This is a genomic window from Paraflavisolibacter caeni, assembly GCF_025628885.1.
In the GTDB taxonomy this organism is placed as follows: domain Bacteria; phylum Bacteroidota; class Bacteroidia; order Chitinophagales; family Chitinophagaceae; genus Flavisolibacter; species Flavisolibacter caeni.
The window spans coordinates 101984-159654 of sequence record NZ_JAOTIF010000006.1 but is presented as its reverse complement, the minus strand read 5'-3'; the positions used below and the strand labels follow the sequence as shown (position 1 = coordinate 159654).

General features: G+C 41.0%; 41 protein-coding genes (2 of these 41 running past the window's edge). 18 read left to right on the top strand and 23 right to left on the bottom strand.

Annotated features, from left to right (window positions below):
* The 20 genes from OCK74_RS10805 to OCK74_RS10710 all read right to left on the bottom strand — a co-directional run.
* Positions 1–408, bottom strand: partial view of a hybrid sensor histidine kinase/response regulator transcription factor gene (locus tag OCK74_RS10805; protein WP_279297048.1) — the 5' end (the start) only. It extends 3696 nt beyond the left edge of the window; only the first 408 of its 4104 coding nucleotides appear in the window; it begins with the start codon at positions 406–408; its stop codon lies beyond the left edge, outside the window.
* Positions 409–580: 172 nt separating this feature from the next.
* Positions 581–2260 (bottom strand): adenylate/guanylate cyclase domain-containing protein, encoded by a 1680-nt coding sequence (locus tag OCK74_RS10800; protein ID WP_279297047.1) that lies wholly within the window; start codon positions 2258–2260, stop codon positions 581–583.
* 44 nt (positions 2261–2304) lie between these two features.
* Entirely contained in the window at positions 2305–2685 is a 381-nt protein-coding gene (locus tag OCK74_RS10795) for a response regulator transcription factor (protein ID WP_279297046.1), read from the bottom strand.
* Between the two features lie 53 nt (positions 2686–2738).
* Positions 2739–8252 carry a GAF domain-containing protein gene (locus OCK74_RS10790; protein ID WP_279297045.1) on the bottom strand — a complete coding sequence of 1838 codons (5514 nt, stop codon included), beginning with the start codon at positions 8250–8252 and terminating at the stop codon, positions 2739–2741.
* 145 nt (positions 8253–8397) lie between these two features.
* Positions 8398–11286 (bottom strand): glycosyl hydrolase, encoded by a 2889-nt coding sequence (locus OCK74_RS10785; protein ID WP_279297044.1) that lies wholly within the window; start codon positions 11284–11286, stop codon positions 8398–8400.
* Positions 11283–12134, bottom strand: a complete 852-nt coding sequence (locus OCK74_RS10780; RefSeq protein ID WP_279297043.1) for a sugar phosphate isomerase/epimerase family protein — start codon at positions 12132–12134, stop codon at positions 11283–11285. Before OCK74_RS10780 ends, OCK74_RS10785 begins: the two co-directional genes overlap by 4 nt.
* Complete coding sequence (locus tag OCK74_RS10775) at positions 12131–12964, bottom strand: phytanoyl-CoA dioxygenase family protein (protein ID WP_279297042.1); 834 nt, start codon at positions 12962–12964, stop codon at positions 12131–12133. The genes OCK74_RS10780 and OCK74_RS10775 overlap by 4 nt, the downstream gene beginning before the upstream one ends.
* A 114-nt stretch (positions 12965–13078) precedes the next feature.
* Positions 13079–15127, bottom strand: a complete 2049-nt coding sequence (locus OCK74_RS10770) for a beta-L-arabinofuranosidase domain-containing protein (RefSeq protein WP_279297041.1) — start codon at positions 15125–15127, stop codon at positions 13079–13081.
* 3 nt (positions 15128–15130) lie between these two features.
* Entirely contained in the window at positions 15131–16060 is a 930-nt protein-coding gene (locus OCK74_RS10765) for a glycoside hydrolase family 43 protein (RefSeq protein ID WP_279297040.1), read from the bottom strand.
* A gap of 172 nt (positions 16061–16232) precedes the next feature.
* A complete protein-coding gene (locus OCK74_RS10760) occupies positions 16233–17339 on the bottom strand; it encodes a glycoside hydrolase family 76 protein (protein ID WP_279297039.1) in 1107 nt (368 codons plus the stop codon).
* Positions 17336–19636: a GH92 family glycosyl hydrolase gene (locus OCK74_RS10755; protein ID WP_279297038.1), complete on the bottom strand. Its 2301-nt coding sequence runs from the start codon at positions 19634–19636 to the stop codon at positions 17336–17338. The genes OCK74_RS10760 and OCK74_RS10755 overlap by 4 nt, the downstream gene beginning before the upstream one ends.
* A 31-nt stretch (positions 19637–19667) precedes the next feature.
* Entirely contained in the window at positions 19668–20339 is a 672-nt protein-coding gene (locus tag OCK74_RS10750) for a gluconate 2-dehydrogenase subunit 3 family protein (RefSeq protein ID WP_279297037.1), read from the bottom strand.
* A gap of 24 nt (positions 20340–20363) precedes the next feature.
* The gene (locus OCK74_RS10745) at positions 20364–22106 is read right to left on the bottom strand and encodes a GMC family oxidoreductase (protein ID WP_279297036.1); all 1743 of its coding nucleotides are present in this window, start codon (positions 22104–22106) and stop codon (positions 20364–20366) included.
* A gap of 101 nt (positions 22107–22207) precedes the next feature.
* A complete protein-coding gene (locus OCK74_RS10740) occupies positions 22208–24499 on the bottom strand; it encodes a GH92 family glycosyl hydrolase (RefSeq protein WP_279297035.1) in 2292 nt (763 codons plus the stop codon).
* Between the two features lie 54 nt (positions 24500–24553).
* The gene (locus OCK74_RS10735; protein WP_279297034.1) at positions 24554–25069 is read right to left on the bottom strand and encodes an RICIN domain-containing protein; all 516 of its coding nucleotides are present in this window, start codon (positions 25067–25069) and stop codon (positions 24554–24556) included.
* A gap of 170 nt (positions 25070–25239) precedes the next feature.
* Positions 25240–27693 carry a glutaminase family protein gene (locus OCK74_RS10730; RefSeq protein WP_279297033.1) on the bottom strand — a complete coding sequence of 818 codons (2454 nt, stop codon included), beginning with the start codon at positions 27691–27693 and terminating at the stop codon, positions 25240–25242.
* Between the two features lie 9 nt (positions 27694–27702).
* Positions 27703–28770 carry a glycoside hydrolase family 43 protein gene (locus tag OCK74_RS10725; RefSeq protein ID WP_279297032.1) on the bottom strand — a complete coding sequence of 356 codons (1068 nt, stop codon included), beginning with the start codon at positions 28768–28770 and terminating at the stop codon, positions 27703–27705.
* Positions 28771–28854: 84 nt separating this feature from the next.
* Positions 28855–29562: a DUF3823 domain-containing protein gene (locus OCK74_RS10720; protein WP_279297031.1), complete on the bottom strand. Its 708-nt coding sequence runs from the start codon at positions 29560–29562 to the stop codon at positions 28855–28857.
* A gap of 22 nt (positions 29563–29584) precedes the next feature.
* Positions 29585–31474: a RagB/SusD family nutrient uptake outer membrane protein gene (locus OCK74_RS10715; RefSeq protein ID WP_279297030.1), complete on the bottom strand. Its 1890-nt coding sequence runs from the start codon at positions 31472–31474 to the stop codon at positions 29585–29587.
* Between the two features lie 18 nt (positions 31475–31492).
* Entirely contained in the window at positions 31493–34672 is a 3180-nt protein-coding gene (locus tag OCK74_RS10710) for a SusC/RagA family TonB-linked outer membrane protein (protein ID WP_279297029.1), read from the bottom strand.
* 335 nt (positions 34673–35007) lie between these two features.
* Between OCK74_RS10710 and OCK74_RS10705 the strand changes: the two genes are divergently transcribed.
* Complete coding sequence (locus OCK74_RS10705; RefSeq protein WP_279297028.1) at positions 35008–35778, top strand: response regulator transcription factor; 771 nt, start codon at positions 35008–35010, stop codon at positions 35776–35778.
* Between the two features lie 108 nt (positions 35779–35886).
* Here the strand turns inward: OCK74_RS10705 and OCK74_RS10700 are convergent, their stop codons facing one another.
* Positions 35887–37743 (bottom strand): glycoside hydrolase family 2 protein, encoded by a 1857-nt coding sequence (locus OCK74_RS10700; protein ID WP_279297027.1) that lies wholly within the window; start codon positions 37741–37743, stop codon positions 35887–35889.
* 292 nt (positions 37744–38035) lie between these two features.
* Here OCK74_RS10700 and OCK74_RS10695 point away from each other — a divergent pair, with 292 nt between their 5' ends.
* The 16 genes from OCK74_RS10695 to OCK74_RS10620 all read left to right on the top strand — a co-directional run bounded on the left by OCK74_RS10695 (position 38036) and on the right by OCK74_RS10620 (position 53790).
* Complete coding sequence (locus tag OCK74_RS10695; protein ID WP_279297026.1) at positions 38036–41128, top strand: ligand-binding sensor domain-containing protein; 3093 nt, start codon at positions 38036–38038, stop codon at positions 41126–41128.
* Between the two features lie 581 nt (positions 41129–41709).
* Positions 41710–42321: a hypothetical protein gene (locus OCK74_RS10690; RefSeq protein WP_279297025.1), complete on the top strand. Its 612-nt coding sequence runs from the start codon at positions 41710–41712 to the stop codon at positions 42319–42321.
* 196 nt (positions 42322–42517) lie between these two features.
* Positions 42518–43024 (top strand): hypothetical protein, encoded by a 507-nt coding sequence (locus OCK74_RS10685; protein ID WP_279297024.1) that lies wholly within the window; start codon positions 42518–42520, stop codon positions 43022–43024.
* Between the two features lie 205 nt (positions 43025–43229).
* On the top strand, positions 43230–43706 hold the full coding sequence (locus tag OCK74_RS10680; RefSeq protein WP_279297023.1) for a hypothetical protein: 477 nt from the start codon (positions 43230–43232) through the stop codon (positions 43704–43706).
* A 267-nt stretch (positions 43707–43973) separates the two neighbouring features.
* A complete protein-coding gene (locus OCK74_RS10675) occupies positions 43974–44465 on the top strand; it encodes a hypothetical protein (protein WP_279297022.1) in 492 nt (163 codons plus the stop codon).
* 60 nt (positions 44466–44525) lie between these two features.
* Positions 44526–45662, top strand: coding sequence for an epoxide hydrolase family protein (locus tag OCK74_RS10670; protein ID WP_279297021.1), 1137 nt, complete (start codon positions 44526–44528; stop codon positions 45660–45662).
* Between the two features lie 18 nt (positions 45663–45680).
* Positions 45681–46088: a c-type cytochrome gene (locus OCK74_RS10665; RefSeq protein ID WP_279297020.1), complete on the top strand. Its 408-nt coding sequence runs from the start codon at positions 45681–45683 to the stop codon at positions 46086–46088.
* Positions 46089–46326: 238 nt separating this feature from the next.
* Complete coding sequence (locus tag OCK74_RS10660; RefSeq protein WP_279297019.1) at positions 46327–47202, top strand: DUF7003 family protein; 876 nt, start codon at positions 46327–46329, stop codon at positions 47200–47202.
* A 183-nt stretch (positions 47203–47385) separates the two neighbouring features.
* Complete coding sequence (locus OCK74_RS10655; protein WP_279297018.1) at positions 47386–48711, top strand: serine hydrolase domain-containing protein; 1326 nt, start codon at positions 47386–47388, stop codon at positions 48709–48711.
* A 262-nt stretch (positions 48712–48973) separates the two neighbouring features.
* The gene (locus OCK74_RS10650; protein ID WP_279297017.1) at positions 48974–49468 is read left to right on the top strand and encodes a hypothetical protein; all 495 of its coding nucleotides are present in this window, start codon (positions 48974–48976) and stop codon (positions 49466–49468) included.
* A 136-nt stretch (positions 49469–49604) separates the two neighbouring features.
* A complete protein-coding gene (locus OCK74_RS10645; RefSeq protein ID WP_279297016.1) occupies positions 49605–50210 on the top strand; it encodes a CDP-alcohol phosphatidyltransferase family protein in 606 nt (201 codons plus the stop codon).
* Positions 50211–50448: 238 nt separating this feature from the next.
* On the top strand, positions 50449–51036 hold the full coding sequence (locus OCK74_RS10640; RefSeq protein WP_279297015.1) for a hypothetical protein: 588 nt from the start codon (positions 50449–50451) through the stop codon (positions 51034–51036).
* Between the two features lie 95 nt (positions 51037–51131).
* A complete protein-coding gene (locus OCK74_RS10635; protein ID WP_279297014.1) occupies positions 51132–51368 on the top strand; it encodes a hypothetical protein in 237 nt (78 codons plus the stop codon).
* A 31-nt stretch (positions 51369–51399) separates the two neighbouring features.
* The gene (locus tag OCK74_RS10630; RefSeq protein WP_341483189.1) at positions 51400–51675 is read left to right on the top strand and encodes a type II toxin-antitoxin system PemK/MazF family toxin; all 276 of its coding nucleotides are present in this window, start codon (positions 51400–51402) and stop codon (positions 51673–51675) included.
* Between the two features lie 698 nt (positions 51676–52373).
* A complete protein-coding gene (locus OCK74_RS10625) occupies positions 52374–53267 on the top strand; it encodes a tetratricopeptide repeat protein (protein ID WP_279297013.1) in 894 nt (297 codons plus the stop codon).
* A 292-nt stretch (positions 53268–53559) separates the two neighbouring features.
* The gene (locus tag OCK74_RS10620) at positions 53560–53790 is read left to right on the top strand and encodes a hypothetical protein (RefSeq protein WP_279297012.1); all 231 of its coding nucleotides are present in this window, start codon (positions 53560–53562) and stop codon (positions 53788–53790) included.
* A 173-nt stretch (positions 53791–53963) separates the two neighbouring features.
* Here the strand turns inward: OCK74_RS10620 and OCK74_RS10615 are convergent, their stop codons facing one another.
* Positions 53964–56348, bottom strand: coding sequence for a TonB-dependent receptor (locus tag OCK74_RS10615; protein WP_279297011.1), 2385 nt, complete (start codon positions 56346–56348; stop codon positions 53964–53966).
* 51 nt (positions 56349–56399) lie between these two features.
* Complete coding sequence (locus tag OCK74_RS10610; protein ID WP_279297010.1) at positions 56400–56810, bottom strand: hypothetical protein; 411 nt, start codon at positions 56808–56810, stop codon at positions 56400–56402.
* Positions 56811–56959: 149 nt separating this feature from the next.
* Here OCK74_RS10610 and OCK74_RS10605 point away from each other — a divergent pair, with 149 nt between their 5' ends.
* Positions 56960–57671, top strand: partial view of an MbnP family protein gene (locus OCK74_RS10605; RefSeq protein ID WP_279297009.1) — the 5' portion only. It continues 65 nt past the right edge of the window; the window shows 712 of its 777 coding nt (coding positions 1–712); its start codon is at positions 56960–56962; its stop codon lies off the right edge, out of view.

Below are 57671 nucleotides of genomic sequence, written 5' to 3'. Positions count from 1 at the left end.
GTTGGTTTGTTTCCCATTAATAAATAAGTACCGAGGAGATGAAAATTTTGACTGGCCCGGGTTATAAATGCTTATCCCTTTTTGTCCTCCACACCAAAGATTATGGTCTATGTCTTCTTCAATTGTGCTGATATTGTTCGCATTAATTGAAGTACTGTCACCAATTATATTGCGGAAAGTTTTAAACTGGTAGCCGTCGTAGCGGTTCAAACCATCGTAGGTGCCAAACCACATAAAGCCATTGTGGTCCTGAAAAATGGTATTCACAGCATTATTAGACAAGCCGTTTTCTATACCGAGGTATTTCACAGCAGGGGCTTGCGCCACTACTGACGCAGATAAAATGAATGAAAGAATCAACCAATACGATTGCAGCAAATTCCTTTTCACAAAAAGAGGCAGCATCATTCTATTTGTTCAGTTATTAAACTCAAGTGGAAATCTTTGCAAATGAATAGATTGCACTGTAATAAATATTCATTTTATTATCAATACCAATGACAATCCACTTATTTGCGGATTGCAATATATAAAAAGATTATAGCAGGCTGGTAAAAGCAACAGAGCTTTAGACCGAAGTTTATTTTATAATCATTTCCTCTACCCCTGTCCAATTCTCAGGGACTTCGGCTGAAATATATTTGGCGGCTTTACTCAGGAATAGTTTTGCTGTATGGTCATCAGGATGAATTTCGATCACATTGTGGAAAGCACTGGCTGCCTTCACAAAAGATTTGTTTAGATAAAAGGATAATCCTTCATTAAAAGTGCCCAGAGTTGCCATCTTCTTTTTCAAATCATTTTCCTTATTCCCGCTAAAACATTCGAAAATACCCGTAGGTGCTTTTTTGCCTTTCAATTGAACCAGCCCCAAGTACCTAAAAAGAAAGTCCTCCTGATTATCCAATGCTTGCAAGGTTGCCTCACTTAACAAAATATCAGCCTTATAAAATTTCGTAAGACTTTCGATACGTGCAGCTGTATTCACGGTATCAGAAATCATTGCAGGTGCCAGGCGATGCCCGTCACCTATTATCCCCATAATCAATGGTCCGGTATGCATGCCAATACCAACTTGAATAGCAGGCAATTTTTTTAATACCTGTTCACTGTTGAATATCTCAACTGCTCTTTGTATAGCTACTGCTGCGGCAACGGAATCCATGGCCTTTCCGGGGAAAATGGCCATTATGGCATCTCCCAAATATTGAATGATAAAGCCGTGAAACTCGTGAACGATAGGGCCCAGCAGCTCGTTAATGTAAGAAATGAAACTAAAGTTCTCTTCAGGTGTCATTTTTTCCGCTAATGTTGTATAATCACGGATATCGGTAAAAAGAACGGTCACAATTTTTTCTGTTTGATCACCCAGCTTTACATCTGTAAGTACTTCCTTACCCAGCGCGTGTATAAATTCATATGGTACGAATTTATTGGTCACTTCATGAATTCGTTTCATTGCTTCCTCGCGCTCACGTACTTCACAGATGTTTTTTTCATAAAGCAGGGCGCTGTCAATAGCTGAAGAAGATTGAAGGGCAAGCGTGGTCAACAATTTCAAATGGCCGGCTGTGTACAATACAGGTTGATCATTTGCTAAAATGATCACTCCCATCACCCGTTGCTTTACTTTAAGAGGTGCATAGATCAATTCTTTTATTGGATAATTACTACTTCCTTCCCCTATGATCTCCGAAAAATCGCTGATGATCTCGGGTTGTGCACCCTTCAAAATATTAAACAGTAATCCACTTTTATTCTGAAATTCTGAAGATCCGAAAAACAAGTCGCCAAAGGAAGCTAAGAGCTCCAGCGATTCTTTTCGTTCATTTTGAAGAAGCACCATTCCCGCGCTTGCCTCAATCAGATGCCTAGCTTCATCAAGTGCTATTTGTGCAATAATTCCTGGCTCAATAGCTTCTGCCAATCTCTCTGAAAAATTGAAGATCAGGTTTAGCTCCTGGTATACATTCAAAACTTCATTTCCCAGTTTTTTCTTTTCGGATTCTTTGGCCAGGATAACAGAAAAGAGTTTGCTCACAATAAACGCTTTTTCATCTCCTTTCACATAACCAAGCAGTTCCTCACCTGCCACCAATTCGTATTGATGAGCAGGTGCATCAAAAGTTTTTCCCACCAACAAATGTCCTTCTAAATCCTCAATAAATACAGCGGCGTTCAATTCTTCCAGCAATGTGACAACTGCAGCTAAGGCATCTTTATTTTTTCCGAGGAAATTCCTGAGTGTAAGTTTAGACATCTCGATTAATCGAATAATGTTGAATTATTGATGTTTGTTACTGATTACTCCAATCCTAATACCTCCTTTGCTTTTTTTAACAAGGCCTCCGGATCAAAAGGTTTAGTCATGTATAAGTCGGCCCCCACTTCCAGGCCTTTTTGCTTATCCAGTTCCTGCCCTTTAGCAGTCAGCAGGATGATATAAGTTCCATCAACGGCTAATTCCTTTTTCACTTTTCGGCAAACTTCCATACCATTCATTTTGGGCATCATCACATCCAAAAAGACCAGTTTTGGTTTTTCAGTACAGATGATTTCCAAAGCCGTTTCCCCGTTGTCTGCAGTCAGGAAATCAACGTCTTCATCCTCTAGTTCTTCCAGTGTTTGTTCAATCAACATCCGGATGTGTGGTTCATCATCAACGATCAATAATTTTTGTGACATGTTCTTGTTTTTGATTATTTACATCGAAGCAACGTGTTGTCCTTTTCAAGTGTTTATTGATACAACACAAACACTACATTCTCTAACCCTTTTTCAAATCGAAGAGTCTGAACGATTTCCTGTCTTCCATTTAACAAGGAATTTAAAATAATAATATCAGGCTGATTGGTAATTGCTTTTTCGACAAGTTCCTTTCCATCCGATTCTACTACCTGGTAGCCTTTTGTCTGCAACACTTCTGAAAGGCTACGGACTGTCGAATTATCCTCGTCCACCACCATTACCTTCTTTTTTGATTTACCCTGTTCCAATAAATTACCGACTTCTGCAAAAAGCTGGGTGGTGTCAATTGGTTTTGTGAGATAACGGTCTACTCCGACCCTATAGCCCCTTGCTTTATCCTGCACAATGGATAACATAATTATAGGTATGTCCAGGGTCTGAGGATCATTTTTAAGAATGGCAGCTAGATCAAAGCCATTCATTTCGGGCATCATTACATCCAGAATGATGAGGTCTGGCCGGTGCTTACGAATACTTTCCAATGCTTCTTTTCCATTTGTAGCTTCTTCAATACGGTACCCCAGTTCTCCTAATTCCTGTTGCAGTAATGAGCGGATAGATGTATCATCATCAACCACGAGAATTGTCGCTGTTCTTTCTTTATTGTTCAGTTTTGATTTTTTCATCTCATCTTTCAGCTGCTTCATCAATTTGTCTAACTGGATCGGTTTTAGTACCGGCTCTTTTTCAGAGATCGATGGAATAGAAAAAATGAAAGTACTTCCCTTGCCCAATTCACTCTCCAGCCATATTTGTCCACCATGATGTTCAACAATTTCCTTGCATATAGGCAAGCCCAAACCTGTTCCCTTAGGTTTATCTGTCAAGGTGTCGCCAACCTGTTTAAATTTTTCAAATACCGATTTGTAATCCTCTTTAGCGATCCCAATACCAGTATCAGAAATACTCACTATAATTTCATCATCTTTCTGGGCAACACTGCATCGAACAGCCCCTTCATGTGTAAACTTCACAGCATTAGAAATAAGGTTCACTACTACCTGTATCAGTTTATCGCGGTCGCCTATTACCATTGGCAAATCTTTGACCACCTCTTTTTCGAGTGTGATGTTTTTATTGATAAAGAGTGCCGATGTAGCGGCTATTGCTCTTTCTACAATTTCCTCCATAGCAATAGTTTCTGTATTCCACTCCATCTTGCCGGCTTCTATTTTAGCTAAATCAAGGACATCATTTATCAGGTGGGTCAGTCGTTCACCTTCTGCTATTACCACTTCCAAATTGTCGCAAACCTGCTGTTTGGCCTTTTCAGTTTTTGGATCGGAAACATCTGTAAAAGGAAAGATCTTTTCATCCAGTCTTTTTTTAATGATCCTGGCAAATCCAAGTACGGAAGTAAGAGGAGTGCGTAGTTCATGACTAACCGTGGACAGAAAGGCACTCTTTGCTTCATTGGCCTGCACAGCAATTTTGCGGGCAGCCTCAGCCTCAAGGTTGGCCTGTTTCACTTCTTCAAACAACCGGGCTTTACGTAAAGCCACTCCCACATGCGCAGCAATTGTATTGAGCAAGCGTTGGTCTTTTTCATTAAACCAATTTTCCTGCTGGGTACTTTGCACACTGAGCACGCCTATGATTTCATCTCCAACGGGAACAGGCACGCCGAGATAAGAAGCTGCCGGAATGCCAACACGGGATATACCGAGTTCTGCGGTGAGTTCGCTCACATCTTTGTTTATCAGGAGCGGCTTACCGGTCAGAATGATCTGAGAAGTTAATCCTTCACCCAATTGAAGCGGTTGTAATTTTTCCCCATATTGGTAAGGGAAACTGATCATTCCGGTTTTTTGATCGAGTAATGCCAGGTAAGCAATATCTGCTTTAAATAGCTGCTGCATCTGGTCGCCTACCAATTGAATCAGTGAATCAAGCTCCAGTTTGGAGGCCAGTGCCTGGCTGATACTATTCACTGTGGATAGTTCAGCAGCACGCGCAGCAATCTCTTGTTCCCGCTCGTTCAATTTCCTGTAAGCACTTGCATTATCCAGTGCGATACCGGTGTAAGTGGCCAAGTTTTGCAAGAGATTCAAATGGTACTCTGAGTAGGCATTCTTCTTAAAACTCTGAATGGTAATGATTCCCAAAACCCGATCCTGTACTATCAATGGCAAATAGATAAAAGACAAAGGATCTTCTGCCAGTGAGCCATCTTCCAGATAAAGATTTTTTTCCTTGTAGTGATTTATATATCGACTGTACTCCAGGGCAACATCATTAATCAGTACTGGCTGGCGGTTTTCAATACACCATACTGGGAACTGGTTTTTATCTGTGGTATCGCGGCTGTATGGCTCATAGCGTTTGCCTTTTTCGATGGCAAACTTGTAGTCGATCCGCTGTTCCTCGCGCGAGTAAATACCAATACCAAAGATGGTGGCATCGGTCAACTGGTTAATGTTTTCGTAAAGCTTGTAAAAGATGGTTTCAAAATCTAATGAGGCAGTGATCTCTTTACCAATCTCACCTAAAAGTTCTACGTTTTTCTTTGCGGTTTCGGTCTCAGCTAATAACATTTTTGTTTCATCAAAAAGGCGTGCACTTTCCAAGGCCACACTCATACTGTTAGCCAGGGTTTCCAAAAGACGCACATCAGATTCGCTGAACGCTTCCTCCCTGTCTATATTTTGCAGGCTAACATAACTGGTAATCTTATCACCTACTGTTAACGGAACAAATAACATTGATTTTGGGAATTCTGTTCCTGGTAATACATTCATTCCAAATTTTGTAAAAGCTTCTTCCGTGTTCTTGTTAATCAAGATTTTCTGACGTGTCTGAATTAGATGTTGTCGTAATTTGTCAAGTGGGCGTTGTTCAGGATAATACCGTACTCCTTTTTCGATCACGTATTTGAAAAGTTCCATCCCGGTCTCATGATCAAATACAGCAATCGCAATAACCTGCACATCGAATAAATCATGAATACGGTTCCCAACTAGTTCATAAATGGTCTGTATATCCATTTGGGCTACCAGTCCCTCCTGTACACTGTTGATAACAGCCAATTCTTCTATTCGTTGTCTTAACTCGGCAGTCCGTTCCGATACTGTTTTTTCTAACTCACGGTGCTTCTCATGTAATTGGTGTGTACGATAACGAACTATACCAAAAATCAAACTACCGAGGACTAAAGCATATAATGCATAAGCCAACGGAGTGCGAAACCAAGGTGGTTGTATATTAAATGAGTAAACAGCCTCCTCGCTTATCTGCTGGTACACGTTTCTTGCACGGACATGAAACTTATATCTTCCTTCGGACAGATTGGTATATTCTTTATAATTATTGCTTCCCCAATCACTCCAAGTGTTTTCAAATCCTTCGAGCCAGGTTTGGTATTGAGTTTTTTGTTCCTGTTGGAAATAAGGTGCAGCATATTCAAAGCGGAAGGTATTATTCTTATAATTTAAAGAAGGCTGTTGCCCTTTTTCATTTGTATTGCTGGAAATGTCCAGGGTTTGTTGACCGGCCATTACATTGCGAACAAGTGTTTTATATTGCTCTCTATAGTCTTTTTGTATCTTTTCATCGTACCGGATCAAACCATCCGTCGAGGCAAACCAAACTGTTCCGTCATCTTCCGGGTAAATTTCGCTTATCACCCTATCAGCAAATGGAAGAAAAGGTGTTTTTTCCATCCGGTATTTTCCATCGGCTTTCAAGGTAGCCAGAGCCACTTCTTTTCCAAAGCAAATCCAAATCCGTCCTTTATTATCAGGAACCATTGCATACTCATTGGGATCATGGCCGTAACCCATTGGACCAAAGCTATTGTCAGGAATAAACCGCTTCCTGTTTTCATCGTAACGGGAAACACCTGAATTGGAAACGAAATATTCTTTGCCTTGTATAGAAAAAACAGCACAACCTCCGGGAGATAATCCCTGCGATGGTCCGAACTGCTCTACTTTTGCATTTTGGAGCGTCAAGTTACCAGTCTTGTCAAAAAGATTAGAAATTCTTATTACTCCATTCCCCTGTGTACCCGCCCACAGCCTATCATCCCTGGTCTTAATGATGCTCCAGATGTAATCTGTAATTCCAGGTATATGGCCAGCAAATTTCCAGTCGGAACCTATACCATTTCTATAAAAAGCAACAAGAGCGCCTTGAACACCAGCGAAAAGTACATTGGGATATTTGTCAAAAATTTTGAGTGCAGTAATTTGCAGATCTCCTCCTTTTGAAGCCTTAATCAAGTGGGCTTTTCTATCTTGAATATAAAAGAGTCCATCACTTGACACCAGGAGCGTATTGTTATCCGGCACCAATTCGAATATCTGATTAGAAGGTATTTCGTTTATCAGCTCGAATCTAGCAACAGTCTTGTTCATTCGCATTAAGCCATTGGAAGTTCCTAGATAGAGATCACCGTCATGTCTCTTTATAGAAAGGACAGCCGTTTTAATGCCGGATTGAGTAGTAAACTGTGTTAATGGAGAGGCCGTCTCTATCCTGGATATCCCATTATCGAGTCCAACCCAGAGCACTCCCTTCTGGTCTGTATAGACTGCATAAACCGATTCGTCCTGCAAGCCTACGTCCCGATTGATCAATTGTTGCATTTTCCCTTTGGCATCCAAAATGACAAGTCCTTTACCTGCAATGGCCAAGGCAAATCTTCCATCTTTCAAGAGCGTCCCTTTGTATAAGGTACCAGATTTAATAAGAGGATCAGCTTCTGATGTAAAAGGCTGGAAATTTTTACCATCATAAACATACAGACCACCATAAAATTGTCCCAAAAGATATTTCTTCCCACTACTTGAAGGGAAAGGCAACATCACCTGCATCCGCTCATTACCCAAAACCTCACTTCCGGGAATCAGCATCAGCGAATCGGCTACCATTTTCATTAAACCTTTATTCTGCTGGTGCACATAGTAGGTACCATCGAGATTAAAAGCAAACATGAATTTTGTATCGGGTTTCCATACTTTCACCTTCCAGTTTTCTTTATCACCAGAAATCACTGGTTGTAGCCGGAAAATCCACTCCCTTGCCTGGAAGTAAATCCCATTGTCTGCTACATGAATGGTCCAGATATCATTGAAATTTTTATAGGGGGCCGGTATAAAATTGAACAATGAATGAAATTGCAATTGTCCTAAGCTATCCGGCTTCAGGTAACCCATATCATTGTATGAACCGTAATAAATCCGCCCGTTTTTATCTTTTGTCAAGGATCTGACCACTCCATTGTCATTGGCGCTAGATCTAATATTTCTCCATTTCACTCCGTCATATTCCAATAATCCAAAAGAGTTGGCGACGTACATGACGCCTCGGTTGTCTTGTATGATGGCCCAGTTTTGAGGGGAGCCCTTATATTCTTTTGCAGAGAAGTTCGTAATAAAGGGTAATCCATCCTCCGCATTGTTTTGGCCAACAGAAATAAATGGTATGAGCAAGAAAAAAACTATGAAGATCTTCCAATAAAAAAGAAGACATCTTCCAAATGGCAAGCAATAATTATTCTTCATAACAAACTTGTTATCAATGAAGTGTAAGCGCTTCCAAAGAGGAAAGGACCATTAAGTTTCCAAGTTTATACCCAGGTAGGAACTAACCTTGCTATTAGTAAATTTAATACAAAATGACAGATAAGGGAAAAGAAAGGGTGATTGATTAATAAAGAGTAACAGGGCCGAGCAAGCCCGTAGATTGCAATGGCTGAGTTGTTCTGCCTTGATTTGTCCAATACTGAGCAATGGGGTTATCGGTTAGACTTTTCATATAATTGCCCATTGTAGTTATTAATTTAATTTCAATTGTGTTATTCCCGTTCCTGATCAATTCTTTGACAGGATAAATCCTCCTTCCATACCACTTGGCACCTGCATTCCTGCCATTTACAAATAATTCCGATACACCAAAAGCCTTTCCAAGGTCCAGGTATTCAATTTTAGTCTGATCCTCTACTATAAAACTATTCTGATAGATAACGGTACCGCAAAAATTTACCCAGTCCGGAATTTCTTTCAGGTCGCTCAGTTTTTCCAATTCTTTTGTAATGATTGTACCATTCACATGTCGTCCTGTGACTGACCATGGATTGGTAATCAACAGTGCTGTTTGATCATTGCTCTTTACCGGCTTAAATACAGGTCCTTTTTTCTCCTTATCAAATACCAACAATTTTAAATCGGCTGGCCCTAAATCGAGAGATAGACTACCGGAGTGAAAAGTTAAGCTGTATCGTTCTCCAGTCTCCGCGTCCCATAGCCAAGGTTGCTTTCCTGAAACAATGGAAGACGAAGGAGTAATGTTGATTTTATAAGAAGCATTCATATTGGAATTAATGAACAGCAATAATTCAACATCTTTTGCCTGGTACCTGACCTGTGATACAAACTTGTCAGGAAAATCAATTTGAACATAAGGACTGATCTTGTATATTTCCTGGATTGCTTTAAACCAACCGGTATGATCTTTACCTGGTTTATTTACTAAAATGGAACGGTCTGTATAGCTCTTTATTTTTTCCATACATTCCTGCACTTCTTTATCTCTTTGTTCGTGATCCTTCCATCCAGGAGCTTTGCTGGGAAAACTGTCAATGAAAAAGATCCTTCCACCCGAGGTCACAAATTCAAATAATTTATTCGCAGTAGAGGGTTCTAATGATTCCACCTGCGTTAAAAAAATGCTTCGATATTTTCGCGGGCCATAAACCAATGTGCCATTCTGAATGGAGGCATCCCGGATCACGCTTTCAGAAATATAATCACAGGCATTGCCGTTCTGGTGAATGGATTCCCATACCAAGGTTTGCCATTGGGGGTGCATGGTTAGCGGGAAGGGATCATTCTGTGCGCCATAGATACTCCAAAGATCGGCTGTAGCAGGTAGAATAGCTATATCAGCAAACATTATAGCCTGTTCTAAAAGCGCGGTGAGCCTTGCCTTGTAATCAGTAAATTGCCTGAAATAGGGCCACCATGGATTTCGTTCATTGATGAACGTTCCATAGATCACCCAACCCGGATAAGCTGCATTGGGTGGTGAATAATTGAAGCCATGAAAGACGGGATGTGTAGTACCAGAAATAATACTTTGATCGCCAGCAATTTTCATTAATTCCAGTGTTTCATTAAAGACCAGGTGAATATTGGTCAACTCTTCACAGCTTACTTTCCTTTTACCTTTCAAATGAGCTGCGGAAGAAACATATTTATTCATTACTGTGTAGGCTCTTCCCACTCTATAATCTGCATCGCTTATCCTGGAGCCCAGTCCTGGCCGTATCCATGTTTCTGCTTCAGGTATGTCGACATCAAAGCTGTTTTCCAAGGGGAAAAATTCTCTTCCATATGCCTGTACGCGTGACTTCACCTTGTTTTCCTTACACCAGTCAAGCAATGGAAGGAAAAACCTTTCACGGATCAATTCAGCTTTTGTCCGTTCAAAATCATACCTCATTCGCTGTATCATGAGCTTAAATTCAGGGCCCTGTCCAGCTCCGTATTCTACGATCGGAGGATTATCATAGACATCTGATTCGTAAATATTGTATGGTAGTACTGGCTTGTACAAAGTATTGCCCATGGAAGTGATCTTGAATAAAATAAAAGGCAACCAGGGCGCAAGGTCATATCCTCTGCGTGCATGGAATTCAGTTAACATATCAGCACACCAATTGGCTCCTTCCAGTTCAAGGCTGTCGGTAAAAAAAGAACGGATCTGATTGGAAAGAGGCCCAATTCGATTCTGTATAGAATCGCTCATTGTTGCGAGGTATTTTTGAACTGCTTCTTTATTGAAATGATTGAGCACAGGACCTGTAGCACCGGGAGCTCCCTGGATCACCTGCATAAAACCATGGATCTTCACCAAAACATACAATACATATTTTCCCTCGGGGATCTTGCAGTGAATTGTTTCAGTTGAAATTTGATCAGACAGATCTTTTACCTCTTCTATCCTGTTGATCACGGCTGGGGCCAATAAAAGCGAAAGCATTTCCATTCTTCGCCCGGAAAAAGGAGAACTGATAGATGGGTCGGCCTCTTTTAAAAGATCAAAAAGCGATACCTCATAATTCATTGGACCTTCCAGGTTTTTAGCACCAATGACAACAGCCTGTGATCTTTCTTCTCCTTTCAGCCACTCGGCTCCAAAAGGCCATCCAGATCCAACAATCAAGTCGCAGGTCATATCCAGCTTTTTGGCCTCTTCGCAACTGAATTTCAATAAATCGATCCATTCGGGACTCAACCATTGAAGAGCAGGCTTGTCTAAATCATTAGTTCTTGCAGGAAATTTAATCGGGTTGATTTCTACGCCGCCGATACCAGCCTCCTTCAACAGGTGAAGCTCTCTTTCTAATTCGCTACGTTCTACTTTATCACCAGTCCACCACCAACGCACAAACGGCCTGTACATAGAAGCGGGATTTTTAAAGATCGCATACAAGTTGGTTCCCGCTTCACCAGCTTCGGGAAATGACAGCAACTTCCTGAAAGGATAGCCAAAGGTCACCAATGAACCTTGTACAATAAAACTTCTCCTGTTCAAATAGATTGATTTATAATTTCCTGGTAGCGTCGCTCCAATAATGATTTCATCCAGTCATTCAATCTCCATTGTTCCTGTTGGGGAGTACCTTTTCTATTCGCGAAAACCATATATGGAGGCGGTCCAAATTCTGGTGTGATTGTACAATGGGTTGCTCCATCCTTCACTCTTGTATCTATCCATTTATCCCAGATCTTCAGGTGAGCTTCCAGAGCTTCTGTATATTCAGGCGCAGAGGGCTCCCATACCTGTGGTCCTTCTGTATGTCCGACCCTGGCATGAATATGCCGGGCATGTTGAATGGCTTTATTTACAGCCGGTTCCTGGTCTTCCAGGTAACTTTCCGAAACGCAAAACCAATGAGAAACATCCAAGGTCAAATGCAGGTAAGGATGTTTCTCCAAAAAAGGGTGAACCAGGTGCGCTGCATAGGTCCATTTATTGCGATGTGTTTCCTGATAAATTGGGATACCGGTTTGCTTACTCACGGTAGTGCAACATTCAAGGCATTCTTCAATTTGCTGTTCAGTGAAATATTCTCTTCCGGTTTGCGCACTAATGTGTAATGGACTTAAAACAGGACTGCGCATTGCAGAGAGATCGAGTAATTGAACTTTTAATGCCGCTAAATAATCTTTAAAATGCTCGTGGTTTCCTGTTACGGTCATGACAATCGCAAACTCCAGTTGATGTTGTTGCAATAAATTGATCACTTTTTGAGGATCTGCATTTTCACCATAAGGGAACCATTCAATCCCTGCATATCCGGCCATCTTTACATCGGTGAGAAAAATATCCCAGTCTGTATGCTCAAAACCCCACCTGGGACAAAGGAATTTTATTTTCATGCGTTCACTGGTGTTGGAGCCTTATAAATCAGCGGGTTTTGTTCATCATTATTCAACAGATCTCCAATCTTCAAACGTTGTAAATATTCATCAGGTAAAATATTGGGTTCGCCGTTAAACTGGTTGCCATCAGGCATATAAGCGCAGGTCATGGCCCGGCGGAAACCATTGGTCATATTTGCATTGGCACCATGTACAGTCAAACCATTATGAAAAGAACAACTGCCTGCTTTCATGGGGGCCGCCACGGAACTACAATTTCTTAATTGAGGATAGACGTCAAAAATGCCATCCATATTTCTTCCGATCGTTATTCTATCAAAACTTGTCAGTTTGTGAGAGCCGGGTATAAAAAACAAGCATCCATTTTCCAAGGTAGCATCATCTAAAGCCACCCATATGGAAATGGCACGGTTATCGGAGAAAGACCAGAAAGGAGTGTCCAAGTGCCAAGCTGTGGGGTTAGCCCACGGGCGTTTGATCAATGCCTGGTCGTGCCAGATGCGAATGCCATCGGCCCCGGATAATTGTGAGGCCATCTGTCCGATCCGCTGATCCAGCATCAGCTCTTTTACCAATTCATTGGTTTGCCAAAGATTCAATATCTGGTCAAATACTTTGACGTAATAATCGGAATCTACGTTGATTCCATCCGCTTCGCCAATTTTGATGTCCTTACCAGGAATCTTTATGCCTGCTCTTTCCTCTACAGCAATGGTAACTGCTTTGCGCCAATGATCCAATTCCTCCGGCGACAGGAAATTTTCAATAACAATATATCCGTTTGCCTGATAGTTTTGAATTTGGGTTTCGTTTAGTTGGAAGTTCATGATTGAAACTGTTTTAAGGTTATCAACTACCCTCCGGTTAATGGCTATGAGCGCATACAATGTGTTTCACACATTTATATGATATGAGACCGATTTCTTCTTGTAAGATACACCTTATTTTACTACAGGGAAAGCCACAACCCTCACTTTAGTACAACCATAGGGCACCAGAGTTATGGTTTTTACTTCCTCTATTACTTTGCCCTTATATATACCTGTTCGATCACTTACGGGTTGGGGAGCCACATCGTTGATCACTTTCCAATCCGGAATTTTCTTAGCCTGGGCACTAATTTCAATTGGAGCATTGGCTAAGTTCCAAACGAAATCATTTGAAACTGGTTTTATTTTTTTTACTTCCAGGTTGTGAATGGGATCCTTTACAATTTTTTCCAGAATGCCATAATTCCAATCTCCTTTTGGATGGACTGTGAAATATTCACCTTCTTTTTCATCCTGTTCCTTTTCCCAGCTTTCTTCCAACTTTAAAGCATACACTAACGGGCCTCTCTCAATCACCCGGGAATTTCGCCCCCAATTGGAAGTGGTCACAGTCATTGGCAACAGTAATGTCAACTGGTCTCCATTTTTCCAGATCCTGTCTATGGTAATGATCTGACCACCTTTCTCTCTACGGATTTCCTTTCCATTCAAAGAAATAATCGCCTCATTACACCATACCGGAATGCGCAATTGCATGGGGAAGGCAACCTCATTTTTTGTACTGAACGTAAAGTTGATCTGGTCATCAAAGGGATAAGCTGTTTCTTCGTAAATCGCTACTTCCGTGTTGTTTTTACCTACTTTGGCTGTAATCCTGTTCGGACTATAATGGAGCGCGGCCAGACCATTGACCGGTGTTCTATACCAGAGGTGGGAAGTAAACTTGGTCCAGCCCTGGTGCATATTCGCCAAGCAACATGTATAGCCGCTTCGCATACCAAATACGTTGTTCATTTCCCGGTCGAATGGCAATGAAAAATTATAAACACCTCTTTCTACCTGCACCTGATTGGCCACCTGGAAATATTGTTTGTTGTTGTAATCATCAGTGGTCTGTGTGGGTAAGGCATTAAATGTCATTCGCTCCAAGGCTTCCATATAATATGTATCGCCGGTAATACCAATGATCTCTTCGAGCGAATACTGCGCCTCTACAACAGCACAAAGCTCAGTACCCTGTACAGGATCGTTTCCATGCAAATCCTCGTCCGCAGAAAAAATGCCCATAGGCAATCCATGCAGCGTCATTAAATCTGTAAACCCTGTCTTCAATGTTTTCAGATACGATGAATCACCAGTACGTTGGAAATGAACGGCAGGATCTTTTAAGGCCATAGCTACATTTACTCCATGCCGGCTCATCCATGCACTATCGTTTTGAAAAGCAGCTGCATGGATCACCCAATCGCGGTTGCCCAGCCAACTACTCCAAGGGAAAGCTTGCGATTGTATCAAGGAAGCCAGTTGCAGCAGTGACGGATCTTTCGTTTTGGAAAACAACCACTGAACCATCAGAATATTATCGTGCGCTCTTGACTGGGCCCATTCTGTCCATTTCCCAATCGGGCATTTTTTTAAAACTTTTTTCTGGTAGTCAAAATATTTGATCATGAAAGGAATCACGCGGTTGTCGTTAGTAGCGGTATAGTATTGCTTTAATACTTTTAACATGATCATACGTGGCCACCAGTCCTCCCCTTTTTCACAGGTTTCAATTGTTATTTGCTTGCCAGTTTCCCGCTCCCACTTTGTTATAGGGCCAAAGTAACCGGAAGGTCGCTGATTGTTCAGTGTCCAGTTGATATATTTCAACACTTTTTCTTTTAATGCAACATCATCCAATTGGTAAGCCAGCGGAACCGCCCCATCCAGCCAATAAGGAGTTTCTTCCCAGCCATCACCTTTGCCACCTAACCAGCCATTATCATTCTTGACTTTCCAGTACACTTCATCTAAATGCCCGGATGTGCCATTCCGCATGATTTGTAGCTGATGCAACAGCCAGCCCTCTGGTTTTATGGATCCTAAAGGAACTTCCTGATATTTGAGCTGTCCCAATTCAGAACTATACTTAGAAGGAACTGATGTTTGTGCCATTGTTCCAATTACAGCCACTTGAATGAAACTATAAGTGACCAACAACTTTTTTAAGTACATCATTTATTATTTTATAGGTTGTGGAGCAACGCCTCCTGAAGTAATTGTTATCGGTTTAATCAACCCTTTATCATCAAAATGCATTTCATCGATACAGGTAACGCGGTGGTTGGCAGCGGTTTCGCCCAAAGGTCTTCGATGATAAACAATAAACCATTTATCTTTTTTAGGAACATGAATCACAGAATGATGGCCGGCACCTGTTGCTACTTTCGGATCTTGCTGCAGTATTTTTCCGATTCGCTCAAAAGGTCCCATAGGAGTATCAGCAATGGCATAAGCAACAGAATAATCAGGTCCTGTCCAGCCACCTTCTGACCACATAAAGTAATACTTACCCTCTTTCATAAACATAAAAGGACCTTCCACATAACCTTTAGGAGTGATCTCTTTAAAAGTTGTCCCGTCTTCAAAAGGAATGAAGCTTGAAAAATCATTTTTCAATTTGGCGATATTGCAGTGGCGCCAACCACCATAGATCATATAGTATTGCCCGTCCTTATCTTTAAACACAAATTGATCGATGGGCTGTGCTCCATTATGAAATTGACTGATCAATGGCTTACCCAAATAATCTTTAAAAGGACCTTCGGGCTTATTAGAAACGGCCACGCCAATACCACCATATTCCTGGTTGTTCTGTATATCATTGGCGCCAAAGAATAAATAATACTTGCCTTCTTTTTCTATAATAGCTGGCGCCCAGACTGCCCGCTTTGCCCAAGGTACATTAGACGTATCCAAAATACGGGAGTGCTTGGTCCAGGTAATGAGATCGGGTGAGGAAAAGGCATCAAAAAACACCTGCTCATTATAGGGAGCAGAATAGGTTGGATATATCCAATATCGTTTATTGAAAACAGCACCTTCAGGATCGGCATACCACCCTGGAAAAACAGGATTACCGGAAGTTGTATTGTTTGTTGAAGACTGCATCTTTGGTGAACAGCTCAAAATGGCACAACATAAAAAACAGGAAACTGACAAGCTCTTTAATCGCATTGTTAATTAAAACTTTTATTTTTTTGACAATATGCAATGTGTACACTAAGAATTCTGGTTATTGAGTTCACTTTATTTAAGCAACAGCCTGCAACATATTCATAGTTTATAGTTGATGCGTTTTTTGCAGAAATGCCAGACGGGCCAATATTTCCAGCATACCTGATTGAGCAACCAGGTCAAGTGTCTTGTCTTTACCCATTAGGCCAAGAGGATTCCTATTCTTCATCAAGGCATGATCAGTACACACCTGAAATGCCTTTATATATTTCGTGTCTTTATGATGTTGCAACAAATGCTGGTATGCTCGCAAAAGCACCGCATTGAACCAATAATCATCCCTGAAAGTACCATTTGCATGAAAATACAGCAGTGCACTATCAGCTATGGCCACTGCCTGCTTCAAATATTTTCTATCCCTTGTTATTTCATAGAGATAAATATTTGATTGCAGCATGGTTCCTGTATTGTATGAATATATCGCCTTTCCTATTTTTTTATTGCCCACCTGAATGTTATCATAATATAATCCGGAAGGAGCCTTCAAATGATCGTTCACCCATTTATATAACTGCAAAGCCGTATCCAGATAACTTTTCTGCTTAGTTGCCTGGTATAACTGAAGCGCCAGTACAATTCCCGGCCCGTTGGAACAAGTATTCTTTGAAGTTTTTTTGTTTTCCTGCCAATAGATGCCACCCTGTAATACTGTATCGTATCCTGTCATCATGTAGCGATATATCAATTCTGCCTGTTTCAGGAATGCAGGATTCTTTTCCCTTTTATAAGCATCCAAACAGGCAATTCCAATCCACTGGTTATCGTCATAAAAACGGTCTCCCCCTTTCAGCTTCATGATGTAAGACGCATATCCGGGTGCAGGTGCTACAGGATCATAATACTCCTGAATCATGTTTAGCATACGTTGTACCAGATCTTTCTTGCCTGATAATTTTTCTATCTCATTATTGGCCTGAATGAGGCCGCACAATGGCCACAGATAAGAAAAAGCATTTTTATCTTTTTCAACCACCACAGTTTCTTTATAGAAGCCGGCAGCAGGATCATAAAAATTATTTTCGATTGCCTGCTGAAATTCATCCAGTTCACTTTGGTATTGAAAATTATCCGAGCGATCTGTTGTTTGTGCCAGTACGGAATTACATACTAACAACCGGATCATTACGGCATAGAGGAATATACGGATGTTCATAATGGGAATCCTTTATCCAGGGATAGCGAATAGGGATAAGCCGCCGACTGAATGCCCCTGCTTTTATTCGGCACATTACTCATCACAAACTGAAGGGTACCACCTTTTTGCAAGTCGAAATGGCTGACCCAGTTTTTATCGTATAGTTTTCCGTTGAATTGAAGACTGCTCACGTAAACGTTTTGAGCACTGTTATCCGGTGCATTGATTTGTAACTGCTTTCCATTTTCCAAGGTGATAGTCATTTTTTTGAAAAGTGGTGTCCCCAATACATATTGATCGGTACCCGGACAAACCGGGTAAAAACCCATTGCTGAAAACACATACCAGGCAGACGTCTGGCCATTATCCTCATCACCGCAGTATCCATCAGGCGAAGGCTTATACAACTTATTCATCGCCTCCCGTATCCAATACTGGGTTTTCCAAGGCTGTCCGGCATAGTTGTATAAATAAATCATGTGCTGAATAGGCTGATTACCGTGCGCATACTGCCCCATGTTCATGATCTGCATTTCTCTTATTTCATGTATCACTCCCCCGTAATAACTTTCATCAAAAACCGGTGGCATATTAAATACAGAATCCAGCATGCTGACAAACATTTCATTTCCTCCCATTAGGCCCTTTAATCCCTCTATATCATGAAACACACTCCAGCTATAATGCCAGCTATTCCCTTCTGTGAAGGCATCACCCCATTTGAAAGGATTGAACGGAGACTGAAAGCTGCCATCTTTATTTTTACCCCGCATCAATTTAGTTTCCGGGTCAAACAGGTTGCTATAGTTTTGAGCTCGTTTGGCATACAAATCGATTTCCGACTTTGGTCTTCCCAACTTTTTTGCCAGTTGATAAATGGTAAAGTCATCATACGCATACTCTAATGTGCGGGCAGCACTTTCATTAATGTCTACGTTGTATGGAACATAACCCAACTCATTGTAGTATTGCACACCTTTCCTGGCCACTGCCGTCAATGGCCCTTCGCTATTGGCATCTTTCACCAGAGCTTCGTACAAGGTATTGATATCGTATCCTCTTAGTCCTTTCAAATAAGCATCAGCCACAACAGAAGCAGAGTTATTGCCGACCATTACATTTCTATAACCAGGACTGGACCATTCAGGTAAAAAGCCACCCTCTTTATAATCATTCACTAATCCTTCCTGCATTTCTTTATTGATAGAAGGATAAAGGAAATTCAAAAAGGGGTATAATGCCCGGAAAGTATCCCAAAAGCCGGTACCTGCAAACATATAACCCGGTAACACTTTGCCGTTATAAGGACTATAGTGAACAAGGTTTCCGTTTTGATCTATTTCGTAATGTTTTTGAGGGAACTGAAGTGTACGATACAGGCAAGAGTAAAAAGTCCGCGTTTGATCAACCGTTCCGCCTTCAACTAACAACCGGCCCAATTGCTTATTCCATGCACTTTTTGCTTTTTCTTTTGTAACATCAAATGTTTCACTGCCCAATTCGCTTTTCAAATTATGTTCTGCCTGTTCATAACTGATAAATGAAGAAGCTACTCTTAAAACGACCTTTTCACCTTTTACTGTTTTAAAGCCGATTACGGCCCCTGCATGGTTAGCAACAATTTCTTTTGATTCTTTTGTCAATGTACTATCATGCCAGCCATATGATACAGTAAATGGCTTGCTGATATAAATAACAAAATAGTTTTTAAAGTTTTGAGGTACGCCGCCACTGTTTTTGGTTGTATAACCTATAATCTTATTTTGTTCAGGAATCAGCTTTACATATGATCCTTTATCAAAGGCATCAATTACAATGAATGAACTATCGGATTGCGGGTAGGTAAACCGGAATTGAGCTGCTCTTTCAGTAGGTGTGATCTCCGTAGTGACATCATGGTCAGCTAAATATACACTATAGTAGTAAGGTTTTGCTATCTCTGCTTTATGAGAGAACCAACTAGCCCGGTCATCTTCCCTGAACTTCATTTTACCGGTAACTGGCATTATAGAAAACTGACCATAGTCGTTCATCCATGGCGAAGGCTGATGGGTCTGCTTAAAACCTTTGATTTTATCAGAATTATAAGTGTACCCCCAGCCACTGCCCATTGGACCTGTTTGAGGCATCCAAAAGTTCATACCCCAGGGCACACAGATGGATGGATAGGTATTACCATTAGACATGCTGGGTTTTGAATCTGTTCCCATTAAAGGGTTCACCCACTCCACAGGATCGGATACATTAGTTACTAATTGAGCCTGCGTATCAACAAATACATTGAATACAATAAAAAATAGAATAAATCTCTTCATGATGTGCCTTTTCAAAAAAGCGATAATTAATTTATAACTGTTTTATTTTGATGTTACGAAAGGCCACTTCATAGCCGTGGTCCTGCATATTATATTGTTGCAATACTTCTGCAGGAACACCTGTCCACTTTCCTGGTCGATTGCCCATATAACCTAAATCTCCAATACCCATTTTACTTGTAAAAAATCCGGATGCTGTTAAACTTCTCATCCTGTTAAAGAAGGCGACACCCTGCTGCATTTCAGGATTTGCTTTTGCCGGGTAGGCAATTTCATCTACAATTTCTATTTGCTGTTGTGCGGTACAGTCTATAAAGGAATTATTGAAACGTTTTAGACATTGCATGTCCAACCAGCGAAGGCCTCCACGCATGGGGACCTGATGTTCCGGGATATCTTTTACAATAAATTCAATAAACTCCGGCACTTTGGCATCTGATGCACTACCGGAACGTTCATCTCTTGGAATAATAATATCACCAAGTACTGTTATGGTTGCCATTTCATGATCCGTAAAGAACTTTTCACTTAGCAACTTTTGGTTGCGTTCCACTTCAAAATGCTGGAGGCCAGCTTCATCTTCATTAGCGGTAATGCTGGTTCCTTTTACCACTACTTCATCCTTTGTCTTACAGGCACCTAATAGAACGCCAGTTGAGATTGCAGTTATACTTAATGCTTTGAGGGATTCGCGTCTGTTCATACAAGTATAGTCATGAATGGATGATTAAATATTTTGCTTTTTACGCTGGTCTAAGATGTATTCCGCTGTACGCATGGATAAAGCAAGGATGGTCCAGGTAGGATTTTTATCGCCTTGCTGCACCATGGGAGCGCCATCTGTTATGAACAAATTTTTGCATTCATGTGCCTGACACCATTTATTTACCACCGATTTCCGAGGATTGTTACCCATCCTGGCAGTTCCTACTTCATGAATAATTTTTCCGGGCTTATCCAAACCATAATTTGTTTCCGGACCGGCCGGACCATTTAATACAACAGCTCCCATTGCATGCATGATTTCTGAAAAAGTTGCCTGCATGTGTTTTGCCTGGTTGATCTCGTCACTGGTCCAAGTATAGTTAAAACGCAATACAGGAATACCATACTTGTCTACTGTGTTTGGATCAATCTCACAATAGTTCTCATATCTTGCCAAGCCTACGCCCCGCCCTGCCATGCCCACCTCAGTACCATAAAATCGGCGATAGTCATCTTTTAATGAAGCGCCATAGCCACCTGCCTCTTTTTTGTTCCCGTTTCTATCCGGCACCATTCCATTTGCTTTAGGTACATGACCACCAAAGCCATAAGAGGGCATGCGCATACCGCCACCAAATTCGATATGATATCCTCGTGGAAAATCTAATTTCTTATTATTGCCCCACCAGGGCGAATAAATATGCAAACTACCCACGCCATCCTCATTATAGCGCTTACGGTCCATCAATTGCGGGAGAAAGCCAGACATAGAGGAACCTGTTGAATCGTGCAGGTACCTTCCCACCAAACCACTGCTGTTACTTATTCCGTTCGGATGCCTGGCCGATTTCGAATTCAGCATGATCCGTGCTGATTCACATGCGCTAGCAGCCAGTATTACTGTTGTTGCACTAACGGAGTATTCCTGCAAATCTTTCTTATCTACATAAGAAACACCAGTAGCCAATCCTTTTTCGTCGGTTAAAACCTCCCGAACCATGGCATTGGAAATAACTTCCAGATTACCCGTTTTCATTGCGGGTATCACAAGTGCAGAGGAAGATGAAAAGTCGCCGTAAATTTTACAACTGCGTCCACACTGGCCACAATAAAAACAAGCATGCCTGTCTTTATTATTGGGCAAAGCTTCCGTTAATACAGAACCTCTTCCTGCTATCACAGGCACCCCTACGCTTGCTGCCGCATTTTTAATCAACAACTCATGTAACCTGGGTTTGGGTGGCGGAAGAAATATACCATCCGGTTCGTTTTCAATTCCCTCCTTTGTACCATACACGCCAATCAGCTGGTCCACACGATCATAATACGGTTTTATCTCATCATATGTAATTGGCCAGGCATCACTAACTCCATCATCAGGCTGAAAGTCTTTAGGCCCAAAGCGTAAAGAAATTCTACCCCAGTGGTTGGTTCTGCCACCCAACATTCGCGAACGAAACCATTCAAACGCTGTATTATCCTTGTGGGTATAAGGTTCACCTTCTATTTGCCATCCACCATAAGCCGCATCAAAATCCCCAAAGGGTCGTGTAGTTGAGGCACCTCTTCTTGGCGACTCATAACTCCATTTCAGTTGATGTGAATCTTTTGCCGGGTCAAAGAAAGGGCCGGCTTCCAACATCAGGACCTTTACGCCTGCATTTGCCAGAATGTAACCAGCCATACCGCCTCCTGCACCTGAGCCCACAATTACTACATCATATGTTTTAGATGTTTTTTTTATTTGGAGCTTGTCATTTGCCATAATTACCTGATGCTTATTTTTTTACAAAAGAGAATTTGAAAAACAGATCACAAGAACAAGAAAGATATACTACAAGATAATTTATTCCTTAATACCCTCCATTACCAAGTCTTTTTAATTTGCTTTAATGATAAGGAGAAAGGTTTGTCTTCCTCGTTTGTGCCTCTTTTAACAGCAGGCTTATCGCCCATTTCAAACTGCAGGTTTCCTCCATTGACAATATCATCATAAGTCAACCAATTATGATTGTATGTTTTACCATTCAGTGTTGCAGATTGAATATACACGCGCTCCCTACTATTATTCTTCGCTTCAATGACAAACTTCTTCCCGTTTTCCAAAGTGATGGTCACCTTTTCAAAGACAGGACTTCCTATAACATATTGATTTGTTCCCGGACAGACACTATAAAAACCTAATGCACTTAAAACATACCAGGATGATGTTTGTCCCTGATCTTCATCACCGGGATAGCCGTTTTCTGTAGCGTTGTAAAGCTTTCTCATAACGTTACGCACATGCCACTGAGCCTTCCAGGGTTCACCTGCATAATTGTATAAATAAATCATGTGTTGAATGGGTTGATTGCCATGGGCGTACTGACCCATATTTGCCATTACCATTTCTGACATTTCATGGATCATTCCTCTATATGAACCTACCTTCACTGCATTAGGAACTGAGAAAACAGAATCGAGTTTGGCAGTAAAATTTTTATCACCACCCATTAAATTAATAAGGCCTTGGACATCATGAAACACAGACCACTGCCAATGCCATGCATTGCCTTCTGTAAATGGCCCACCCCATTCAATCGGATCAAAATCAGAGACCCACTCACCATTCACTTTTTTACCACGCATAAACCGGGTACCGGAATCATATACATTCCTGTAATTATACATTTGCCGTGCAAAGACATTCTTATAGAAATTGTTGCCTGTTAAATTTGCCAACTGGTAGCCACAAAAGTCATCATATGCATATTCCAGTGTTTTAGCGGTAGCTTCACCGTATTCAGGATATGGAACATAACCCAACTGGTAATATTCCTTCCAGCCATGCCTGCCATTAGCTGGTCCCCAGGGTCCTTTATTCGTGGCTTCATACAGGTATGCGCTTAAAGCCCGTTCAGGATCGAATGTTCTGATGCCTTTGACCCAGGCATCGGCAAGAAGTGAAATTGCATGATTGCCGATCATACTTCCTCCTTCACCAGGGAATGACCAGGAAGGCAACCAGCCACATTGCTCTTTTGCATCGAGCAAAGCCTGCATGTAGCGGCCATGCATGGTGGGATACATGATCGTATTTAAAGGAAACTGTGCTCTGAAGGTATCCCAAAAGCCGGTATCGGTAAACATATAGCCTTTGTGAACCTTACCATCATAAGGACTAAAATAATAAGGATTACCTTCTTTATCATATTCATAAAACTGGCGAGAAAAAAGGCTGGCCCTGAAGAAGCAAGAATAAAAAGTTGCTTTATCTTCTTCCGATCCACCTTCCACCAAGATCCTGCACAAGTGTTTATTCCAGATTGCTGCTGCAGCTGCTTTTGTATCGTCCAGGTTTTTGAATTTACCTAACTCAGCTTTCAAAGTTACACCAGCCTGTTCCTGACTTATGTATGAAGAGGCTACTTTCAATTGAACCTTTTCACCATCATTAAATTGTATGTAGGCGCCTATACCTTGACCTTCATACTGTAGTTGATCTTTCTGAATGGTATTGCCGCGGTTTTCCCATGTACCGTAGCTTTTAAAAGGCTTATCAAATTGGATCTCGAAATAGCTTTTGATCAGGTTCCCCTTGTTGTTTTTATTATTGCTTACATAACCGGTGATCTTTCTTTCCCGGGGCCAGATATTAATTTCGCTGATACCCGTATATCCGTCTAATACAAGATAACTGGCACTACCCTTTGGAAAGGTAAACCTAAGATGGGCACCACGTTCTGTTGGCGACATTTCTGTCACAATTCCATTGTCCAGTTTCACCCGGTAATAGTTTGGCTTTGCAATCTCATTGTCATGGCTGAACCCTGTTGCCCGTTCTTCTTCATTTACAATTAATTTACCGGAAAGAGGCATGAAGGAAAAAACACAGTAATCTGTTGTCCAGGAGCTGCATTGATGCGCCTGCTGAAACCCACGGATTGATTTTTTGAAATACTGATACTTCCACCCATCTCCGTTCTTACCGGTTTGGGGTGTCCAGGTATGCATACCAAATGGTAAGGCAGTAGTTGGATAAGTATTGCCGCGGGTTAACTCATGTTTAGAGTTCGTTCCCTGTAATGTATTTACATAGTCAACCGGATCTTTACCCCTGGCATAAAGCGCCATACTACCCAATTGCAAAAACATCAAAAGACAAAGCGATTTCTTCATTATTGTGTTGTAAGAAATTTTATACAATGATCAAGTCCACAAAAGAATTTGATATCACATAGTGGGATGCTGTTCATAAATGGTCCAAAACTGATCGTCTTTATTGTTTCTTTTTTTCAACAGGATCGGAGCATTTATTGATCCAGACTGATCAGAAGGCATCACATAAAGTGATGTACCTTTTAAACGTATCAGGTACGTATTCTTTTTTACAGGAATGAATTCAAACTGTTGATTGGATTGATTCGTTACCAAAGGCTGTTGTATCAAGCTATCGCCTTCAGCAGGATGCTGCAGAACCGGCTGAAAAGTTTTACCTGTAAACAAATTACGAAGCTGATAAGTGTCGCCTTCCAAATGATTAAAATCCCAGGTAACGCACTTCCAATTTACGGGTGAATAGGCTATAATGGGAACGCCATCTTTTTTATTTGCGTCCAAAGGACGTAATAAAATTCCTGTCTGAACATTTTTGATCGCATAAGTTCCCTTTATTACCTGGGCATGAATACTATTCATACCAGCAAACAACATTATGATCCATAAAGTAAATGCAAGTCTCATTTTCATATTTCAAGCATTAAAGGTTCTCTAATAAACGACCAACTGTTGAAACAGCAGGTCGTATTTGTCTAACATTTGCTATGCACTAAAAAACCATTTTGATCACTTAATTTATACTGCTTATTTTTTAATCAAATTGACTTTATCATGGCGGTAAGGATTGCCATTTGCATCAATTATTTTCCTGAGAGTTTTTGTTCCAACACTTTAATAAAATAGCCTCCTACCACACTGCGGGCCTGGAAACCAACCTGTCTGCCATTGCTTGTTTCATGCCAGTCACTCAGAGGCACACGGCTGGGTGTTTGCATTGCGAATTTGTACACAGGGTTCACTAAAGCTTCAAAATCGCTTTTTTGATCCGCAAGAACTGAGGTCCATATTATCCAGTCCGATTTGGTATATCCTTTCCTGCTGTCCAAAGGCAGACCAAATTCATTCTGACGGCCCAGGTAGTATTTCACTTCCTTTTCGTACACCTCTTGCGGGAAGAGGTTCAGATCCAGTATCTTATCCCATACCAGGTTGTACTTCTGACTCCAGGTTCCTTTTTTATCAAAAGTCAACGCATAATGGTCTCCGTCATCAGCCATTTGCATCCATTTTTTTGCCATTTGCTGTGCGATCGCCTTGTATTTCTGAGCCGTTTCCTTTTGTCCTAACTGTTCGGCCATAAAAGCATAGCCGCCAATACCCATAATTGCTTTAATCGAAAGGTTCGTATTCCTTGCCAAGTGCCCGGCAAAATCATCAGTACATAATTGATTGGCCGGATCGAAGCCTTCTTTTACCAGGTAATCGGTCCATTGGGTTAGTGATCTCCAGTGCTTTTTAGCATAGGAAGCATTTCCTTCAGCTTTCACAATAGCAGCGGACAGGATGACCATATTTCCGCACTCTTCCACCGGCATATCATCACCATAAGTCTGACCATTGGCAAGAGGATATGTACCCAAATCGTGGGCAGCAAATGGCTTCGTCCATTTACCGCTTTCGCTGTAATAGAATATGCCGTTCAGCATTCCTTTCAAAAGATCCGGATTGTACGCCAGGAATAAAGGAGCAGATGGATAAGTTACATCTACTGTATTGATGGAACCATTGCTGTAGTTTTCTTTGGAAAGGAACAATAATTCACCCTGAGGGCTGCGTACCAGTTTGTGTGCAGCAATAGCCTGGCGATAGGCCAGCTCGCACAGGCGGGCATAATTTTCACCACCTGCTTTTTGTGCATCACGGAACATGCTTGCGTTGAATGCTTCACATTGCTGTAATACTTTTCTATAGTCTGCAGCAGCTTTCTCCATTGTTTTTTCAATAGAAGCTCCAGACTCTTTCCAAAGCGGTTTCAGGTTTTGACCAAAATATTGAATTGAATACAGATCATCATAACCTAAAAGCACAAAGGACTCTTTACCTTTTGCATCTACCTTTCCCAAGGGCAAAATGGTATTCAGCATTAATTTTTTGCCTTTAGTAACAGAGCTGTAATCATTCTTCACAAATGAGGAAACTACATTTTTGGATGGGGAGATATATTGCTTTGCCTTTGCTGCAACTGGAACACCCAGGTACATATATCCCCAATCTATACGCAGGTCATCACCTTTCTTTTGCAGCATTGGCTGAGCCGTGGTGCCAGCTTTTAACAGTGATAAACCACTACTGGTGTATTGTTGTGCTGCCACTTCCTGCGATGCTACATTGGTTGCGATATCAGCCGCAGCCCCCAGAAACACCTGTACATCGTGAGCAACTCCATCGTTGGACTTTACGCGGGTAGTGATATATGAAACGGGACGTGATACCAATTGCAGGTCATTCATCAGCAAGGGCGAAGTAAATTGTAAAGAAAGATCTATTTTACCGCAAGTAAATTCGTATTTGGTCTGCGTAGCATTGATCACTACTGTTTTCTGAACAGCATTGTGAATGTCTGCCCCTTTCATTTTTTCTTCATCTACAATTCCAAAATCCAGCCAGGAACCTCCCGCGGTATTTGCAACGTGTATCGCCAATACATTCCTTCCTTTAACCAGATTTCTTTTGAGGGCATCATGCAGTGGGAGATAGTTGAACTTAGAAAGCCAGCCTTTGTGTTCATAAATCTTTTTACCATTTAAATAAACCTCTGTATTATCATCGTGCTGCAGCTTTAGAAACAAATTATTAAAGTTCAGATCATCCACTGTAAATGTGCGACGCACCCAAATATTCCGGCTCGTCCAAAGCGTATTGCTTACCGTTTTATTGTCACCAACAGGTGCTTTCCCATTTTTCCAATTGCTGTCGTCAAAAGATGACTGCATCCAGTTGTCAGCAGGTGTTGATTCAGTATAAGCAATTGCATAACCTGCATCATCAGAAGCAGGCAATATCGTTTTAAAGCTTCTTTCCGCATTACCCATGAAACGATAAACTACACCATCTACTTTGATCAATCCAACCAAAGAATGATCAGTACCCGTCCAATGCCTGGTAGGTGCCGCCAACAGCGTATCGGTCATTGACCAAATGCTGAAATAAGGATCATGTGTAATCAGGGGATAAGCAGGCGCTTTTGTTAATTGAGCAACCAGATTACCAAAAGCACAGAAAAATAAAAAGAGAAAGCTGAAAAGTCTTTTCATGGTTAATTATTATCGTGTTGTTAATTGTTTGTTTTCAGAAGGAGCATCTAAGGAAGTTGCAGTTTTAACAGGTTCTCCCAAATTGGGTGTACCGTCTTTATTCCAGGAAAACCTTTGTGCTCTTGGAGAACGAAAACGCCCACACCCTTGCCCTGGTTTGTCATTGGCATGATATAAAATCCAGTCTTCCTTTTGATCGGGAGATTTGAAAAATGAATTATGCCCGGGAGCAAACACACCGTTTTCTTTGTTTTGTTTGAATAATGGCTGCCCATTTTTTACCCATTTTGATGCATCCAGAATATTCCCTCTACCTGTAAAAGTTAAAAGCCCAAGCGCATAGTTATCAGTCCAGCAGCCACTGGCGGAAAACACAATAAAAAGCTTTTTATTGTGCATCATTGCCTGAGGGCCTTCGTTCACATTCACGTGAGAAGGGTTACTCCCACTACCCAAATCACCGTCTTTCTCCCATTCAAAAGTTGGCATAGAAATCAGTACGCGATCGCCCTCAATGGTCCAGGGATTTTTCATTTTGGCGATGTAGATATTTTGCTGGCCGTTGACAGTTCCCTCCCATCCTGACCAAATCATGTACAAACGTTTTTTGTACTCAAAAACATCTCCATCAATAGCCCATTTGTCTGAGGTGTCAGCTATCTTACCTTTGAACACCCATTGGCCTTGAAAAGGATCCAGTGCCGCATTTTCCAATACATACAAACGATGATTTTCATTCTTCCCATCATCTGCTGCAAAGTAGACATACCATTTACCATGGATGTGTTGAATTTCAGGAGCCCATAAATTTTTGGAATAAGCAGTACCAGCCGGTGGCGTAAATATCGTTTTCCGCTCTGCATGAGGCAGGTCTGCAAGACTTTTTGTCTTCCAGATATCGATCCGGTTGCCTAAAGTATGGGTATAGTAATAATAGTCATCTTTGTAAAAAGAGAAGGGATCAGCTCCTGAAGGCAATAAAGGATTTAAAAAAGTAGCATTCGTTATACTCTGTGACATTACATTGCCTGAAAACAATGCAACTGTTAAGATCAACAGGAGGGAAAATCTTTTCATGCTTTATTGTTCTATATTAAAGGAAAGCCATCGTTCATCTGTAAGTTACGTGTAGGATGGCTTTCCTTTATTTTTTATTTCACGTTACAATTTCAACTCCTTAACAGGCGAGTAGAGCATGTCTTCTACTCCGCTGATCTTGACTCCTACCCTGGCGAAAATATAATCCTGGGTACGTGTTAAGGTAGGTACATTCACATCCAGGATAATGTTGTTCATATCTGTGATACTGGCACCTGATAGTTCCTTCTTTGCAACATTGGCAGAACCCGCATCTGATACAAATGAAGTAGTATTCAGGTATAAAACAACTTTATCTATATTCTTTGCATTGGCATCTGTAATGATCTTATCCAATTTGAAGGAACCTGTTACTTTTCCTGAGCTGATGGAAAACTGTGGGTTCCTGATCATGTAATAAGGAAGCACTTCGATATCCATGCTTTTATTCCCATTGATCTCAAGCGCAACTGTGTCCTTTGCAGTGCCATTCTGTTTGGTCATATATGGCCCCTGCCCGCCGGGAAAAGAAATTTTATAAGTGCCATTAAATAGCATGGACGAGAAAGAACCATCCTGTTTGATCGTTACATCAATAGGCGTCAGCTTACCAAATCCTGACTGCCAGAGTTGAAAGCGAACCTGGTCGTATGCTACATTGATGGCTTCACCATTGTATACGATCCTTCCATTGAATGTAGCACCAGGCGGATCATAAGTATCTTTTGAGCACGATGCCAATAAGCAAATGAATGCACACAGTATGATATAATAAGATCTGAATTTCATCATCTTTTTATTTATCAGTGAATGACTATTGATTTGGATTTCTAACCAACTTTGGATTGTTAGCGATAATGTTGTCAGCAATGTAGGAATAGTAGTTACCCAAACGGAAGCGGTCAGGGTTCGTCACAGCATTTGGCTTTGCCACTTTAAACACCCATTTGCCATTGTTTGGATCTCCGGGCGCATAATACTTATATGGGATCAATCCAAAAACCTGAGTATTGGGTTTATCTGCTTTTCCAATATTCGCTTTCAAATCAGCCTCTGTCATTTGTGATCCGTTCCATACTGCACCAGCCAACCTCCAACGTTTCATATCCCAAAGCATATGATCCTCAAATGCCAATTCCACTCTTCTTTCCTGAACAAAGCGATCAAAAGAGAGCTCGCCTTCTGTTAATGGCGTTTTCAATCCTGCCCTGTCGCGTACCTCGTTCAAATATCCTACAGCCACATTTTTCTGATCTAATTCAAAAGCAGCTTCGGCTGCATTCAGCAATACTTCAGCATAACGGTAGCGGATCCACCACACTTCACTTTTGGTACCTAAGGAACCTGCACCAATGGTTGGATCCAAGTACTTTCTAATGTAAAAGCCTGTTTGAGCGGTAAACTCCTGGCCTGCTATCGGACCATCCCTACCTACAATCACTTCAGGTGCGGATTTACCAGGCAAGGTTTTTTGTTCATTCACCCGTGTACCTGTAACGATACTTTTATCTGCCAGCATAAATCCACCCCAGATATCTACAGGCCTGTTTCTAAAACTTGAGCCAGGAAGGATCACTGTTCCGGCGAGGCGGGCATCTCTTCCTGCAAAAATATCCTGTGGGTTATCGTAGAAAATATAATCGGTTCCTGAAACATTCGCAATAGGCGCAAACGTATTATTGAGCAACTCAAACGACTGCACGAAATTCAATGATGGATTGGTTCTGCCGCCAAAGCTTTCCTCCGTCATGGAATAGGGCTGATTGTCCACTGTGAAATCGTGCATTTTACTTTTCAACTTGTAGTCTTCAGCAAAAATCACTTCAGGGTTGTTTGCTTTGTCCAGAAACAAGCTGGAGAAGTTATCAGACAAATTCTCTTTCTTTTTATACAAAGAATAGCCTCCACCAGTTATGATTTCCTGTGCAGCTTTCAATGCTGTTTGATAGTAGCCCTGTGCTTTGCTAGCAGGTATGCCTACTTCACCTCCTGGCAGTGTTACTTCCGGAGTTTTCGACGAGCCATATTTTGCAATAGAACCAGCATATAAAGCAGCCCTTGCTTCCAAAGCCAAAGCAGCAGCTTTTGTAGCTCTAGACTTAGTTCCCGGCGTATTGGGCAGGTCTCCTTTGATGGCTTCCATCTCACTGATCAGGAAATCATAGATCTCAGATTCTTTCGCTCTTGGATGTTGTAAATAGGTTGGATCACCACTGAAGTCATAAGTCATTGGCTCCAGGATCAGCGGAACACCACCCATACGCTTTACATGGTCGAAATACATAAGGGCACGAAGGAAACGTCCTTCAGCAAAAAATCTTTTTCTATCCACCTCTTCAAGTTCGGTAGCCTTTTCTGCCTGCTGAATAAACAGGTTGAGTTCCCTGATAAATCCATAATCCCAGGTACTCCATTCTCCATAAGCCCAATCCTGGTTTTGAAAACGCCAGTTGTCTCCATTGTTGGATATCAAGGCTTCATTAAAATCTCCGAAACGTTGCCATTGACCACCCAACAGGCCCTGGTAATCCGGAATACGGTCATACAGATCGGCCAGTACTGATACGATCAGTGTTTTATCCTTCCAGGTCGCTTCCTCAAGAAGGATATTTTTAGGCTCTTTATTCAAAAACTCGTCGTCCTTCTTACACCCAAAACCAAGGACGAGAAGTGCTAATATCATTAGAGAATAATATCTTTTCATCTATAGTTGATTTAATCATTATAAAGAAAGGTTCACACCGAAGTTGATCACTTTATTTTGCGGATACTGAAGACCGTTACCATCCACCACTTCAGGATCCAGACCATACTGATAAGCATTATCAATAGAGAACAGGTTGTATGCATTTACATAAATTCTTGTTTTCTTGATCTTCGCTCTATCCAGTAAAGCTTTTGGAAGTGAATAACCTATTTCCAGTGTTCTTGCCCGCAGGTAGCTTAAGTTCGTAACCCAGAAAGTGGATTGTTTGTTATAATTGCTGTGGCCACCGTCATTGAACCTGAGCGCGGGGTATTTACCAGGACTCCAAGCACTGTTTACATCCCATGGATCTGCCCTGTGCCAGCTGTCTTCATAAAAGTCCTTCAATAAATTACCATTGTTCTGATAAGGCCACCTCATTTCCCAATCCCTGGTAAAGGTGTAGAGGGATGCGCCAGAAAAGTCTGCTGTAAAATCAACACCTCTCCAGGAAAGAGAAAAGCTGAGTCCAAAATTGATATTGGGGTTTGCGCCGGTATAGCCAATCGGACGAACATCATAGCCATCTATTTTCCCGTCGTTGTTGACGTCTTTATACATCAGGTCGCCGGGCAACAGGGTGCGGTTATTTTGTCCATCGTTATTAATTGCATAATGATTGATCTGCTCCTGAGACTCGAACTGTCCAATTACTTCATAACCCCAATAAATGCCATTCCACCTATCCTCAATTCCATTGCGGTAATAGTCCCAAGAATTACCATAAGTGAGTTTATACCCCTTCAGGAATTTGCTTCTTGACAATGAGAAATTACCACCTACAGAATATTTGAGTTCACCAGCTTTGTTATTATAATTCAACGCCAACTCACCGCCCATGTTCGCGTCGCTGTTTACATTTTCCTGGGGAAGGTTGTACCCCAGTTCTGAAGGAACCAAAACATCGTATTTGGCGCCAACCAGCCCGGTACGCTTGCGATGAAAATAATCAACTGAACCAGAAAGTTTACCTTTCAACAAGGTGAAGTCGACACCAACATCAGCCATGGTACTGATAAACCAGGTAATATTATTCGTTGGAACACCTCTATACCTTGAGCCAACAACCAGGTTACCATCAAAAATAGAATTGGAGCCGCTGTTGTAGTTATAACCAGAAAGATAATCAAAGGCACCAATACCTACATTATCATCTCCCAACTCGCCATAAGAAGCACGAAGCTTTAACTCACTTAAAATGCTTTCCTTCACCAGGGATCTGAAGAAGTTCTCTTGAGTTAGCCTCCAACCAGCTGATACTCCGGGAAAGGTCCCTGTTCTTTTACCAGGTGCAAATTTCCAAGAGGCATCTCTCCTGGCAGAGACCTCTGCATAATATTTGTTCCGGAAATTATAGTTCAGCCTTCCTATATAACCTACACGCGCTTCTTCCCAATCGTTATCATTATATGTATCAACATCAGCAAAGTATAGAAGAGGGAGCGCATTTGTTTTAGGCACTGCATGTACCCATACATCCGTTTCGTTCCTATCCCTTCTTTCCACAACAAATGTGGCACCAACACTATGATCGCCAAATGTGTTGTTATAGTTCAATTGACCCTGAACAACTTTATTGAATACCTTATGGGTCCCACGTTCGCGCCAGGGGTTGGTGCTACCACCTGTCCTGGTGTAGGTACTGTCCACCGGATTAAAGCGATAAGCATCATAGGTATACTCGTGCCCATTCATTACCTTATCTGCAATGTAATAAGAGTACATGCCACGAGCATTCAGTCCCTTTACCGGCAATTGGTATTCCGCAGTAAAGTTGGTTTGTAACACCCGCCAGTCTTCATGCCAGTAACCAGATTGCGCTTTATTCAATAAGCCCCAGTTTTCAGCATTATGACCGATGTCGTTCAAGTAATCCGGATTATCATTGGCATATGGACGTTCAAATGGTAAGTTTCTCAACAAGGCAAAACGAGGGGCCCAATAGTCATCGCCACCAGGTACGCCAGGGTTATCCCTTGTTTCAATGCGGCCATTGATCTGAACACCTACTTTCAGCCTGTTGGTTACTTTGGCATCAATATTTGATTGCAAGTTTGTTCTTTCGAAAGTAAACTCCCTTCCCAACACAGAATTCTGATCCAGGCGCGTCAAAGACAGGTAGTAATTGATCTTATCTGATCCACCTGTAGCATTTACATTGATGGACTTAACAGGAGAATTTTTCTTGATGATAAAGTCATGCCAGTTGAAATCACGGTATCCATATTCAGAGCCGGCCTTCCATCTTTCCAATTCGGCTTTCGTCATTGATGTACCGGGGTTTACCCTGTTCATTTCAGCTGCCACCTTTCCTAACTGCCATTCATACGAATTGACTACGTCGGGGAACCTTGTCCAGTTTTGAATGCCATAATAAGCATCCACGTTAATGGAGTTGCCACTTCCGGCCCTTCCTCTTTTCGTGGTTACCACCACAACACCATTTGCAGCCTGTACACCATAAATAGCAGCCGATGCGTCTTTCAATACGCTGATGCTTTCAATGTCGTTTGGTGACAGGTTATTGAACTGGCCAGCATCCTGTTGAATGCCATCAATAATAAATAAAGGGCTACCCAAATTACGAACGTTGATGTTTGCACTTGAACCTGGCCTTCCATCAGGCATGCGGAAAGTAACGCCCGGCAGCTTCCCGGCAAGACTGGAGCTCACTGTTGAACCACCGTGAACATGGTCTATATCGGATGCAGTAATTGACGAAATGGAACCGGTGATGGACTCTTTCTTTTTCGTACCATAACCCACCACTACAACTTCGCCAAGAGATGAATTCTGAAGATGAAGAGATACATTCAAGTTGGTTTGTCCACCAACCATTACTTCCTGTGGTGCATAACCAACAGATGTAAACACCAGTACAGCGTTGTTATTGGCTACACTGATACTAAAGCTGCCATCGCCCCCGGAAAGTGCCCGGTTGTTGGTACCCTTTTCTGTTATCGTTACCTGGGGGATGACAATACCGCTACTATCCCTCACTGCACCGGTTAACCTAATTCTACCGGGAGCTTGGGAAAAAGCAGTATTCCATAAAACGGCTACAAGAAGCAAGCCCATCATAAGGCCTCCTCTTTGCCCAAAAGTAAACTTTGCATGAAAGCTGTCATGCAGTAAATGCTTGTTTTTAAAATTCATAGCAGGCAATTGAAATTTTAAGACATACTAAATGAATAGACGGATCCCATTACGATCATCCTAGGGACTATCGTTTGAAGAATGGCATACGCCAGTAAAGCAGATTAGAGCGGATTTGTTGGATTAAATCTGGTATTTTTTTGTTTCAGGCATAAGCAATCAATTGTTAGAGGTTAATGATGAGTAATGTTTGAGTGATTTGAATTGCGTGAACAGATAACATTCAAATCATTTTGTAAAGTAACAGTATCATAAACAGTAGTCTTATTCGGAGCATTTCATAACTTTTACAATTTGTTACATTTTGGTGTAATTTGCTTTTTTAATTAACTGATATGTTGCCAACCATTTTATTAGTAGATGATGAAGAAGAAATTCTTGATTTCCTTGAACGTATTTTAAAAAGCAAGTACACTGTATTGAAGGCCGAGAACGGCAAGGAAGCACTGAGCAAACTGGAAACAGAAGCAGTTCACCTGGTGGTGAGTGATGTGATGATGCCGGAAATGGATGGCTTTGCCTTGTGTAAGATCATCAAATCCAATTATGAATACTCGCACATACCTGTCATCTTATTAACAGCTAAAAATACTATTCAATCGAAAGTAGAAGGATTGGAACTGGGCGCTGATGCCTATATTGAAAAGCCTTTTTCTAAAGAACATCTACTGGCACAGATATCGAGCCTGATTGCCAACAGGAATATGATCAGGGAATATTTCGCCAGCTCTCCACTGGTGCATATCAAAAGCATTGCCCACTCCAAAGCAGATGAACGCTTTTTAGAAACACTGAATGAAACTATTTACAGGAATATTGAAGATGAAGAACTGGATGTAGAAAAGGTGGCAAAGATCATGAACATGAGCCGGATCACACTTTACCGGAAGATCAAAGCCATATCGGACCTGACACCTGTTGAACTTATTAATGTTACCAGGCTGAAACGGGCTGCAGAATTATTAGCAGAAGGAGATTACCGCATCTATGAAATCGCTGCCATGGTGGGCTTCAGTTCGCAGAGTAATTTTGCCCGTAACTTTCTGAAGCAATTCGGTATGACTCCTACTGAATACATGAACTCCAAACAGATAAAGAAGGTTTAAGAAAAAGCCCTTTGTAAAAACAAAGGGCATAAACGATTGCTATATGAGAGAAAACACCAGTTACATGAAGTTGTTTATTTTTTAAAAGTGGCTTTATATGCATCTATTTCACTTCTTAAGATTTGCTGCCACCAATGTTGGGTTGTATAACTTGCTATGAATCTCATTCAATTTGTTTACAGGAATCTTGATCACCTTCCTGTCGTAGGTCATCAAACCATTTGTTTCAATTTCCACATCAGTAGTCTGTGTATAAACGGCGGCAGATAATCCTTTTGAAATCAGGAATGGTATACGGTCGATAAATTCTGAATAACGAGTTAACAGCTCCTCCTGATTTTTAAAACTCTGATAGCCCCAATTGTTTTTATCCTGCCAGGTGTGGTTCTCTACGGGCAAACCCAGACCACCAAATTCGCCTAATACCAGTATTCTTTTTTGCCCGAACAATGCAGGATCCGGCATCAAAGGCTCGGGATAATTATGCAGATCAATGATATGGCCAACATCTTCAAAGTTTCCACCACTAGCTGTATTGGTCAACCGTGATGGATCTTTCTGCATGGTCCATTCAACAATTTCTTTTGTTTTAAACTGTCCCCAGGCTTCATTAAATGGCACCCAAACTACGATGCTCGGAAAATTGTGCAAGTCCTGCATGATCTCTTTCCATTCAGTGCGGAAGGCAGTTTCAGACTCTGAGGTTCGCTGTTTGTCTGTTGCCCTTCCAAAAATCCCCGGACGGTTCTCCCAACGATTCCCCAAATCCCCGCTTGGCATATCCTGCCACACCAGAATACCCATTTGGTCGCAGTAGGTGTACCAGCGAGCCGGCTCCACTTTCACATGTTTACGGATCATGTTGAAGCCCATTTCTTTTGTCTTCTCTATGTCGAACTTTAAGGCTTCATCTGTTGGAGCCGTGTACAAACCATCAGGCCACCAACCCTGGTCTAGTGGACCATATTGAAACACGAACTGATTGTTGAGGAGCATGCGTTGTATGCCATTCTGGTCAGGCGCCATAGAAACCTTACGCATCGCGAAATAGCTTTTTACTTCATCAACAACTTTCCCTTTGCGGACAACCGTGTACTTCAGGTCATAGAGAAAAGGAGACTGCGGAGACCAGAGTTTCGGGTTGGGAATCGTTAATGAGGCTTCAGTATTTGGAGCCACAGTTTGTTCGGCTACTTTCGTTCCTTTATCCCAGGCTGAAACAATTACCTGATCTCCAGTTTGGGATTTTTCCAAAGAAGCTTCTGCCTTTAATACATTCTGATCTAGATCAGGAGTCTGACGGGTAGCAGCAATATAAGTCTGCGGCACTGTTTCCAGCCATACGGTTTGCCAGATTCCAGTCACAGGCGTATACCATATGGCATGAGTTTTTTTCACCTGCTTTCCACGCGGCTGAGGGCCCTCATCGGAAGGATCCCAAACCTTTATAGCGATATCCTGGGTTGCACCCTTTTTTAAAGCCCCGGTGATATCCATAGAGAATGGATCATATCCTCCTTGATGTGATCCCACTTCCTTTCCATTAACATACACAGTGCACAACCAATCCACTGCACCAAAATGCAAGAGGACCGTTTTACCTTTTGCCGTAGGCACAGATATCGTGCGCTTATACCAGAGTACACTATCTTTTCCCACTGTTTTACCAACACCTGAAAGCGAGGATTCCACAGCAAACGGAACGAGGATATTTCCCTGATCAGCAGCAGGGATGGATTCCTGGTCTTTGGGTAGCATAGCATACTGCCAAAGTCCATTTAAATTGGTCCAATTGCTGCGTACCATCTGCGGACGTGGATACTCAGGCAAGGGAGCTGCCGGATTCACCTTTTCCGCCCAAGGAGTTGCAATTCTTCCAGGCACCATTTGCCAATTTTTCTGCGCATTTATAGTCAACTGTGACAGCAGGAGCGCAACCAATAGATAAGAGGAATGTTTTTTCATTTTTAATCATTCTTTAGTAATGAGTAAAGCCCAATTCTTTTAAGGTATTTTGAGGAATCTATATTTGATTTTGAATATCTATTCAAGGAAAAAACCAATAACATTAGGTTAGGACCGAAGAATGGCATCTTATTTTTGATCATATAGCAACTAATCATTTAAGATGAACAATCGTTATCCTGATTTATCATCAACCAATATTCATTAGTTTTAAACCAGGTTGTGAAATAAGTACATAAAATAAATTGAGCTTATTCAGGACGTATCATTATATTATCAAAATGTATCTTTTTTGAAATTACAATTGCTTGCGGGGCTGTTAATGTTTGTAATAACAGCCAATACACAGCCATATTACTTCAGGCACTACCAGGTGGAAAACGGGCTGTCTCATAATACCATCTTTTGCAGCGTACAGGATCAAAAAGGCTTTCTATGGTTTGGCACCAAGGATGGTTTGAACCGGTTTGACGGCTACCGATTTAAAACCTTCAACATTGCCAATGAAAAAAGCGGCGGCAAAGGAGCAGACCTGATCTTATCGCTGGCTACAGATCGGAAGGGAACGGTCTGGGTTGGCACAGAAAAAGGACTGCTATATTTTGATGCAGCAAAAGAAAGATTTCATCCCTTCCTGGATACAATCAGAGGCATCAATGATCTCTTTTTTGATTACGCTGGTCAACTCTGGTTTATTGCAGACAACACCGTCTGCCGCTACAACTTTACCACAAAGAGGTTAACCCTCTTCCCTTCTGAACGCTTTTTCAATGCAACCTCATTATGTGAAACGCCAGACGGGACTATGTGGTTCTCTACCGCAGACGGAGAACTTCAACAATTCAACGCCGCTACACAAACCTTTAAAGCTTACCAAGTTTTCAGACATTCCCCAGCAGCGGATTCAAAAGTCATCCAAAAAATTGTTTATGATCAAAGGGGCAGCATATTAATCGGAACCAGTAATCAAGGCATCAAAGAATTCAAACTGAATACGCTTGATTATACAGATGTATTGATGTATAATGCTGACAAAACGACCATCTATGTCCGGGATATTTTGCAGGTGAATAATGAGGAGACATGGTTTGCCACCGAATCAGGTATTTACATTCTGAATCATGCTACCGGAAAGTTTCTCCAATTAAAAAAGAAACACCTTGATCCCTATTCCCTGTCGGACAATGCCATCTATACACTCTACAAGGACATAGAAGGAGGCATTTGGGCCGGAACTTTTTTCGGCGGATTGAATTATTTTCCCAAACAGCATACAACCTTTCAAAAGTATTTCCCGGATTACTCCAAGAACTCCATCAGTGGCAATGCCGTGCGGGAAATCTGCGAGGACGATCAAGGAAATATCTGGATTGGAACAGAAGATGCAGGCTTGAACAAGCTGGATCCCAAAACGGGGATGACTACCCATTTTGAACCTACAGGTAAACCGGGCAGCATCAGTTATTACAACATACATGGCTTACTTGCCGTGAAAGATGAAATCTGGATCGGCACCTTTGAACATGGATTGAATATCCTTGATATTGCTACAGGGAGGGTCAAAAAGCATTATTCAGCAGGTGCCGGCGCTCATCGTTTTCAAAACAATTTTATTGTAACACTGCTACAAACCAGGAATGGAGCTATTTTCCTAGGCACAGCCCTGGGCGTTTATCAATACAACCCCAAAGTTGATGGCTTTGATTACCTGAATGAAATTGCTGATGGCAGCTTTATTGCCTGCATGCAGGAAGACCAGCAAGGCACCATATGGGTTGCTACGCACAACAGGGGACTTTATTATTTTAACCCGCTGACCGGCATTAAAGGACGTTTTATAAATGAACCTGGTCATGACAACAGCATACCGGAGAATTCCATCAATTCTATTTTTGAAGACAGCGAAAGGAACCTGTGGCTCTCCACTGAAGGCGGAGGGCTTTGCCGTTTAGATCCATCAAGAAGAAAATTCACCCGTTATCATACCAAAGATGGGCTGCCCAGCAGTTTTATCTTCAAAGTGCTGGAGGATGATCACAAGACCTTGTGGATCACAACAGCGAAGGGGCTTGTCAACATGGATAGAGCCAATGGCAAAATGAAAGTGTACACCAAGTCGAACGGGCTCATTAACGACCAGTTCAATTATAATTCAGGGTATAAGGACAAGCAGGGAAATTTATACTTTGGCAGTGTGCAGGGCATGATCCAATTCAATCCCAGTACTTTTCGCCAGGACAAATACATACCAGCTGTCAACATCACCGGCCTGCAAGTGGAGAATAAAGAAGTGGACATTTCGAAGGATTCCAGCATTTTACATCAATCCATTCTATACACCAACAAAATAACACTCCCCTACGACCAGTCGTCCTTTAGCATAGACTTTGCGGCCCTGAGGTTTACCTCACCGGAAACGACGGTGTACAGTTACATCATGGAAGGCCTGGATAAAGAATGGACCTATTTACCCTCCAACAGGAAGGTTTATTTCACCAACCTGAAACCAGGCAGGTATACCTTCAAAGTAAAGGCAGGTAACGGCGAAGCCTGGAATGAACCCAAAGAGCTCGCCATATTGATTACACCTCCTTTTTGGGCCACCACAGGAGCTTTCCTGTTTTATATCGTTATCGTCTCGTCATTGGTGTATTATCTCATTCGCACCTATCATCAAATACAGGAAAACAAAAAAGAAAAAGAGATCTACCAGGCCAAGATGGAATTCTTCACCAATATTGCCCATGAAATCAAGACACCGCTTACGCTGATCAAAGGGCCGGTAGAGAACCTTAGTGACATGGCCGGCCATGTTCCTGAAATCAAAGAGGAAGTGGACACGATGGAAAGGAATACGGACCGGCTGATCAACCTGATCAACCAGATCCTTGACTTTCGCCAGACGGAAACAAAGGGATTCAGCCTGGACTTTTCGGAAGTGCATATCAATGAGCTGGTGCAAGAAGCACATTTGACGTTTCAGCCCCTAGCGAAGAAAAGAAAGTTAAGCTATACACTGGAACTGCCTGCTGCTGATTTGCATATGAAGGCAGATGCCGAAGCGCTGACCAAGATCCTGAACAATTTAATCAGCAACGCGGTGAAGTATGCGCAGCATGAAGTAAGCACAAAAGTGATAGCGCCCCATAAAGGAGCCAACAAACTGTTGATCGAGATCAGCAATGATGGCTATATCATTCCTGCAGAAATGAGAGAAAAGATCTTTGAGCCTTTTTTCAGGATCAAGGAGACCAGTAAACAGAAAGGTACGGGCCTTGGGCTTGCCCTTGTGCGATCTTTGGTTGAATTGCACAATGGGAAAGTGTATTTAAAAGAGCAAGGAGGCCATTGCAATGTGTTTGTTGTGGAGATACCGGCGGAATGAAAATTTGCCATTTCCGGGCTTTATCCTGGGCTTTGGGTGGGAGTAAGTAGGGAGTATCCTGGGAGCAAGTAGGAGGAAGATGATGGATAGCAGATGCTGGATTATTAATAATTAATTATTGATTATTGGTCCATAGGGAAAGGTGAAATGAGGTATTGGGGTATTGGAATGGCATGATATGGGAGATAAAAGTGGTTTTCTAGGCTTTTCCTAGGCTTAGCTATGGATTCAGTAGGGCTCAGGTAGGGCTGAGCAACGAAAGATGAACCGCGGATTTGCACGATTAGAAAGGGAGGAATAGGATTTTTTGATGGAGGAGTCCGGGTTTTATTGGAGATTGAGAAAGGGGAAGAAAAGATGCTTTTTTGAGGTTTAGGAACGAAGGGGGCATACTGTTGTCATACTCTAGGTATACTGATGGTATGCTTCAGGTATACTTGATCTACGAAGGATCCATACTTGAAAGCTGGAGTTGAAAAGGACAAAAGCGGCCATTTCCTGCCATTTTCTGCCAAAGCGGCCAGAGGGGTTTGGGGTGTGGGTGGGCAGCCCTAGCTTTAGGGTATAAATGGATGAGCTATATGGAACAGGTCTATATCAATAGTAAAGAAAGGGTGGTGATCAGGGATGGCAAGCAGGTGCCTAGACTCTTGTTGGGCATGATCCGGGGCTCGATTGGGAAGTGCTTTGTGGTGAAGCATTATAGGGCCAACAAGAAAAAGAAGTGGAAGAAAAGGATCGTGATCACCAAGTACCCGGACATGAGTGGCATAGTAGCCTCTGAAAAGCAGCGGGTAAGGAGGGATTTGTTTAAGGAGGCAGTGGTGTATGCAAGGTGGATACTCTCGGATGCGGAAAGGAAGGAGGCCTTCCGAAAGACATTGCCCAGGAAAAAGAGGAGGCATGTCTACCAGGCAGCAATCCGGTTGTATATGAACATGCAGGGAGACAAGCATTGGTTGAGAAAGCAGCTGGCAGTGAGAGGCATGATGAGCACGGGCAGAAGGGAGATGGTGGAGTTTGTGAATGGGCAATGGTCAATGGGGAATATGAAAGGTGTGCATGCTAGTGGGGTGAATAGTTGTGAGCAGATGGAGTCTTGGCGGGTGTGGTGGAAAAGGGAAGTGATTGAACATGAAGTTGAGGAAGTTTCTGAGAAACAGGATGGGTGTTTAGAGGAATTGCGGATTTAGAGGGGTAAGTTGAGCAAGAGGAAGAAGTTCTCGTTTTTCTTGTTTTCAGTTAAGCACTACTGTTGGGCTCATGCAAATTGGGCAATAAAAATTGCGAATCAGAAAAACAATGAAAGACAACAGCTTGTAAAGGTTTTCAAAATTTCTTGTTCGGATCAGCTTGGTTCGTAAATTTATCTACTGTTAGCCGCCACATATGAGACTTCTTACAGCATTAATTTTTATACTGGTGCTGCTTTCTTGTAAGGAGAGTAATCATCCACCCAATGCCACCGCTGCTAATTCTTCTGCTAAGAATGAAAGCCTTACTACTTTTAAGGATGAAATGCCTGTAGAACTATACTACTACAAATGCGACTACTCAAAGAATCAATTTATAACGATTTTAAGTTCAGGAACTAAGGATACGACTACTGAAGTTTGGGGAATTGATAAAAGAGATATTGAAGAACTGCCTATAATTGAGCTAAAGGAATTAGACTCAGGCACGATAATTAAGAAAGCTGAAGCACATTTGAAGAAAAGGTTTCCAGGTATGAGTTTACAATTATCTGGCTTCCAAGTGGAGAGTATTACTGACAATGACACTTCTAATTCCAGAAATAAGTTTGTGGAAGTAACCTTCCAATACAATAAGAGAGGCTATTATCAGATAGTTCCATTATTGTCCGATGGCAGAATAATTTTAAGCAACAATGAATAAGTAAGGCGGCTGACACATATGTTCCTGCCATAGCGGCTTAGTACCAGTAATCAACTTCCATATCTCAGCTTATCACCATATCTTTAACCCTGCTACGGTACCTCAGACTGCCGCCACAGGGCAGGAACACCTGAGACCGTTTTGCGTCATGTTCGGAGACTCGGCAAACTCTGTCAACACAATTTTCTAACCTGATATTAGAAGCATGAAAAAGCAACTACTTTTTAAATTGATAAGTGCTTCTCTCTTATTCTTTATTCACATAAATACAAAAGCCCAGAATAGTAAAAGTTTGCCTAACAAAAATTCCTCCTCATCAATTTTAAACGGTGCTTGGAAAATGGTTTATGATAATGTGAATGGAAGAATAACCGTTGCTAAAGATCAACCGCTTAAGGTTTATGTGCTCTGTGACGGCTTTTGGATGTGGTTCGGGCCCGATTCTGCTGGGAAATGGAACCAGGGCGGAGCTGGAACTTATGAAATAGACGGTAATATCTGGAAACAGAAAGCCATTTATTCTTTCGACCCTGATCGCATTGGCTATATTAACTGGTCGAAATTTGAATTGCGGAACGACACACTGTACATGCAGAATTATGTAAAAATGTTTTATAAAGATGAAGATGTAACAGCCGGTTCTCCCAAAAGAAATGTGAAATGGGTAAGATTTAAAGAATAGAATTACGAGACTATTCCCCTTAAAGACAGAAACACGAACGCACAACAGTTGTATTTGCAATAGCAGGACACGACGTTGTTAGCTTCAGCAGCAGTAGTTCTGCTCATCTCCAGTACCCGAGCTTGACGTTATTAAATTCAGCTATGCATTATTTCTTTAAACTTCAGTCTTTCAATCTAACTTCGGTTCGGACGGGACGTTAATAAATGCCCTGCCATCGCAAATATCTGGTCGTTGTACACAAGTCTTACATCAAAATTCTTCCAAATGACAAAAGTTTTAACTGTTGGCATCTACAGAATACAGGATCCTCAGTACGAGGTACTACCCAAAAATTCTAAAGAACTAGTAAGGCTCCATGATTTAAGGAAGACTGCATTACATGACGTATTTGACAATCAAGAAATAACAAAAATCATTAGTTGGGGAAACACAGATGACACAACTTCGCATGAATATGTCGAACTCATCCTGGGTACCATGGGGGCAGCCATAATCCAACCAATTTTGATTGCAGGGCTAAAGAAACTTGGAGAGATACTGGCTGAAAAGGCAGTAGAGGAGACAACATCAGAACTTGTAAAATGGGTGATATTCAAATTGGGGAATAAAGCTAAAGAAAACAAGATATCCGAATTTAGTATAAGGCTAAAGGACAACACTCTCATACAAGTAGACCCTCCACAAGGAAATTCCAAAATCCGCATTTCATTCAAAGATGGCGAAGTAGTTTCAATAAAATACAAATTGGAAAAATAGAAAATAACAGCCTCAACTGATGTAGCTTTTGAAAACAATTAAAACCATAAGCAGCAACAGATGATAACTGAATTTAAATGCCATATTCCACAATTCGCTATTGACGATTTACAATCGAGGTTAAGGCAAACCCGGTGGACAGATGAAATCAAAGGCTCAGATTGGCAATATGGTGCTAGTCTTTCTTACATCAGGGAACTAGCTGATTATTGGTTGAACAAGTTTGACTGGAGAAAAGTCGAAGATAAAATTAACCAATACCCCAACTATGTAGTAGAAGTTGAAGGGACTAAAATTCATTGTTTGCATGTTAAAGGCAAAGGGAAAAAATCAGTGCCGCTTATCATCACACATGGTTGGCCAGGTTCTTTTCTGGAAATGAATAAACTTATTATTCCTCTTACAACAAACCCTGAATTCTCTTTTGATTTAATCATTCCATCCATTCCGGGTTTTGGCTTCTCTCAAAAAATTAATGTCCCAGGTTGTAATCTTTGGTTTATAGCTGATTTGTGGAGTAAGTTGATTAAGGAATTGGGCTACGAAAAAGTTTTAGTTCAAGGTGGCGATTTCGGAGCAGGCATCAGTACAGCCCTTGCTTTAAAGCATCCTGAAGATATACTCGGTTTACACCTCAATTATATTCCTGGTTCTTATTTCCCCTTTTTATCTAAAACTGAAAAGTTGACAGAAGAAGAAATTCTTTTTCAAAAAAATGCGGAGGAATGGTATACAAGAGAAGGAGCGTATTCACATCAACACCGGACGAAACCGTTAACACTTGCATACGCATTAAATGACTCGCCTGTTGGACTGTGTGCCTGGATTGTTGAAAAATTTTATGGCTGGAGCGATTGCAACGGAAACATCGAAAGTATTTTCACTAAAGATGAATTGCTTTCAAATGTCAGCTTGTATTGGTATACTGAGACCATCCATTCTTCTATCAGGCTTTATAATGAAAACAGTCAGGTGCCTTTGCATTTTTCAAAAAATGATTTTGTAAATGCGCCTGTAGGTATTGCAAGATTTCATAAAGAAGAACCATTCCCGTCGAGAAAGTTCATAGAAAGAGGTTATAATATTCAACATTGGACAGACATTCCAAAAGGCGGACATTTTGCTGCTTTGGAACAACCTGAATTATTATCAAACGATATAATACAATTTGCAAAAAGTTTGAACCAAATAAAATAGGAACATATATTTGTTTTAATGCGAAATCGACTTTTAATAGGTTGCTTATTATTTGCCACATTCTATCTGCTTAGTTGTGATCATAAGCCTGAACAAAAGAATACCAGGAAAACGATTGATTATATAAAAGAAATACCAGGTATAAATGATAGCATACCTGCCGACGTAACCGAAAAGGGTAAAGTTCTGATCGCTTATTCAGATTGTTATACTTGTCATAAAGAAGATCAAAGATCGGTGGGACCGGCTTTTAAAGATATAGCAAAAAGGTACCCGGTAAACAAAGTTTATATTGAGATGCTTGCTCAAAAAGTAATCATCGGAGGAAGCAGAAGTTGGGGCTATCCAGTAATGGCTCCTCATCCCAAACTTTCATTTGAAGATGCAAAAATGATGGTTTCCTACATCCTGTCGATGAAAATGTAATTCACTGATGTGTTAAAAGAAATGATCAGCCCTGCCATCTGAAGCGCCTATGTAAGCAACGGAAAGATTTCCTGGTTTTCGAAGGATGGTGAATCAATCGAACTTACAATACAACTATCTTTCAGATAAAAATAAAAAATCAACGGCATCGGTGAAATGAAACAATAAGTACACAGACTACAGCCAATTCACTAATACCTTTGATCGCTATGTGCAATTATAAATCGACCCTCAAGCTATGCTTACAGAAAAGGAAATTCTAGAAAACTTAGACAACTCCAATAAACAAGGTTATTACTGCTCATTTATTGAGCTTGGACATGCATATTCTTATCTGATTGATTGCAGATTAAACGTTTTTCGTGGAGACAATGACCGCTGGGCTGTTGCAGCCGAAAGGCTTGGCTATAATCCCAGAAGAGGCGGCATTCTGCTGGACATTTACTATTTCGGCAATTGTCTAATAAACTTAGAGCATTACAATGGACAAGACACAAACTGGTACAGTGTAATGCCCGTTGATAACGATAGCTTTTGGGACACTATTAATGGTGAGTGCTTGAAACCAGATGCGGAATACTGGATGGTGAGAGGACAAAAGGTCAAATTAAGTCATAATAAACAAGATTATTTTGAAGCTGATATTGAATTGAAAGAATATGAACCAAACGAAATTTCGGCAGAAGAAGTTGGAAGACTTGTTGTACTAAAACATCGTGAGCTATTTCGTGCAACTGGTGAAGAGCTATACAAATCAATTCCAGGTGACTTAAAGAAAATTCTTGTGCTCGACGAATGGTATCATCGGGATTATATAGAAGTTGTACAACCGAAAATCAGCGATGAGCATCTTCGATACACTTATGAATTCAACAAAAATTTGGCAAGTGGACAAGAGTACATGGATTATGAAAGTTTTGCTGCTTTATTCAGACAAGGAGAGCAAAGAAATAATGAATTCAATCAACAGCAATGGCAAGACAATCGACCAAGTTCTTATGAGACATGGCAACAGATTGCAAGAGTGATAGTAACTGGTGATTTATCACATTACAAGCCTACTTTAGAACCGAATACTCATTGGAAGTATTGGCCTGACTCAGGCACTCTATAATTTTGAACAAGAGCACATAACAAGCAATTTTTGAAAGCAGGGCACATGCATTACATTTAACTTATAAACGTTAAAAACAGCAGTATATTGGTTCAAGAGCGGTAACTCAGACTTCCCTACCTTCACAAAGCTACAAGAAACGTTATGTGCATTACACGACTCTCAAAATCTATTGACGACTAAATGGGAAAATCAACTTTAATTTTATTAATTGTATTTTCTAGCCTTTCATCTTTTGGGCAGACATTTAGCATTGCAAAATTGGACAGTTTTTTCAATGCCCTGGAAAAAAGAGATTTAGCAATGGGCAGTTTGACTATTGCTCAAAATGGCAAAATTCAATACCAACGAGCATTAGGGTATGCCTATATCGACTCTATTAAAAAAATACCAGCTTCAATCAATACAAAGTACAGGATTGGCTCAGAAACAAAAATGTTTACCGCCGTAATCATCTTCCAACTTATGGAGGAAGGAAAAATCAATCTTGATCAAAAATTAAGCTTGTATTTCCCGGACCTTCCAAATGCAAGCAAAATTACCATTAGCAACCTGCTCAACCACAGAAGCGGATTGCATAATTATACGGAAGGAACAAACTATAAGGAGTGGATGGATAAGCCGACAACGCATGAACAGTTACTTAAAATTATACAAGAAAAAGGAACTGATTTTGAACCAAATGCCAGGGCAGAATATTCCAATACCAATTACCTGCTGTTAAGTTACATTATTGAAAAAATATGTAACATGCCGTATGAAATGGCTATTACAAAAAGAATCATTTCAAAAATAGGACTAGTCAATACATATTATGGACGTCCAATTGATTTAAAGAAAAGCGAAAGCGCTTCATACAAAAACGTAGAGAACAAGTGGCAGAAAGAAAAAGAAACTGATTTAAGTATTCATGTTGGGGCCGGTTCAATTGTTTCTACCCCCACCGATATGATAACATTTATTGAGGCATTATTTAACAATAAGCTTGTCAGCAAATCAAGTTTGAAAACTATGAAAACTTTGGTGGATGGCTATGGAATGGGACTGTTTCCTTTTGACCATGGCTCACAAACCGCTTTTGGGCATAATGGCAGAATTGAAGAATTTTATTCCTCGGTAAGATATTTTCCTGATGCTAAACTATCTGTAGCTTATATCACAAATGGTATCATCTATCCAAGGATAGATATAATAGATGTAGTGCTTAAAATTTGCTTCAATGAACCATTTATTGCGCCGTTTTCAAAGCCTATTACTTTGAAGTCCGAAGATTTGGATAAATATGTTGGCAAGTATTCATCAGACCAAATGCCAATAATAATTAATTGCACAAAAGACGCAAACAAACTTTTATTGGAAACAAGGGGAAAGATGTTTGAAGTAGAACCCATAAACAACAATTATTTTATGCATGCTGCTACTGGCTATTTCTTTGAGTTTTTTCCTGATAAGGAAGAATTGCAAATTAAAGATACTGACAACATCTATTACTTAAAAAGAAGTAAATAATGCACAAAACTTCCAGTTGTACGTTATGCCAGAGTGACGCTCTAAATAATTTAAAGATGCGAAAAAGATATTTGCTTTTCATCCTATCCCTTACATAGCTTAATGATAGCGTTAGTAAAAGTGAAAAATAAGGGCTGAACGAACTGATTCTATTGAACATTTGTACTATATTTAGACTGATGGTATAGTAACGCCGGTATATTGGCTAGCCCTTACTCGTTGTGCGAAATCTTTAGAATACCTATGTTATTAAAAAGATTTAATGAACCTCGACAATATTATAAAAAAATATCAGGCATTAAAATCAGATCCATTTGCAGTCTCTAATCTGATATTCAGTTTACCGCACAAAGAAAAAGTGTTTAAAACGCAGCTGTTAGAGCTTATTCAAAACAAAATTCGGGATCAAGATTCTGAGGACTTGGGTTTTTACTTATCCCTTGCTTATTGGGATGGAATAGATGAATCATATAAACCAGCACTGAAAGGGCTTATCCAAGCAACATGGCATACTTATCATGAGGACATCATAGAAAGTATTTTTGAACTTAAGGATGATGCATTTACAGATGATTTGTATAAAATCGCCATAACACCTGACCCTTACAGACAGTATGATGATGAATTAGAAGCAACTTTACGTAAATGTGTACACGCTTTAAAAGCAATTAATTCTTCAAAAGCAAACGAAAGACTGGAACAGCTAAAAGCAACTGGAAACAAGAATGTTTTGGCAGCATTAGAAATATATCACTAAGAATTCACACAACACAGAAGATAGCAAACGCTGGAAAGAATAACTATCTTTCAGCTATAAATAAATAATAGACTAAAAGAAGTAAGTGAGGGTATGGGAACACAGACTACCAAGCCTTCAACGTCCTGAAACCGTTATGAAGACTAAAATTCCGGAAACATTAATTTTTTCAAGGCTTGTTATAGGGTTGACAATAGTCGTATTAAGCAACTTTCATGTTGACCATTATAAAACAATTGCAATAACACTTTTGACTGTTGGCTTATTGACTGACATTTTTGATGGTATCATTGCAAGACACTTAAATATTTCAACACAGATACTCAGACGATTGGATTCTACAGTTGACCAAATATTCTTCATTTGTGTTGCCGTTTCGACATATATCCAATGCCCAGACTTTTATTCCAACAATGCCGTAAAGTTGACAATACTTATAGGCTTTGAGGCTTTAACTTATTTAATCAGCTTTTTGAAATTCAGAAAAGAGATTGCAACACATTCAATTGGGGCAAAAATCTGGACACTGCTGCTTTTTGCGACGCTTATTCAAATCATAGTTGAATGCCAATCAAATGTTTTATTCAACCTTTGTTTTTGGGTTGGCTTATTGACAAGACTTGAAATTATAGCGATCATCCTGACTTTAAAAAATTGGACAAATGACGTGCCTTCATTTTACCATTCCATCAAACTTAGGCATAACAAGGAAATTAAAAGACTCAAAATATTTAATGGATAAGACTTCTGCCAACAATTGAATGGTAGTCCTGAACCTATAGCCAGCTTTGAAATGACTATTATTCAATATTTTTAACTAAATTCAAAACGAAGAGTATAAGGAGTGGATTCGCACCTCAATAGAAACTTTACGCAAAGAGTCAAATCCAGTTGAGGACAGAGATGAATCCTAATGTTCTAATTTTTGACTTCGGGCTTTAAAAGCCCTGGACGTTAAGCAGTAATTGAAAACAGACCTCGTGACACCGAAACAAATAGAACGACTTAAAAAGAAAATTGCCGACATTAAGCGAGCGCTTGCCGCAGAAAAAAGAAAATTTGGCTGGTATGACGATGGACGGGGACTTCGGTATCTACCTACGAAATATTTTATTCAACTTGGAGACTATTCCGGCGGCTTGACTTATACGAAGTGGTTTGACAAAAATTTTCCTGATGACAGTGGCTTCCCCGACTTTTTATTCGAGTGGACAATTATTCTTTTCAAAACAGGCAGGATAAAGGAGGCAGAGCAGAAAGCTTTTCAAACTTTTTGCCGTAATACTTACCTGTTCGACAAATTTTTTGGCAGGCCTATTATACCTTTTGATAAATGGGAAGGTTCAAACCTGGAGGCGCCAGGTTTTACAGAATATCTTGACTATTCATGCAGGCAACCGGCTCTTGGCGACTTTAGTGAATGGCTCGCCTCATTCATTTCGACACAGGACTTCATTAATCGCAGTAACAAGTACATTGACATTCAAAAGCGGCTAAAGACCGAAGATGATAGTGAGACACGACATTATTTGGTCAGACAGGCAAATCAATTAGAGCAATCCGGTTGACAAGGAACAGCTGCTTACATTTGGTTTGGTATACTGGCGATGCGGCAGAAGTCTCTAAAGCGGAAAAGCCGTAAATTTGACTTTCAAGCACACGTATGACTCGCCAAGCTATCATAGAGAGGACGCTCAGAGCAATCAATCAGTTGCCCGAAGAAAAAGCAGAGGAAATTTCTACTTTTGCTGAATTCATCATGAAACAATACGAGGAACAACAACTCACCCAAGGCATACAGAAAATAGCTGCCCAGAGTTCAACATTTGATTTCCTCAACCAGGATGAAGACCTCTACACAGAAGCAGACCTGAAAGAAGTGTACAATAGCAAAAAGTGACATTGTACTTATCACCTTTCCCTTTACTGACTTGAGTGGCAGCAAACTCCGCCCTGCTGTTGTTTTAGTAGACACGCCAACAGACATTACCGTTTGTTTTATCACCACCCAGGTTGGCTGGCATGAACCTACAGACATTTTACTACAGCCGAATGCCACAAATGGCCTGCGCAAGACCTCTTTGATTAGGACCAGTAAGATTGCGACACTTGACAAGAGTTTGGCAAAAGGTCTGTTGGGACATCTGACTTCACAGGAGACAGCAGAATTGAATACAAAGCTAAAAACCTTGTTGCAACTTCACTAACATTAATGCACGCCCGGCAACAAGCAGTTTTCTTCAATAGCGACTGATGTCTATACGCTAACCACAGTAATTTATTTAACTTCAATATGTAAACCAGGCAATTGGAACATAGACTGACGCTATTTCACGAAAGCTGCGGATCAGTTGCCATCTATTAAAAATTAAATCAAGATTGAAATACGTACCTAAACAGCAAGTATCCTATTCAAAAAAAACAAAACTCATACTTTACACCCTTGGAATTGCAATCCTTGCCTTTTTGCTCTATATCCAGTATTATCAAAAAAAGATGCAGGTGGAAACCATCGATATGTGTTCAATTATAAGAACCACAATTATTGATATAAGCTTCAGCAATGGCAACAGGAAAAGCAAGTTATATTTTAGAAACAGCCAGAATGAAGTGAAACATGTAAACGTTAATTACTCCGAATGTCAGGAGTACAAGCACGGAGACACTATAACAGTGTATGCAAATGACGAGAGTGATTGGTATGAGATTGCCCCATCAACACTAAGACATTCCAGTCAGAAGGACTGACCGATGAAAACATTTATGATTCTGCATTGTTGGTGCATGACTACATCTGCTTTAAAAACTCTATTGAACTTATTATCTTTATTTTTTAGCTGTAATACTACAGGCTACCGACAATGACAGAAACAATTTTCAATGTTAGCCACAATACAAAAAGACCATGCTAAAGACAATTACCATTACGACTGCTTTTGTTTTGACTTCTTTTCTTGCATTCAGCCAGAATTATGAAAAACAGTTCAATGACTTATCTGCAAAAAATGATACAGGCAGACAAGCAAAAGTTTTAGCTGCCTGGGCAACAGCATCGCCGAAGGATCCAGAACTTTTTATTGCTTATTTCAACTACTATGTGAGTAAAAGCATGACAGAAGTTGTTTCGCTGGACAGAACTAAAAAAGATGAACACTCTTTTGTTTTGACCGACACTGGAACAGGAAAACCTGTTGCGTTTTTAAACTCTTCGGTTAAATACAATTCAGAACTCTTGCAAAAAGGATTTGACTACATCAACCAAGGCATTTCCTTACATACATCCAGACTTGACATGCGTTTTGGAAAAATCTACATGCTTGGAAAGGCTGAAAACTATCCTGAATTCACAAAAGAAATCGTTTCCACTATTGACTATGGAAATAAAATCAACAACGCGTGGACCTGGAAGGAAGGCAAACCTTTAGAAAACCCGGAACAAATCTTTTTAGGTTCGCTACAGGATTACGTTACCACCATCTATAACACAGGAGACGACAACCTGCTGCCACTCATGCGACAAATTTCAGAAGCAGTAATCAAGTATTACCCAGACCATGTAGAAAGTCTCTCCAATATTGCATTGACGTATTTGATAGCTGGTGATTATGACAAAACATTACCTTATCTTTTAAAAGCAGAGGAAATAGCACCAAAGGACATAATTGTTCTAAACAATATTGCAGAAACCTATAAGCGAAAGGGCGACAAGACCAATGCAAAGGCTTACTACGAGAAGGTTATAAAGTACGGCGGCAAGGAAGAAGCACAAGACGCAAGGCAAAAAATAAAGGGGTTGTAATTCAAATGCTCTTGACCATTTTAGTATTTGTAAAGCGGATGGTCTTGAACTATCTTTCAATTATAAACCAATAAATTACGATACAGGTAAAGTGAAGCAATAGTAGCACGGACTGCAGCCTCATCACAAATATCTTGAACCGGTTGCCAGCTATTGCGAGAATCGAGCAGCCGTTTTGGTATTGTGGGGCTGGAAACGGATTTTAATTGACCACAGTAGGAGGATTTGTAAAAAATATATTCTGAAGGTTATGGAATATCAATAAAGGTGCATCTTTTAATAAATTAAGAAAATGAAAAGGGTATTCTACCTAACCTGTGTTCTTTTAGGTTTTACAACTGTATTACAAGCCCAGGAGGACAAAAAACAAATACCTAAAGTAAACCTGGATCATTTTGTGCCTCCAGATACAACAACTCAAAAGACCAATAAAAAGGTTTCAAAAAGTAGTAAAAAGAATATACCTAAAGTTGATTTGTCTCATTTCAAGCCACCTGCAGATTCAAGCAGGAAAAAGGATTAAGAAATTCCTAAATCAAATCCATCTAAAGAAACACGGACTGCCACCATTTCGTAAATACCTAATTGGCAGCAACAATAACAGGATTCTTTATCAGATTTATACTTGTGGAGGCACTACCAATAAAGCCTTATGGCTTTTATGTCCATAAGGCTTTAGCTAGATTAATGAAAGAATCATTTAGTGAAAGAAAGTGGGATATTCAACTTTACTACAAAATTCCTTCCCATATTAAATACTCCTTGTCTTCCTGAAACGGGATTCACTTCAGCATATTTTAAGCGGCTTAAATGATTTTGATAAGCTACATCTGTGAGATTATTGCCTAACAGATAAAGACTAAAGAGGGTTTTATCGTGGTTCATCAGATTGGCACTGATGCCTGCATTCAGCAATGTGTAACCAGGGGTGGGCGTTTCTGTATCATAAGCTGTGAAAGGCTTGTCCTGTTTGAAGGTATTGTCGATATCAAAGTGCAGGGAAAGATTCCTCACCGTTTTTCCTTTCTTTAAAAACTCCCATCTCAATTCACTGATCCACCTTGTAGCAGGAATGAAGGGAACATTCTTATTGCCTTCAAGCGCTTCTGCGAATGTACCCCGTACATAGGAAAGGGTATTTTCCCAATGTAACCAATCCAGTGGATGCGGGTGAATGTCTACACCCATTTCAGCACCGACCAGGTTGGCAGTTTGTTGCCGGAATTGAAATGCCGGAATCATTTCACCATCCACTTCTACGAGGGAGTCGCTGCCTGAAGCCCCGGAGAGTTTGCTATAGAAAATGAAGTTTGCGATATGATTATAAAATGTACTGGCTGTAAAGTGGATGTGCTCAGAATTTAATTCTATGCCAAGGTCGCCCTGCCAGGAGGTTTCAGATTCCAGGTCCTGATTACCATATTCATAGCGGTTGGTTCCTTCATGTGCTCCATTAGATGCTAACTCCGGAATACTCGGTGCACGGAATCCCCTGGCCAGGTTGATCTTGACGAGGAAATTCTCTGTTGCCGCATAACTAACGCCAGCACTGCCTGATACATTGGCAAAACTTTTTTTGAAAGCATTGAATTTAATTTCACCGTCTTCCATTAATTCATCGGAAGTAAGATCGCGATTATCAAAACGAAGCCCCCCGCTGAGCGTGGTTTTGCCTATCGTTTTCTGGGTATAAACAAAACCGCCGATATCGAATAACTTATACTCCGGAATTAAAAACTCTACTCCTTTGTTTTGATTGCGCTGCTGCATGCCACCCACGCCAATTGAAGTAGTCCAGCCCTTATGGTTGTCGTAGAGATAAGCGGTATTGTAGTTCAGGGTTTTCAAATCAAAATAAAGGCTCTTTTCTTCCGGATCATCCACATTACCAAATTCTTTGCGCTGATTGCGCTGCCAGCCCAGGTTGAGGGTAATCTTTCCTTTACCTAGGCTAAAGCTGTTATCCAGAATGAATTTCAAATGATTAACACCCTGATAGGGAGTCTGCGGCGTGGTGCTGTTGAAGTCGCTTTTGGCAGGTGTTGCTTCCATGCCCCCAGGCAAAAGCTTAATGAAGTTTCCATTATCGTCCCGCTCTCCTTCTACAACGCCCAGCTCCTGGTTAAAGCTGCTCACAATAAAGTGGCTGTACCCCCAGGTGCTGTTATAGCCTACGTAACCGCCGTAATTGTTCTCGTTGAACTTAGAGTTGTACACGCGGCCGTCGTATTTGTTTTTGTAATCAGCTGCTCCTTTATAATCTCCCCAGGCATTCCAGTTAAATCCTTGTTGATTGCCCCCGATGTTGGCAAAGAATGATCGCTGTTTATTATTCGTTTGATAAGATGATAGTACGCTGCCATTGATTGTATTGTTCGCTGCCGGCGATGTGGTGATAATGTTCACCACGCCAGCCATGGCATCACTACCATAGACCAGGGATGCTGGTCCTTTCAAAATTTCTACGCGGCTGACACTGTTCTCATCAATCTCAATTCCGTGCTCATCACCCCACTGCTGCCCTTCCTGGCGTACACCATCATTAATTACCACCAGGCGGTTATACCCCAGCCCTCTAATGACAGGCTTGGAAATAGCCGGGCCCGTTGACAACTGGCTCACACCTGGCTGACGGGATAAAGCATCAATAATATTGGTAGAAGGTGTTTGCAGCAACTCCGATTTGCTGACCCTGGTAATGGGTACAGGAGCTTTCCGTATACTGGTGGCACCCACCACACCTGTTACCGTCACTCCTTCGTTTTCAATAATAGAAGAAGTAAGGGCAAAGTTTACCGTATCATTTCCTGTGGCATCTAAATGCTCGACCAAGGTTTTATAACCTGTATACGAGATCTCAACAAGGTTATGCCCTTTAGGAATATTTTTGAATATGTAATGGCCGGAGGAATCTGTATTAGTCCCCACTTTTGAATCGGATAATACAATGGAAGCACCTGGTAAAGGAGCTCCAGTCTGAGCGTCGATTACTCTTCCAGAAAGCAGCGTCCGTTGTTTTTGCTGGCTCCAGGAAGTAACAATAATGCAGCAGCCAATCACCAAAAGCAATAACTTTTTCATTCAATCATAATTAGTCAGTAAATAATTTGTAGTAAAAGAGGAATGGGAAAGCTATGCTTGTGGTGGCCCACGGTTTACTGTACTGGCAAAGTGAAGTTTCTGGTAAGAATATGTATAAAGGTTAGTATGTACAGGGTGCAGTAAGGTAACTGAAAAAGTAATGAATACAGGTTGATAGAGATAAGGAGCCGTTACTACCAGTTGGTCAAAATGACACTCTTTTTGCTTCTGATGAAAGTGGATCCCGGTTGTTGGAGCATCGGTACAGGTCTGGCGGTCCTTGTGACCTGCTAAAACCGAATGGAAGTAGGTTTCAGGGGTTATGCTGATGGTAAAGATCACCAGCAGCATTAAAGCGACAAATCTTTGTATTGTATTTTTCCTGTTCAACTTATTTCCACCCAGGTGCTTGAATGCCTGTGCTTTCCGACTGCAAAGATAGTGGATGCAACTTTGTTGCAAATATAAAATTTCAGTTTACCGGTTTTGTGTACTGATTGGAGCGACAAAGCTTTTTGTATGGTGGAAGGTTGATCCGTATTGTCCTTGTATAAACTGGAGCTTTTATTAATTTAGGAGTCCCGAAGCCAATGACATACGAAAACAGATATTTGAGTAAAGTAATCATACTATTCATCAGCATTTCTGCATTGCTGACTTCATTCTATTCCTGCCAAAAAGAAGTTGATGGAACCATCGATGGGACATTGCAGCCTATTGAACTTCGCTTCAGACCCGTCGCCAATGGCCAGCGCCTTGAATTTGGAAGTACCTATACGAACACACACAATGAGTCGTTCAGCGTACGGGCCTTTAAATTTTATATTAGCTCCATTGACCTGGTCAATGAATCGACAGGGGCCACGTACCAAGTGGACAGGAACCAATATTACCTGGTCAACTTTGCAGACAGTAATTCAGTTGTACTGAAACTGAAGGCTCCCGCGGCTCAATACAGCACCCTAGCTTTTACCATAGGGGTAGACAGCCTTCATAATGTAAGCGGCGCACAGACAGGGGCTTTAGACCCGGCAAACGGGATGTTCTGGACCTGGAATACAGGATATATCATGGCAAAACTGGAAGGATATTCTTCTGTATCTAATCAACCCAATCAATTATTTGAATATCATATAGGAGGGTTTAAAGGAGACAATAACGTGGTCAAAAAAGCCTATTTATCTTTCCCCGGTGGTGCCTCTATTGATACAGAGGATGGAAAGGAAAGTGCTGTGACGATTTCTGCAGATGTCAATAAGTGGTTTACAGGGCCTCACCAGATTTCTATAGCCAGCAACCCGGTCTGCATGACCCCAGGCCCTT

Excerpts from the sequence above, each read along its gene's own strand:
- OCK74_RS10800 (WP_279297047.1), bottom strand. The coding sequence starts at position 2,260 with ATGTCTAAACTTACACTCAGGAATTTCCTCGGAAAAAATAAAGATGCC.
- OCK74_RS10795 (WP_279297046.1), bottom strand. The coding sequence starts at position 2,685 with ATGTCACAAAAATTATTGATCGTTGATGATGAACCACACATCCGGATG.
- OCK74_RS10790 (WP_279297045.1), bottom strand. The coding sequence starts at position 8,252 with ATGAAGAATAATTATTGCTTGCCATTTGGAAGATGTCTTCTTTTTTAT.
- OCK74_RS10780 (WP_279297043.1), bottom strand. The coding sequence starts at position 12,134 with ATGAAAATAAAATTCCTTTGTCCCAGGTGGGGTTTTGAGCATACAGAC.
- OCK74_RS10775 (WP_279297042.1), bottom strand. The coding sequence starts at position 12,964 with ATGAACTTCCAACTAAACGAAACCCAAATTCAAAACTATCAGGCAAAC.
- OCK74_RS10770 (WP_279297041.1), bottom strand. The coding sequence starts at position 15,127 with ATGATGTACTTAAAAAAGTTGTTGGTCACTTATAGTTTCATTCAAGTG.
- OCK74_RS10765 (WP_279297040.1), bottom strand. The coding sequence starts at position 16,060 with ATGCAGTCTTCAACAAACAATACAACTTCCGGTAATCCTGTTTTTCCA.
- OCK74_RS10760 (WP_279297039.1), bottom strand. The coding sequence starts at position 17,339 with ATGAACATCCGTATATTCCTCTATGCCGTAATGATCCGGTTGTTAGTA.
- OCK74_RS10755 (WP_279297038.1), bottom strand. The coding sequence starts at position 19,636 with ATGAAGAGATTTATTCTATTTTTTATTGTATTCAATGTATTTGTTGAT.
- OCK74_RS10750 (WP_279297037.1), bottom strand. The coding sequence starts at position 20,339 with ATGAACAGACGCGAATCCCTCAAAGCATTAAGTATAACTGCAATCTCA.
- OCK74_RS10745 (WP_279297036.1), bottom strand. The coding sequence starts at position 22,106 with ATGGCAAATGACAAGCTCCAAATAAAAAAAACATCTAAAACATATGAT.
- OCK74_RS10740 (WP_279297035.1), bottom strand. The coding sequence starts at position 24,499 with ATGAAGAAATCGCTTTGTCTTTTGATGTTTTTGCAATTGGGTAGTATG.
- OCK74_RS10735 (WP_279297034.1), bottom strand. The coding sequence starts at position 25,069 with ATGAAAATGAGACTTGCATTTACTTTATGGATCATAATGTTGTTTGCT.
- OCK74_RS10730 (WP_279297033.1), bottom strand. The coding sequence starts at position 27,693 with ATGAAAAGACTTTTCAGCTTTCTCTTTTTATTTTTCTGTGCTTTTGGT.
- OCK74_RS10725 (WP_279297032.1), bottom strand. The coding sequence starts at position 28,770 with ATGAAAAGATTTTCCCTCCTGTTGATCTTAACAGTTGCATTGTTTTCA.
- OCK74_RS10720 (WP_279297031.1), bottom strand. The coding sequence starts at position 29,562 with ATGATGAAATTCAGATCTTATTATATCATACTGTGTGCATTCATTTGC.
- OCK74_RS10715 (WP_279297030.1), bottom strand. The coding sequence starts at position 31,474 with ATGAAAAGATATTATTCTCTAATGATATTAGCACTTCTCGTCCTTGGT.
- OCK74_RS10710 (WP_279297029.1), bottom strand. The coding sequence starts at position 34,672 with ATGAATTTTAAAAACAAGCATTTACTGCATGACAGCTTTCATGCAAAG.
- OCK74_RS10705 (WP_279297028.1), top strand. The coding sequence starts at position 35,008 with ATGTTGCCAACCATTTTATTAGTAGATGATGAAGAAGAAATTCTTGAT.
- OCK74_RS10700 (WP_279297027.1), bottom strand. The coding sequence starts at position 37,743 with ATGAAAAAACATTCCTCTTATCTATTGGTTGCGCTCCTGCTGTCACAG.
- OCK74_RS10690 (WP_279297025.1), top strand. The coding sequence starts at position 41,710 with ATGGAACAGGTCTATATCAATAGTAAAGAAAGGGTGGTGATCAGGGAT.
- OCK74_RS10685 (WP_279297024.1), top strand. The coding sequence starts at position 42,518 with ATGAGACTTCTTACAGCATTAATTTTTATACTGGTGCTGCTTTCTTGT.
- OCK74_RS10680 (WP_279297023.1), top strand. The coding sequence starts at position 43,230 with ATGAAAAAGCAACTACTTTTTAAATTGATAAGTGCTTCTCTCTTATTC.
- OCK74_RS10675 (WP_279297022.1), top strand. The coding sequence starts at position 43,974 with ATGACAAAAGTTTTAACTGTTGGCATCTACAGAATACAGGATCCTCAG.
- OCK74_RS10670 (WP_279297021.1), top strand. The coding sequence starts at position 44,526 with ATGATAACTGAATTTAAATGCCATATTCCACAATTCGCTATTGACGAT.
- OCK74_RS10665 (WP_279297020.1), top strand. The coding sequence starts at position 45,681 with ATGCGAAATCGACTTTTAATAGGTTGCTTATTATTTGCCACATTCTAT.
- OCK74_RS10660 (WP_279297019.1), top strand. The coding sequence starts at position 46,327 with ATGCTTACAGAAAAGGAAATTCTAGAAAACTTAGACAACTCCAATAAA.
- OCK74_RS10655 (WP_279297018.1), top strand. The coding sequence starts at position 47,386 with ATGGGAAAATCAACTTTAATTTTATTAATTGTATTTTCTAGCCTTTCA.
- OCK74_RS10650 (WP_279297017.1), top strand. The coding sequence starts at position 48,974 with ATGAACCTCGACAATATTATAAAAAAATATCAGGCATTAAAATCAGAT.
- OCK74_RS10645 (WP_279297016.1), top strand. The coding sequence starts at position 49,605 with ATGAAGACTAAAATTCCGGAAACATTAATTTTTTCAAGGCTTGTTATA.
- OCK74_RS10635 (WP_279297014.1), top strand. The coding sequence starts at position 51,132 with ATGACTCGCCAAGCTATCATAGAGAGGACGCTCAGAGCAATCAATCAG.
- OCK74_RS10625 (WP_279297013.1), top strand. The coding sequence starts at position 52,374 with ATGCTAAAGACAATTACCATTACGACTGCTTTTGTTTTGACTTCTTTT.
- OCK74_RS10620 (WP_279297012.1), top strand. The coding sequence starts at position 53,560 with ATGAAAAGGGTATTCTACCTAACCTGTGTTCTTTTAGGTTTTACAACT.
- OCK74_RS10615 (WP_279297011.1), bottom strand. The coding sequence starts at position 56,348 with ATGAAAAAGTTATTGCTTTTGGTGATTGGCTGCTGCATTATTGTTACT.